The 57,671-nt window shown below is 44.5% G+C and carries 49 protein-coding genes and 2 pseudogenes (2 of these 51 only partly in view); 14 read left to right on the plus strand and 37 right to left on the minus strand.

All coding sequences use genetic code 11. The features are described 5' to 3' along the window. The 13 genes and pseudogenes from G4D54_16035 to G4D54_16095 all read right to left on the minus strand — a co-directional run. Positions 1 to 995, minus strand: the 5' portion of a protein-coding gene (locus G4D54_16035; protein ID QJA03838.1) for a hypothetical protein. It extends 286 nt beyond the left edge of the window; 995 of the gene's 1,281 nt are visible here — the first part of the coding sequence; its start codon is at positions 993 to 995; the stop codon falls past the left edge of the window. Between the two features lies 1 nt (position 996). After that, positions 997 to 1,743 (minus strand): alpha-mannosyltransferase, encoded by a 747-nt coding sequence (locus G4D54_16040; protein ID QJA03839.1) that lies wholly within the window; start codon positions 1,741 to 1,743, stop codon positions 997 to 999. A 9-nt stretch (positions 1,744 to 1,752) separates the two neighbouring features. Then, positions 1,753 to 3,054 carry a hypothetical protein gene (locus G4D54_16045; GenBank protein ID QJA03840.1) on the minus strand — a complete coding sequence of 434 codons (1,302 nt, stop codon included), beginning with the start codon at positions 3,052 to 3,054 and terminating at the stop codon, positions 1,753 to 1,755. Then, positions 3,051 to 4,487 carry a hypothetical protein gene (locus tag G4D54_16050; protein ID QJA03841.1) on the minus strand — a complete coding sequence of 479 codons (1,437 nt, stop codon included), beginning with the start codon at positions 4,485 to 4,487 and terminating at the stop codon, positions 3,051 to 3,053. Before G4D54_16050 ends, G4D54_16045 begins: the two co-directional genes overlap by 4 nt. A gap of 3 nt (positions 4,488 to 4,490) precedes the next feature. Beyond that, complete coding sequence (locus tag G4D54_16055; protein ID QJA03842.1) at positions 4,491 to 5,906, minus strand: hypothetical protein; 1,416 nt, start codon at positions 5,904 to 5,906, stop codon at positions 4,491 to 4,493. A gap of 7 nt (positions 5,907 to 5,913) precedes the next feature. Then, the gene (locus G4D54_16060; GenBank protein ID QJA03843.1) at positions 5,914 to 6,729 is read right to left on the minus strand and encodes a sugar ABC transporter permease; all 816 of its coding nucleotides are present in this window, start codon (positions 6,727 to 6,729) and stop codon (positions 5,914 to 5,916) included. Continuing rightward, positions 6,707 to 7,456 (minus strand): ABC transporter ATP-binding protein, encoded by a 750-nt coding sequence (locus G4D54_16065; GenBank protein ID QJA03844.1) that lies wholly within the window; start codon positions 7,454 to 7,456, stop codon positions 6,707 to 6,709. Before G4D54_16065 ends, G4D54_16060 begins: the two co-directional genes overlap by 23 nt. A 57-nt stretch (positions 7,457 to 7,513) precedes the next feature. Beyond that, positions 7,514 to 7,888, minus strand: coding sequence for a GntR family transcriptional regulator (locus tag G4D54_16070; protein ID QJA03845.1), 375 nt, complete (start codon positions 7,886 to 7,888; stop codon positions 7,514 to 7,516). A gap of 133 nt (positions 7,889 to 8,021) precedes the next feature. After that, positions 8,022 to 8,729, minus strand: coding sequence for a ribose-5-phosphate isomerase RpiA (gene rpiA / locus G4D54_16075; GenBank protein ID QJA03846.1), 708 nt, complete (start codon positions 8,727 to 8,729; stop codon positions 8,022 to 8,024). Then, entirely contained in the window at positions 8,680 to 10,083 is a 1,404-nt protein-coding gene (zwf, locus tag G4D54_16080; GenBank protein ID QJA03847.1) for a glucose-6-phosphate dehydrogenase, read from the minus strand. The genes rpiA and zwf overlap by 50 nt, the downstream gene beginning before the upstream one ends. After that, the gene (gene gndA, locus G4D54_16085; protein QJA03848.1) at positions 10,080 to 11,492 is read right to left on the minus strand and encodes an NADP-dependent phosphogluconate dehydrogenase; all 1,413 of its coding nucleotides are present in this window, start codon (positions 11,490 to 11,492) and stop codon (positions 10,080 to 10,082) included. The genes zwf and gndA overlap by 4 nt, the downstream gene beginning before the upstream one ends. A 12-nt stretch (positions 11,493 to 11,504) precedes the next feature. Beyond that, positions 11,505 to 12,437, minus strand: a pseudogene (locus tag G4D54_16090) (lactonase family protein). 237 nt (positions 12,438 to 12,674) lie between these two features. Next, a complete protein-coding gene (locus G4D54_16095; protein QJA03849.1) occupies positions 12,675 to 13,295 on the minus strand; it encodes an ECF transporter S component in 621 nt (206 codons plus the stop codon). A gap of 248 nt (positions 13,296 to 13,543) precedes the next feature. On the opposite strand from G4D54_16095, the gene G4D54_16100 reads away from it, so the two are divergent. Next, the gene (locus G4D54_16100; protein QJA03850.1) at positions 13,544 to 14,011 is read left to right on the plus strand and encodes a GNAT family N-acetyltransferase; all 468 of its coding nucleotides are present in this window, start codon (positions 13,544 to 13,546) and stop codon (positions 14,009 to 14,011) included. Between the two features lie 312 nt (positions 14,012 to 14,323). On the opposite strand, the gene G4D54_16105 is transcribed toward G4D54_16100, so the two are convergent. From G4D54_16105 to G4D54_16115, 3 genes are all read right to left on the minus strand, one after another. Next, positions 14,324 to 14,539, minus strand: coding sequence for a hypothetical protein (locus G4D54_16105; GenBank protein ID QJA03851.1), 216 nt, complete (start codon positions 14,537 to 14,539; stop codon positions 14,324 to 14,326). 307 nt (positions 14,540 to 14,846) lie between these two features. Beyond that, positions 14,847 to 15,596 (minus strand): hypothetical protein, encoded by a 750-nt coding sequence (locus G4D54_16110; protein ID QJA03852.1) that lies wholly within the window; start codon positions 15,594 to 15,596, stop codon positions 14,847 to 14,849. Next, positions 15,587 to 16,555: a P1 family peptidase gene (locus G4D54_16115; protein ID QJA03853.1), complete on the minus strand. Its 969-nt coding sequence runs from the start codon at positions 16,553 to 16,555 to the stop codon at positions 15,587 to 15,589. The genes G4D54_16110 and G4D54_16115 overlap by 10 nt, the downstream gene beginning before the upstream one ends. A 357-nt stretch (positions 16,556 to 16,912) precedes the next feature. On the opposite strand from G4D54_16115, the gene G4D54_16120 reads away from it, so the two are divergent. Then, positions 16,913 to 17,887, plus strand: coding sequence for an Rpn family recombination-promoting nuclease/putative transposase (locus tag G4D54_16120; GenBank protein QJA03854.1), 975 nt, complete (start codon positions 16,913 to 16,915; stop codon positions 17,885 to 17,887). 418 nt (positions 17,888 to 18,305) lie between these two features. Then, positions 18,306 to 18,755, plus strand: coding sequence for a hypothetical protein (locus G4D54_16125; protein QJA03855.1), 450 nt, complete (start codon positions 18,306 to 18,308; stop codon positions 18,753 to 18,755). Between the two features lie 33 nt (positions 18,756 to 18,788). On the opposite strand, the gene G4D54_16130 is transcribed toward G4D54_16125, so the two are convergent. From G4D54_16130 to G4D54_16160, 7 genes are all read right to left on the minus strand, one after another. Then, complete coding sequence (locus G4D54_16130; GenBank protein ID QJA03856.1) at positions 18,789 to 21,017, minus strand: LPXTG cell wall anchor domain-containing protein; 2,229 nt, start codon at positions 21,015 to 21,017, stop codon at positions 18,789 to 18,791. Positions 21,018 to 21,471: 454 nt separating this feature from the next. Further along, positions 21,472 to 22,542 (minus strand): amidohydrolase family protein, encoded by a 1,071-nt coding sequence (locus tag G4D54_16135; GenBank protein ID QJA03857.1) that lies wholly within the window; start codon positions 22,540 to 22,542, stop codon positions 21,472 to 21,474. Beyond that, a complete protein-coding gene (ugpC, locus tag G4D54_16140; protein ID QJA03858.1) occupies positions 22,539 to 23,633 on the minus strand; it encodes a sn-glycerol-3-phosphate ABC transporter ATP-binding protein UgpC in 1,095 nt (364 codons plus the stop codon). Before ugpC ends, G4D54_16135 begins: the two co-directional genes overlap by 4 nt. A gap of 12 nt (positions 23,634 to 23,645) precedes the next feature. After that, positions 23,646 to 24,482 (minus strand): carbohydrate ABC transporter permease, encoded by an 837-nt coding sequence (locus tag G4D54_16145; GenBank protein QJA03859.1) that lies wholly within the window; start codon positions 24,480 to 24,482, stop codon positions 23,646 to 23,648. Position 24,483: 1 nt separating this feature from the next. Continuing rightward, positions 24,484 to 25,359, minus strand: a complete 876-nt coding sequence (locus G4D54_16150; protein QJA03860.1) for a sugar ABC transporter permease — start codon at positions 25,357 to 25,359, stop codon at positions 24,484 to 24,486. A 56-nt stretch (positions 25,360 to 25,415) separates the two neighbouring features. Further along, positions 25,416 to 26,696, minus strand: coding sequence for an ABC transporter substrate-binding protein (locus tag G4D54_16155; protein QJA03861.1), 1,281 nt, complete (start codon positions 26,694 to 26,696; stop codon positions 25,416 to 25,418). A 45-nt stretch (positions 26,697 to 26,741) separates the two neighbouring features. Next, entirely contained in the window at positions 26,742 to 28,076 is a 1,335-nt protein-coding gene (locus G4D54_16160) for an alpha-glucosidase/alpha-galactosidase (GenBank protein QJA03862.1), read from the minus strand. Positions 28,077 to 28,252: 176 nt separating this feature from the next. On the opposite strand from G4D54_16160, the gene G4D54_16165 reads away from it, so the two are divergent. Together G4D54_16165 and G4D54_16170 are read left to right on the plus strand one after the other, a co-directional pair. Further along, the gene (locus tag G4D54_16165) at positions 28,253 to 29,263 is read left to right on the plus strand and encodes a LacI family transcriptional regulator (GenBank protein QJA03863.1); all 1,011 of its coding nucleotides are present in this window, start codon (positions 28,253 to 28,255) and stop codon (positions 29,261 to 29,263) included. Then, a complete protein-coding gene (locus G4D54_16170; protein QJA03864.1) occupies positions 29,260 to 30,228 on the plus strand; it encodes an ATPase in 969 nt (322 codons plus the stop codon). Before G4D54_16165 ends, G4D54_16170 begins: the two co-directional genes overlap by 4 nt. A 220-nt stretch (positions 30,229 to 30,448) precedes the next feature. Here G4D54_16170 and nagA read toward each other — a convergent pair whose 3' ends face one another. From nagA to G4D54_16185, 3 genes are all read right to left on the minus strand, one after another. Next, the gene (gene nagA / locus G4D54_16175; GenBank protein ID QJA03865.1) at positions 30,449 to 31,573 is read right to left on the minus strand and encodes an N-acetylglucosamine-6-phosphate deacetylase; all 1,125 of its coding nucleotides are present in this window, start codon (positions 31,571 to 31,573) and stop codon (positions 30,449 to 30,451) included. Positions 31,574 to 31,634: 61 nt separating this feature from the next. Beyond that, positions 31,635 to 33,719 carry an elongation factor G gene (locus tag G4D54_16180; GenBank protein ID QJA03866.1) on the minus strand — a complete coding sequence of 695 codons (2,085 nt, stop codon included), beginning with the start codon at positions 33,717 to 33,719 and terminating at the stop codon, positions 31,635 to 31,637. Positions 33,720 to 33,731: 12 nt separating this feature from the next. Beyond that, a complete protein-coding gene (locus G4D54_16185) occupies positions 33,732 to 34,403 on the minus strand; it encodes an ankyrin repeat domain-containing protein (protein QJA03867.1) in 672 nt (223 codons plus the stop codon). Between the two features lie 403 nt (positions 34,404 to 34,806). Between G4D54_16185 and G4D54_16190 the strand changes: the two genes are divergently transcribed. The 4 genes from G4D54_16190 (at position 34,807) to ytvI (ending at position 38,183) form a co-directional block, all read left to right on the plus strand. Further along, positions 34,807 to 35,262, plus strand: a complete 456-nt coding sequence (locus tag G4D54_16190; GenBank protein ID QJA03868.1) for a MarR family transcriptional regulator — start codon at positions 34,807 to 34,809, stop codon at positions 35,260 to 35,262. Continuing rightward, positions 35,259 to 35,894, plus strand: a complete 636-nt coding sequence (locus G4D54_16195) for an HAD-IA family hydrolase (protein ID QJA03869.1) — start codon at positions 35,259 to 35,261, stop codon at positions 35,892 to 35,894. The genes G4D54_16190 and G4D54_16195 overlap by 4 nt, the downstream gene beginning before the upstream one ends. Before the next feature lie 9 nt (positions 35,895 to 35,903). After that, the gene (locus tag G4D54_16200; protein ID QJA03870.1) at positions 35,904 to 36,716 is read left to right on the plus strand and encodes a hypothetical protein; all 813 of its coding nucleotides are present in this window, start codon (positions 35,904 to 35,906) and stop codon (positions 36,714 to 36,716) included. Between the two features lie 390 nt (positions 36,717 to 37,106). After that, positions 37,107 to 38,183: a sporulation integral membrane protein YtvI gene (gene ytvI / locus G4D54_16205; GenBank protein ID QJA03871.1), complete on the plus strand. Its 1,077-nt coding sequence runs from the start codon at positions 37,107 to 37,109 to the stop codon at positions 38,181 to 38,183. 676 nt (positions 38,184 to 38,859) lie between these two features. Here the strand turns inward: ytvI and G4D54_16210 are convergent. Beyond that, positions 38,860 to 39,483 carry a flavin reductase gene (locus G4D54_16210; GenBank protein QJA03872.1) on the minus strand — a complete coding sequence of 208 codons (624 nt, stop codon included), beginning with the start codon at positions 39,481 to 39,483 and terminating at the stop codon, positions 38,860 to 38,862. Between the two features lie 259 nt (positions 39,484 to 39,742). Between G4D54_16210 and G4D54_16215 the strand changes: the two genes are divergently transcribed. From G4D54_16215 to G4D54_16235, 5 genes are all read left to right on the plus strand, one after another. Then, positions 39,743 to 40,234, plus strand: a complete 492-nt coding sequence (locus tag G4D54_16215) for an RNA polymerase sigma factor (protein ID QJA03873.1) — start codon at positions 39,743 to 39,745, stop codon at positions 40,232 to 40,234. Continuing rightward, positions 40,231 to 41,103 (plus strand): DUF3298 and DUF4163 domain-containing protein, encoded by an 873-nt coding sequence (locus tag G4D54_16220; GenBank protein QJA03874.1) that lies wholly within the window; start codon positions 40,231 to 40,233, stop codon positions 41,101 to 41,103. The genes G4D54_16215 and G4D54_16220 overlap by 4 nt, the downstream gene beginning before the upstream one ends. Next, positions 41,103 to 42,473 carry a polysaccharide deacetylase family protein gene (locus G4D54_16225; protein QJA03875.1) on the plus strand — a complete coding sequence of 457 codons (1,371 nt, stop codon included), beginning with the start codon at positions 41,103 to 41,105 and terminating at the stop codon, positions 42,471 to 42,473. Before G4D54_16220 ends, G4D54_16225 begins: the two co-directional genes overlap by 1 nt. A gap of 332 nt (positions 42,474 to 42,805) precedes the next feature. After that, positions 42,806 to 44,173 (plus strand): polysaccharide deacetylase family protein, encoded by a 1,368-nt coding sequence (locus G4D54_16230; GenBank protein QJA03876.1) that lies wholly within the window; start codon positions 42,806 to 42,808, stop codon positions 44,171 to 44,173. Between the two features lie 74 nt (positions 44,174 to 44,247). Then, the gene (locus G4D54_16235) at positions 44,248 to 44,748 is read left to right on the plus strand and encodes a nitroreductase family protein (GenBank protein ID QJA03877.1); all 501 of its coding nucleotides are present in this window, start codon (positions 44,248 to 44,250) and stop codon (positions 44,746 to 44,748) included. A 135-nt stretch (positions 44,749 to 44,883) separates the two neighbouring features. Here the strand turns inward: G4D54_16235 and G4D54_16240 are convergent. From G4D54_16240 to G4D54_16285, 10 genes and pseudogenes are all read right to left on the minus strand, one after another. Then, positions 44,884 to 45,361: pseudogene (locus G4D54_16240) on the minus strand (glyoxalase). A 1-nt stretch (position 45,362) separates the two neighbouring features. Then, positions 45,363 to 46,280: a N(4)-(beta-N-acetylglucosaminyl)-L-asparaginase gene (locus tag G4D54_16245; protein QJA03878.1), complete on the minus strand. Its 918-nt coding sequence runs from the start codon at positions 46,278 to 46,280 to the stop codon at positions 45,363 to 45,365. Between the two features lie 383 nt (positions 46,281 to 46,663). Then, positions 46,664 to 47,614: an L-lactate dehydrogenase gene (locus G4D54_16250; GenBank protein ID QJA03879.1), complete on the minus strand. Its 951-nt coding sequence runs from the start codon at positions 47,612 to 47,614 to the stop codon at positions 46,664 to 46,666. Between the two features lie 104 nt (positions 47,615 to 47,718). After that, the gene (locus G4D54_16255; GenBank protein ID QJA03880.1) at positions 47,719 to 48,669 is read right to left on the minus strand and encodes an L-lactate dehydrogenase; all 951 of its coding nucleotides are present in this window, start codon (positions 48,667 to 48,669) and stop codon (positions 47,719 to 47,721) included. A gap of 417 nt (positions 48,670 to 49,086) precedes the next feature. Then, positions 49,087 to 49,437 carry a nrdI protein gene (locus G4D54_16260; GenBank protein ID QJA03881.1) on the minus strand — a complete coding sequence of 117 codons (351 nt, stop codon included), beginning with the start codon at positions 49,435 to 49,437 and terminating at the stop codon, positions 49,087 to 49,089. A 398-nt stretch (positions 49,438 to 49,835) separates the two neighbouring features. Beyond that, positions 49,836 to 50,879 carry a ribonucleotide-diphosphate reductase subunit beta gene (locus tag G4D54_16265; protein ID QJA03882.1) on the minus strand — a complete coding sequence of 348 codons (1,044 nt, stop codon included), beginning with the start codon at positions 50,877 to 50,879 and terminating at the stop codon, positions 49,836 to 49,838. 12 nt (positions 50,880 to 50,891) lie between these two features. Continuing rightward, positions 50,892 to 53,408, minus strand: a complete 2,517-nt coding sequence (locus tag G4D54_16270) for a ribonucleoside-diphosphate reductase subunit alpha (GenBank protein QJA03883.1) — start codon at positions 53,406 to 53,408, stop codon at positions 50,892 to 50,894. Between the two features lie 354 nt (positions 53,409 to 53,762). Beyond that, entirely contained in the window at positions 53,763 to 54,494 is a 732-nt protein-coding gene (locus G4D54_16275) for a phosphoribosylaminoimidazolesuccinocarboxamide synthase (protein QJA03884.1), read from the minus strand. 697 nt (positions 54,495 to 55,191) lie between these two features. Continuing rightward, complete coding sequence (locus tag G4D54_16280) at positions 55,192 to 55,830, minus strand: hypothetical protein (GenBank protein QJA03885.1); 639 nt, start codon at positions 55,828 to 55,830, stop codon at positions 55,192 to 55,194. A 198-nt stretch (positions 55,831 to 56,028) separates the two neighbouring features. Further along, on the minus strand, positions 56,029 to 57,671 hold the 3' portion of the coding sequence (locus G4D54_16285) for a copper-translocating P-type ATPase (protein ID QJA03886.1). It continues 985 nt past the right edge of the window; the window shows 1,643 of its 2,628 coding nt (coding positions 986-2,628); the start codon falls outside the window, past its right edge — the gene reads right to left on this strand; the stop codon is at positions 56,029 to 56,031.

Raw genomic sequence — 57,671 nt, forward strand, 5'->3', positions numbered from 1 at the left:
TCCATCACCAGTTTATCCTGCTCATACACCTTCAGGTAGCTCTTATCCCGCTGTGAGGTTAGAATTAAAAGCCTTCCATCCTGTATATCAAAACGGTGAAACACTGTATTCTTTGGCAGCTTTTCTTCCTTAACGAGCTTGCCCGAAGCATCATAGACCTCCAGCCAGCCCTGATTATCACGCAACACTGCTGCGTACAGCTGATCATGATAGCTGATTACATCCGAAATGCCATTCACCTTTGCATCAAAGCTTATAAACTGTTTAACCTTACTCGCTTTTTTCGCCTCCTGAACATTTGGCATGGATTCGCTCTGCAATGCTTTTTCCACCTCATAAATGCGATATTGCCCACTGCTGCCGTTTCCGGCAACATACAGCGGAACGAGTGTTTTCCCCTGTACCGTCACATATGGGTGGCGCAGTCCCCCTCCCTTCTGCAATCCCGCTTTTTCCGGATTGCTTTGGAAATACAATTGTTGATCCTTTTGATGATATACGATATTGCTGCGGGGAGTCTGGAAGCGCTGCTTCAGTCCGCTTGGAAAGCAGGCATAGCCCTTATCTGTTTTCACCAGCAGATCGACAGCTACCTGCTTTATATTGTAAAAATCCGCTTTTACCGGTTCTTCATACCGGTCATCCGTTATCGTTCTGCTGATTTCCAGTTCATAATCCGTTAATTGTTTTCCATCTAAAAGAGTAGGGATATACAGATAGAAGCCCTCATTCAGAGAATCATATTCTATGGCGAGCTCTTCCTGTTCCTTCAGAAACGAGGTCGTGTAGCTTATATCTTTTCCTTTTCCACTCAGCTCCCAGCGCATGGAAGCATCCGCAACTGTCATTGTATATTCCAGCCCTTCCACCTGCTGCATATCTCCGCTTGCTTTTTCCAGTGTGAAGGTGAAGGACGGCTTGTGCAAATACAGAGCGGCGCTGACAATCAGAAGAACTGCAAGCAGCACAGGAAGAAGAATCATATGACGTTTCATATCATCGACCTCCGTACTGGTTGCGATTCATGGAATTGCGAAAGCTCAGCACCATCAGACCATCCAGCACCAGCATCAGAGCCAGCTGCATACCGCGCTGTACATCAAACTGTATCCCGCTCGGCATGCCCCATACAAACAAAACACCTGCAATATTGGCAATGCACAGGATATAGCTTTGCAGCCTCTGGTAATATACCCCCAGATACACTGTCATAGCGGATACCGTCACAATACTGCTTACGATGATCAGAAGCTGGGTGATTGTCAATGGGAACAAGTATTTCAGCATGCCGCTTCTGACAATGGATAAATAGAAACCGTTTTTCAGGTTATAGAAGGGGGCAAGCGTCATATAGTACCGGTATCCGATATAATACACCGCATACTGCAATAACAGAAGTATGACGATGGCACTGATATTCATAAGCAGCTCCGACAGCATAAATGGCACACGGGATTGGGGAAGTATCAGATAGCGATGCAGTGCATTGGAGCGCAGCTGCATGTAGAGAAGTGTTGCCACCTGATAAACGATCACCACACTGAGGGCAGCAAGAAACAGAAGCAGACATGGCCGCGAGCCGAAATATACCTCATAGCGGACCCAGCCGAGCTGTTCTCCCTTCATCAACAGAGCAAATAAACAGAATGCCAGATACAGCGCAAATACGATACCGTAAAATTTATAGCTTCGCTTCCACCGGTAAAACAGAAGCAGATTCAGATTTTCAAATTCCTTTGTCATATTCTCCACCTACCTTGTACTCAAAAGCTTGAGATTTACGATTGATCGTCTGTCATCAAACAAATAGCGCTGTATGATTTTCTCATAGCTCAGGCCCTCGTTTAAATCCAGATAGCCCAAACGATCATCCTCCTGATAATCGCCATACACCTCACTGCTGTACAACATCCCTTTATGATTTGCGGCCATGATACGTATTGTCTGGTTTCCCTCCTGCATACAATACAGGACACCCTGATCATATTGCAGCTGTAAAGGTCCACTGCTGCCCGCGTTAACGGAAATGTTCACCCTGTCTATTTGCTTCAGGCTTGCGTTTTTCTGCTCATACACCTGGAATACATATTCAAATCCATTTCCATATCCAAAGAGAATATGGTTGTTTTGATCCAGCAGCAGTACAGGCTCCATGATATCCGCAAGGGCAACAGACAGAGCTGAGCGATCCAGCTGCTTTCCATTGCTGTCATAGGTATACAGAGACAATTCATTCTTTTCCATAACCAGAGCGATTACACTTTTTTCGGTACTCACCATTCCCAGAATATCCTGTTTTCCCAGTGGCAGTGATACAATGCGCCTGCTTTTGCCATTCTCCAGCCGATAGATACCGCCGGGATTTTGATCAAAGGTAACCTGTGAAAAATCATACATAAACTGCAGGGGGGATACGATGAAATATCCATGCGCATCCACAGACATGTCCGACAGGCCTGCCGATGCTCTTGCATTCTGATAGAGGTCATCACCTGTCAGGGAGCAGGAAAGAGAGCCTTTGGGGTCGTTATCAAAATAATCGCATCGAATCAAAGAGCCCAGCTTGTCTTGTTTCCATCGAACTTCAAAAGCTATATCCTCCTGCTTATTCTTTCCATAGGCTTGCGGGTCAAGCAGGGACAGGCGATAGGATACGGCTTCCACGCCGCTGATCATATGGGTGATCTCCATGTCGTCTGGTTGATCAAATCCGGGATTCTCGATGGAGTTCTGCTTGATATGCTCATCGAATACCGGTGAAATCTGAATATCCACTGTATTGGTTCGGTCTGTCAGCACATCGCTTTTGACATAAGCAGCCTGCAGCTTATCCCCCTTTCCCGTAACCTGCCAGACATTCAGATAATCTGTCACCATAAACTGATAGGAGAGATTTTTGATGGCGGATGGATCCCCGGTCACATCAAATTCACCGTCAGCCGTTTTCCGTAGACCAATCTGCATATTGTTCTTTTGCGACCAGACACCGAGCGCTCCCAGTATGGGCAGCAGCAGAAATACCGGCAGTATATAGCATATATATTTTTTCATCATACATCACCATCCTGTACAAGGCGGAGATTTTGCAGGGTTCGTTTCTGTGTATTCAATACGTAGGACATTATATTCTCATACGCATTGCCTGTGGTAATCTGCGTGGCATCCGGAAGAACAAGCTTACTGTCATCCGTATAATCTCCCAGCAAAGTGCTTCTGTACAACAGCTTTTTGTTTGTCTGTGCCGCGACATATAAAGCCTTTCCATCGTCATTTACAACAATGTGGAGAATCCCCGTATCTTTCTTATAATGCAGCAGCGTGTTCGCATAATTTCCGCTGATATCCGTGATATTCAAACCATTTAACGGCATGTGATCGATTTGCTTAAATTGTTCCTGTTCCATACCATATATCAACAGATCCCGATTGTTTCCATCATATACAGGCTCCTGTACGAACAGTACATGCTCCTTTTCCGGCAGCAGCATCATCCGATTGGTATTCTGTAAATCAAATGAAAACTGAAATTCATCAAGCAGAACACCCTTTGAAGAATAGGCTCTGCCATACAGATAGCCGTTCTTTTCCACGACGGCGATCAGCTTTCCCTGAAATGCCTCCATATATAAAACTGTTTCCCTGTTCACATCCATGGGAACAAGCTGTGTCAGCTTTCCGCTTTCCTCAATACGATAGATTCCGGTAGGATCCTTTTCAAATTCCACCTCATTAAAATTCACCCCGAACTGCAGTGCTCCAATCGCAGTAAAGCTTTCTTTTCCCAGCTTCACAATCGGGGCGTTTAAAAAACCGTAGTTTTTTAAATTCCCGTACTTGTCATCTGCATTTCCAACGCTGGCTTGCGGATATACATAGACTCGTTCCTGATTTCCTGCAGATTCTTCGTGATATGTGACGGTCAGATCACGCTTTCCGTTTTTGGTTTTTACCGTAAAAAGCTGTATGTTATCCTCACCGTCACTGATCAGCGCACCACCCTCAACATGATGTCGTCCGACCACAAGCTCATAGGACAGTCTCTCAATCTTATTTTCATAGGAATGAATCGTTGCATCGTTATAGAAATCCGCATCACTCTGCTTATTTTCTTCACTCATCGGCATCGTTTTTTCATCATATTTCGGTGAAACACTCACAGAGAAGAATATCTCTGCATCATCCCCAACCATCATCTGGTGTTGCTTGTATCCCTTCGGGTCATAGCTGATTTTAAAGGATTCTCCCTGCGCATCGATTCGCCAGGCATTGCTTCCTTCACCGCTGTACCCTCCCAGATTGGTATCCGCGATATAAAAGGAATATGCTAAATCTTTAATGGCATCCGGGTCGCCTATACGTTCCCCCTCCTGTGCAATCGTACTCAGCTCAACATGGAAATCGTTGCGCCTTGTGTAAATCAGCTGGGAAAATAGGACAATGAGACAGAGCAAGCCTATCGGCAGATACCCCATATATTTTTTCATCATACATCACCATCCAATGGAGAGATCACTCAGCCTACGCCTCTGTGTATTCAGAAAAGAGAAAACGATATTTTCATATGAATTACTCGATGCCGCATCCGACAGCGCCAGATATGTATCATCATTATAATCACCATACAGAAAGCTGTTATACAGAACCTTTTTGTTCGTCTGTGCACTCACATACAGACCGTTGTCATCATTCATCTGAATACTATACAAAATCTGCTTCCTGCGATCATAATGCATACTGATATACAAGCCATAGGACCCGTACATGGACGTATTCGTTTGTGTTTCCATCACCATGCGATCCAGCTTCTGAAAGGCATTGTCCTTTACATCATACATTACAACCGTATACTTCATGTTATCGTAGATCGATTGAAGCTGAAATAACAGTGTACCCTGATCCTCACTTACCATGACCTTGCCGATTTGATCAAGGTCCATTTCCAATCGGATTTCATCCAGCAGCTTTCCTTCTGTGGAATACAGACGACCGTACAGCTTACTGTCCTCTTCCTCGACGACTGCCAGATGATTATCCATTGCACACATAGAGATCAGGGTGCCCTTTTTTATATCCTTATGAACGATTTGCGTAACCTTCCCCTGTGAATCAACCTTGTAAATTCCGGTTGGATCGTTATCAAATTTCAAATTGCCGAGATTCACATCAAAATCAAGCGCGCTCACACTTACAAAGAAATCATCTTCGATTTTAACATCATAGATCGTCTGCAGGGCGCTTCCCTTCAGATTCCCATATATATCATCTGCATTTCCTCCACCATATGTAGAATAGATGTAGATATCATCCTCTGACTGTCCTTCCTGCAGGGTATAATTGACTTCAATCTCCTTTTTCCCACTTTTCGAACGCAAAACCGCACTTTTCTTAGTCTTGGGAAAATTTACTGTATTACCATATCCGTAATCGCTGTTATCGATGATGATATCATAGGTAAGATGATCAACCTTTCCGGAATATGTGCAGAACGGAATCCCGTTGTCATAGGTGGAGCATTCCTTTGTCATAGCCCCGGGATTCATCGTTTCCGCATCATAGCGTGCCTGAATAGATATATACAGCATTTGCTTTTCTGCATTTTTTTTCATATGTGCCATATAGCCAGCAGGGTCATAGGTGGTTGTAAATGTATCCCCAACCGCATCCACGCGCCATATGTTTTCCAGTGCATGTATGTTCCTGCTTGACGGATAATCGTCCATGATATAAAAGGAGTATTTCAAATCCCTGATAGCATTTGGATCGCCAACGCTTTTATGTTCCTGAGCTGCCACCGTGCTTAGTCCGATAGCAAAATCATTACGCTTGCTGTAGACCAGAAGAGAAAAGACAATGATAATACTCAGCATACAGAGTGGCAGATACCCCATATATTTTTTCACATCCATCACCTGCCTACCATGCACTTTTTCGTGTTTTCCGATACAGACCTGCCATCATGACTGCCCCCAGTATACACAGATACAGGCGGTACCAACCCTTATAAACGAACACTTCATAAAACTTCAATAGCTGCAGTGTGAATCCGGTCGGCTCCTCACCAATCGCCAGTGACATGTTCATACCGAGAAAATAAAACACAATTGGAAACAGCACATACAGCACAATCATGAACAGAGCAATTTTATTTTTACGGAAGCCGAACCTTCCGATACATACGACAAACAGGGACATCAGAACACTGTACAGCAGCTGCGTCAGATACCCGCTGATGCTCAAAGGAAGAAACATACCGGTATAATGCTGCGTACGCGTCATGGATAGGAAAAATCCGTTATGTAACAGCTGCTGCGGCGATTTCATTTCATATAGCTGATAGCCTGCATAATAGACAATGCTCTGCAATACGTACAGTGCATACAGACTCAGCAGGGTGAACAACACATTTGAAATAATCAAATCCAGTCGTGAAACCGGAAGAATCAGCTCTCTGTCCTGTACATTGTATTTCCAGTGCAGCCGCTTTAAATCAAATACAGAATACAGCAGCCACAGGAACACAAGGAGTGGAAAGGTAAGTGCACATGTCGGATTTAAAAGAAATTCATTATAATAGCCTCTCTGAAAATAGCTTATATCCTTCAGCATGATCGTAATCAGCGGCAGTGCAATCAAGGTTACAGCAAACAAGGCGTAGATTTTGCCTGTGCGGTGAAGCTGATAGTACATCAGCTTGGAAATATGCTCTCTATGCGTCCGGAAGCTCAACATGTGACTCACTTCCTTCCTCAAACAACAGATTCACGCGGTTTGGATCATATTTTTCGATATCGTTTAAGCATTCCTTCAAGGAGATTCCCTGCTCATGAAGTTCCTCCATGACCACATCCTGTACAATTCTGCCCCGACGCAATACCACCGCACGGTCGATGACCTGATCGATATCATCGATATCATGGGAGGATATCAGCACGGTTTCCTCGTCATTCAACAGACTCAGCAGCATCTTGACGGAATCCTGCTTTGAGAAAACATCCAGATTGGAAAACGGCTCATCCAGCAACAGCAGATGTGCCCCCTGTGAGAATCCGGCGGCGATTTCCACCTTCAGCTTCTGACCGGCAGACATTTTCTTCAGCTTCTTGCGGCTGTCAATTTCAAAATGCTGGAGAATGCGGTCATAGCGGTTGCCGTTGAAACGCGGATAGAAATCCTTTAGAAAGGCGCCATAGGCCTTCGGACTCATATCCGGTAAAAAGCTTAATGTATCCGTGATATAGGCGATATCCTCAAAGATATCCTTGATTGCCTGTTCCTTCCACTGTATCGTTCCCTCCTGATAGGGCAGAAGCTGCAAAATCGTTTTTATCAGCGTTGTTTTACCGCTTCCGTTGCTTCCCACCAAACCGATGATCTGTCCCTTTTCACAATCCAGACAGATATCGAATACCCCCTGACCGTTTCCGTAATCCTTTGTAAGATGTTCCATATGCAGCATACTTTGTTCCCTCGCTTTCTGTATTACTTAAGTAGTACACTTTTTATAAACGAAAAATCAGATGTCCCAGCGTGTGCTCAGAATGGCTACCACCTTTTGAAACGGCAGCCCGCATTCGCGGCAGTTGGCGATAAAATCATCCACGGTTTCCTGTATCATTTCCTGCTGCAGGCGTTCCATGATTTGCTCATCAACGTATACAACGCTTTTCACATTGCTGATTGTCCGCAGGATTCCTTCCTCCTCCATCAGCTTATACGACTTCTGCACCGTGTTCGGGTTGATGGACAGTAAGGACGCCAGCTCTCTTCGTGACGGCAGCGGCGTATAAGCAATAATACTTTTATTCAGAATTTTACGCTTGACATGCTGGATGATTTGAAGATAAACGCTGGTTTTACTATTGAGCTTCAGATCGCTGAATACGTTCATCGTATCACCTCTTCAAGTGTATTATATAAATAGTACACCGCTTTTGTCAACGCCTCCATTGCGTTTCATAACAAAAAGGACTGTTTCGTCCCGCGTTTCACGAGATAAAACAGTCCTTCACCTGTTAAGCAGCTTACCAGATGGTAACATCTGTTGTTTCTGCTGTTATACACATAGCCTCCATATGAAAATAGCCGGTTTCCACAACGCCTGCGATATGCACAAGCTCATCATGAGCCTCCTGAATCGGGCGGGATGCCGGTATGCGCACATCCAGTATAAGGTTTCCGTTATCTGTGATAAAAGCGCTGTCCTGCTGCATTCGCAGTATTGCATCATATCCCCGATTCGTCAGTGTCCGCCGCACAAAGGGATGGGAAAACGGTACAAGCTCAATCGGAAGCGTATAATCCTCAATTGTTTCCACACGCTTACCTGCATCCATGATCCAGATTACCTGCTCTGCCGCCTCGGCGAGTATCTTTTCACGGACAAGCGCACCGCCGCCGCCCTTGATTGCCTGCTTCCGTGAATCGATCTGATCGACACCGTCAATCACGAGATCAATGTGATCGATGACATCCGGTTCCACCACGCAAAGACCTGCCTGCTGAGCCAGCAGCTTAGAGGCAAGAGAGGAGGAAACGACCTGAAGATGCTGTTTGTCTGTATGTCTGCCCAGCTCCTCAATCAGCCAGCGAACCGTACTTCCTGTCCCCAGACCAAGCACCATATGATCTCGCACATAGGCTGCAGCCCTTTGTGCACTGCGCCGTTTTAACTCCTCCAGCTCAGACATCGGCATGTGACCAGGTGTGGTGATGGCGCTGCAGCAGCTCATCCGCTTCCTTCGGACCGGCACTGCCCGCCATATAGGTGGCAAGCGGCAGGCGCTCCCTGCGATAGCGCTGACGCAGCTGTTCCACATAATTCCAGCTGCTTTCAATCTGATCCCATTGTGAGAACCAGGAAGCATCCCCCTGTACAGCCGCTGCCAGCAGACGCTCATAGGCCTCCGGTGTGTTGATGCGGTTCGCATCAGAGCAGCTCTGACAGAAATCCATACTGGTTACTTCGATTTCATCACTGTCTCCCGGCTTTTTGATATTGAACTGAAAATACACACCCTCTGTAGGCTGAATGCGAATCAAAAGAACATTGGCTGCCACATCCGGATTGGTCTTTTTAAAGGTGATGACAACCTCCATCTCACGCTCCTTCAGTTTCTTACCCGTACGGATGTAAAACGGTACATCCCTCCAGCGCTCATTATCCACAAACAGGCGCAGTGCCGCATAGGTTTCCGTCATGGAATCATCCGCCACACGATCCTCCTTTTGGTAATGAAAATACTGTCCGAGCACAACACTGTCCTTCATATCCAGCTGTTCCACCGGACGAAGGGCATGCAGAACATCAAGCTGCTTCTGATGCATATCCTCACCGAAGAAGGAGGAAGGCTGTTCCATGGCTGTTATGCTCAAAATCTGAAACAGATGATTCTGCACCATATCCTTTAATGCACCGCTTTGATCATAATAGCCGCCGCGGTTTTCCACCCCGACCGTCTCCATGGCGCTGATCTGCACATGCTCGATATACTTAGCATTCCATACATCCTGAAAAATTGGATTCATAAAACGGATTGCCTGCATATTGCGCACCATTTCTTTTCCCAGGTAATGATCGATATGGAACATCCGCTCTTTTGTGAAGAAGCGTTCCAAATCCTCATTCAGAACTCTGGCAGATTCCAGATCTTCTCCAAACGGCTTTTCAATGATGACCTTTCCCGTACAGGCCTTTTCCACCTGTTCCAAACCTTTTGCTATCACCGCAAAGAAGCGCGGGGCAACGGCGAAGTAAAAGACATGATTGTGCAAATGCTGTTCTTTGTAAAACGCATTCAGCCTTTCGTAATTTTCCAGCCCTGTAAAATCCATCTGCACATAATGGATCCGTCTGGCAAAGCGCTCAAATTCATCAATGCGGTAGGGAAGACGGGCATACTGCTTGATCCATCCTGCAGCCTCTTCGCAATAACCGGCATGATCATAGTCTCTGCGTCCGATGATCACAATGGAGAAGTCCTCTTCCAGCTTACTTTGCGCCTGCAGATTATACAGTGCAGGCAGCAGCTTGCGAAAGGTCAGATCGCCGGTTCCCCCGAATATGGTAAAGGTCAGCTGCTTCATGCCCACCGCCTCCATTCATGGTGAAAGCTGCCTTCCTCATCCACACGCTCAAAGGTATGCGCACCGAAATAATCACGCTGTGCCTGAATCAGATTGGCTCCGACATGCGTTGCACAAAACAGGTCCAGATAGCTGATGGCGTTGGCCATCGCCGGAACCGGGATACCGCTCAGGATTGCCTGCGCACCGATCTGCCGCAAATTCTTTTCATAGGATACCACACGTTCCTGAAAGAAGCTATCCAGCAAGAGATGCGAAAGATCCGCCTGTTGTTCATATGCTCTGGTGATATCATTTAAAAATTTTGCCTGTATAATGCAGCCGGCACGGAAGATTGACGCGATTTTTCCCAACGGAAGCTCCCAGCCATAGGAAGCACTTGCCTGCTTCAGCAGATCAAAGCCCTGTGCATAGGCAATGATTTTTGCCGCATATAAGCCCTGACGAACCTCCTCTTTAAAGGCATCCGGATTGGAAATCTCTGCAATTTCAACATGCGGATACTGTTCCTCAGCTGCTTTTCTGTTTTCATTATTCGACATTACACGGGTATTTCCGGCAGCTGCAATCATGGAAACATCCACACCCTGCTTCAGGGCTTCGATGCTTGTCCAGCGCCCGGTACCCTTCTGCTGTGCAGCATCCCGGATACAGTCTACCAGCTCCTTGCCACCTTTATCGTCCTGTTCGCGGAAAATATCGGATGTGATGTGAATCAGAAAGCTGTTCAGCTCTCCCTTTTGATATTCACTGAATATTTCTGCCAGCTGCGCATTATCGAAATGTCCGACATGCTTCAATAGCAGATACGCCTCTGCAATCAGCTGCATATCCGCATACTCAATACCGTTATGCACCATTTTCACATAATGTCCGGCACCATTTTCTCCAATGTAGGTGCAGCAGGGTGTGCCATCCTCTGCCCGTGCTGCGACAGCCTCCAGAATCGGACGGATTTCCTCATAGGCTGCTTTGTTTCCTCCGGGCATGATGCTCGGTCCAAAGCGCGCACCATCCTCACCTCCGGAGATACCCACACCGAAATAATGCAGTCCCTTTCCTTTCAGATACGCCTCTCTTCGAATGGTATCCTCGAAGAAGGAATTACCGCCATCCAGTATGATGTCACCCTGCTCCAGCAATGGAATCAACTGCTCTATGATGGCATCCACCGCTTTACCCGCCTTTACCATCAGCATGACCTTACGCGGCTTTTCCAGCGATGCAACCAGCTCCTCCAGCGTGGAATACCCAGTGAAATTCTCATGCGGCCAAGCTTCCAGCATATGCTCTGTCACCGCATAGCTGCGGTTATAGCCGCCTACCTTATATCCGTGATCTGCCATGTTCAATGCAAGGCTTCTGCCCATGACAGCCAGACCTACCATACCAATATTGTTCGTTCTCATACGTGTTTCCTCCTATTCGTAAAATACGATGCTGACACCCTCCGGTATCGTATCCGTATGTGCCTTTTCCTCCAGCATTCCGCTTATGTGATCAATTTTAAAGGCAACCAGATTGCCACTGCTGCGGTTCGCCGCAAACAGATAATCCCCCTGTGGGGACAGATTGATGTCACGCGGATGATCGCCGCCACTGGAAATGCGCTGCAAAATGCGCCATTGGGCAATATCAATGACATATAGCTGATTGATTCCGCGCACGGAGACATACAGCGTTTCACCACTGCTGCTGATGCGGATTGCGGCACCTCCGCCCTGTTCCCCTTCTTTCAGCAGAGAAAGCTTTCTGGTGATAACACCACCCTATTCCATATTCATTTCAAATACTTCACAGCTGTCCTCGCTGATCATATACAGGAATCTTCCATGATCGTCCAATACACCATGTCGGATGCCGGTTCCCTTCGGAAAGGAAATAGCACGTATCAGCTCCATGCTCGTGCGCTCATATACATATACACGATCCAGAAGACGGCAGGGAACCAGTATGGTTGCACCGGTCAGTATTGCCTGATGAGCACCTGCCTCATGCTGAATATGCACAATGCTTTCCTCATGCAGCCCTTCCTCGCTGAAACGATAGCGTATCAGGGTACCGTCATGATAATTTACCGTGTAAACACAATCCTCATCCTGAACCACATAACAGGCGGTACTGTTTTCCAGTCCTGCAAGCAGCTCTCTGCCATTCGCAAGAACACAGAGTCTGGCATCCGCAAGCTGTGTGGGAAACGCCAGTCTGTTTTTATAATATGACAGATACTTTGCATCCTTGACAGGATAAAACAAATCCGTCTTTACAAATGCATCCTTCTGTACATCATACAGGAAGGAATAAATTCCTTTTGCGGGCGCATAGGTTCCCACAAAGCCTTTTATTTCATTCATAGTGAATACCTCCAGTATTTACTTTATTTTTTAAAGTCACATTGTATACCTATCATACAAAAGTATTTCCATAATTGCAAACATCATGCACAAAAGATAAGAAGCGAATATGAAAACCGGTATCCTTTTCAGCAAGCATAAAACTGTTACAGAGGATCGTATATCGATGAATTTATACGTAAACGCAAAAAAATCAAATCCCCTGTTTACATTAGAGAATTTGATTTATAATCGTATTTAATTAAATTTTCTGGTGATCGGCCTGATTGCCTTACATACCAGCAGGGTCGCAACCGCTCCTAAAATCGCCTCGGCAATTCCATTGGTTGCCACAACGCCAAGCAGAACTGCGATCAAGGTATCGTAAGCAACCTTGATGGCATCCGCATAAGCACTCCCAAAAAACAGGTAAATACCACCAAGCACCAGAACGGTATTGGTAATTGCCCCGGTTAATGCTCCGGCGATGATTCCAACATTTTCGTTAATCCCCTTCCTGTACAGCTTTTCATAAATAAGACCGGCAAGATATCCCAGCAGAATCCTTGGCACAAAGGCGATAAGCAAACTCATCCAGTTTCCGCCGATTCCGCCAATCGTTACAAAGGGGGAAAAGCAGAATGATGTCAGTGTCGGACGGAATGTCGCATTAAGCACACTGGTCAGTCCGAATACAAAGCCCAGCTGTGCACCTGCCTTTTTACCGAGTGCTATCCCGGCAATGATGACGGGTATATGCATGGTCGTCGCGCTGATCGGTCCGATTGGCAGATAACCCAGGGGTGTGACTACCAGTATGATCTGGATAGCCAAAAACATGGCCATGATGGACATGTACTGCGTTTTTTTCGATTTCATATGTGTCCTCCTACTCTCGCTCTCTTACAGATGCGATGTCTATCGAAAGATGTCCTTCCGTATTGCCCCATTCTTTACAGGTCCAAACAGATCCTGTCAGAATATCTTCTATACACGGATGACGCATTTATTATAATACAATTCCCATTCTCTGCCAATAACTTTGTGTATCTTTTCACATGATACCGATTACATGGCTTCTGTATTTTCCGTGTGCTATAATAAGTCCACAAAAAGGAGGCAGGATTATGGAAAGGAAAGCTTTTACGGTGCTCTCCCTGCGTGAACAGCCGCAGCTTCTTAAGGTGGCAGCACAATGGTTTCACAGCAAATGGCAGATTCCCTGTCAGGCTTATGAGGATAGCATGCAGGAGTGTATTACAAGTACTGCCTTCATTCCGCAATGGTATGTAATTCTGGATTCATCAGGAACAATCATCGCCGGTGCAGGACTGATAGCCAATGATTTTCATGAGCGTAAAGAATTAACGCCAAATGTATGTGCCTTGTATGTAGAGAATGCGTGGCGGGGCAACGGATATGCAAGGACGCTGCTAGATCACATTCGCAGGGAGGCAGGCAGCGAAGGGCTTTCACGGCTTTATCTCATCACTGACCACACCGTATTTTATGAAGTCTGCGGATGGGAATATCTATCCTTGATCAGGGAGGACAGCGGCGATTCTATCCGGATGTATACCGCCAAAACTCTATAAGCACGCAAACAGGCAGTATTTGCAGGATTGCGCAAGTTACAGATAAAACCTTGGAAGCAATTCCCCGTCTTTAAGGTGTCACAAAATTTGAGGAGGAAAAGAAGGTCAAAAGAAGTCCAGTCTATAGGAAAAGCCAGTCCTTTTACGGATTGTGGTATGACAGCATTCTTTTTCTTCAGCTTCAACAGCAGCTTAACAATCAATGATGGTAAGCATTTAAAATAGGAAATCCGCAGTCTTACTTCACAGGCGTAAGAAGCTGGATTTCCTTTTTCATAAACACTTAAATGCAAGCCCTTCTGCTTCTCTGCATTATTTACCCCTGTACTTCCTTAATTGCTCAGATACCAGAATTCCACAGGATACCGCTCCCAGCATAAAAAGAGCTCTGCGGCATGCAAGGACAGCTACATCCGGAGTATGCCGCTTTGCAGATAACGTACTTGCATTTGCCGTTACACACGAAAAGCATACACACATTAGAGAAATCCGAATTGCATATTTCACGTTGATACACCTCTTGTTCATCTGTAAAAACCCTGCTCATGCATAGCTGTTTCTATTCCTATACGTTTAGAAATACAGATTTTTCAGACATATTTGTATGAAAAAGATGCTTTTTAATGCAATTTCGGTAAAAAAAAGAAGCTTTTCAACTTCATACAGTTAATTTATAAATGTATACAATGCTGTATATATTAGATATATATAGTATACTTCCCCTTGATATGAATGACAATAATTTTCTATAAAAGTTTAGATTTATATCACAAAACGGTTATCCATAAAAAAGACAGTATCCATTATAAATAGCGTATACTGCCTTCATCCCATATTATTCGCTTCGCTTCTTTTCCAGTAAGTGCAGTCTGGCATAGCCATCCAATACCTGTATCAAGCCAAGATCACAATACCCTTGTCGTTCAAACCAATCTTTCGTCCCGTTGGGAAACGTACTTTCCTCATCACATATCACCAGTATTCTCCGGTAGGTTTTAAACAGCTCTTTCTCCATACACTGCAAGGGCCAGGCCTTATAGTCTGCCTCTTCACTGGAATGATATACACATGTTAAAAAAGCCGTGTGCGCATCCTTGGGAATCGGATATGGAACCTGTAAGGATGGCATCCATTCAACACCACCTACGATTTGTCCCTCCAGCTGATGGATAAAACCAAATGTGGTGAGTCCGCAGGAGCTGAGAAAATCCGATTTTTTCTTCATCTGTGCGCAATCCGCACACAGTGTGCATCCCTTTGCGGTCAATGCCAGGGTTTCACTGGTAAGTGGAAGCAATTCACCTCTTTTTTCCTCGTAGGACTGCTCAATAACATACGGTTTCTCCCTTGTAATGGCTCCATCCCGCACTCCCTTTAATACCGCAGCTGTAACAGGACCATACCAGTGCAGCTGCTGATTGAAAATAGTTAGAAAAGGATAATACAGCTGTTTTTCAAATGCAAGCTTTTCCTGACATGTGATATCAATGCAGGTTACATCATCCATGGCAGCTTCTTGAAACAGCTCCAGCATTTCTGCAATGATAGGACACTGATATCCCCAGTGATAGAAGGTTATTTGCATATTACATCACTATGGGCTGGTAGCCCATAAGCTGATTCTGCGTGTAAAACCGCGCGTTTGATCGCCTTTGCCATCATTTCTGTCGCAAGCATACCGACAGCATCAGCCATAACCTCAACCTCACCACTGCTGAGTACAAATATAGAATCTCCATCACTCATGGTATGTACCGGATGAATCGCTCTCGCATAGCCATTATGTGCAATTCCTGCAATCTTGGTACACTGCGCCTTATCAAGCTTTGCATTTGTCACAATACAGCCGATTGTCGTATTGCCTTCCGGCAGCTTTCGCAGAGCATCCATTTGTTGAAACAGAACATCCTGTGCCTTTAAAACTGATCCGCTATGGGAATCATAAACACCCGCCAGCAGCTCATTTGTTTCATAATCCACTACATTTCCACAGGCATTTACAGCTACGATAGCAGCAACCTGCAGGTCACCAACCTGTATACCGCAGGTTCCGATACCACTTTTCATAGCATGCTCAAAGCCCAGCAGCTTTCCAACGCTCGCTCCTGTCCCCGCCCCGTGATTTCCTTCTAATACCGTATCATTTTCTGCGTCCACGCATGCCGCATAGCCCATTTCCTTATCCGGCCGGACATGTGCATCGCCAACGGACAAATCGAACAAGCTCGCACCACAGACAATAGGAACCTTGGCTACCTGCATGTCAAAGCCTGCACCGTGTTCTTCCAGATACTGCATGGCACCACTGGCAGCATCAAGACCGTAGGCACTGCCTCCGCTCAGCATTACAGCATGAATTTTCTGTACCATATTGATCGGATGCAGAAGATCGGTTTCTCTGGTAGCCGGCCCACCGCCTCTGACATCGACTCCCGCAACTGCGCCATCTCTGCATAGGATAACGGTACAACCTGTCCCCGCCTTCTGATTCTCTGCCTGCCCAACCTGAAAGCCTTTGATATCTGTAATTTTTATTTCCTTCATGTTTGCTCACCTCTGCCCTTATTGTAGCATAAAGCGGTTCCTACGAAAAAGATTTTATGGGAAAGAGCTTATGAAATATACCATTCACACAGGTAAACCATGTGCGAGCGCCACAGCGTGTAATAACGGAAATAAAAATAGCAACATGATTCTGCATGAAAATACTTTAAAATCTTTTGATTGCAGTTATTTACGGGATAAAACAGCCGTCTCCTAAAAGTATGCTGATAATTTATACGGAAAGGTCCTATAGAAGATTGTATAGTAGTTTGCATGCTCATGTATCTTATAATTTAGATTCAATGAAATATCAATAAGAAGGGTGTAAGGAACCCTTACGGAATGGAGGACATATGAATGTCAGATGCAACAAATCAACTCAACTACAGTAACGATCTATTTTTTAAGTACACCCTTTCCCGTGAGGATGAAGGCTCTGTGTACGCCCGCAACACCATCATTGAGCGTGTTACCGGAATCAGGGTAAAGGAAAGCACCGTGCTCAATCCCAATCTGGATCCAGGCATCATTGGAAAGAAGCGCATCATTCTGGATGTTCATGTGAAGGATGAACAAAATCGCCATTTCAATATCGAGATGCAGACGACCTACAAGGGATTAGCAGAAATGATGCGATTTGAATTTTACGGTGCCAGAGCATTGAACAATCAGCTCAACAGTGGTAAGAAGTACAGGGATTTAAAGCCGGTATATCAGATTATTTTTATTGACGAATATGCATGGAACAACAGAAATCTGATCAATCACTATCAGATGCGCAATGAGCAGGGAGAGAATGAAAGCTACTATCCGCTCATCCTTCGTACCTATATTCATATGCCGGCAATCAATGACATCGTAAAGGAGAAGGAAATGCAGAGGCTGAATGACTTTGAACAGCTGATATACCTGTTTGAAAATAATGAAAAAAATGATATACTGAAGTCAAAGGAAAGGCTGGTGAAGGTATTCATGGATAAGTACGAGGAAATGCAGAAGGATGACGAGCTGTGGTCAACCGCAATGGCGATTCAAATGGGAGAGGCACGTTACCGCTATGGCTTGGAAGACAGCTATGAAGAGGGGATGAAAGAAGGAATCATGAAAGGGAAAGAAGAAGGTAAAATTGAAGGAGAGAAAGTTGGTATACACAAAGGTAGAATAGAAGGAAAGATATCACTGCTGCTCCAGCTGCTGGATAGTAAATACCATGAGGATTGCTCAGTCTGGCTATTTTCTTTGAACAATGAACAGATAGAGAATGTATCCAGCTTGATACTGACATGTAATACATTGCAGGAGCTAAAGGATCAGGTTATGATTAGCCAATAATCATACATAAATACGTAGAGAAACTGTTCTATAAGCTTACACTTATAAAACAGTTTTTCATTTGCTTGTTTCCCCAAATTCATAATAATATTGGAAATGATTGCAACAAATGTACCTATGCAGGGCTTTTGCTTGTTTATGAAATAAATACGAAGGCTGTTGCATAATGCAAATCACAGGGCGATAATAACCCTTTTTCTGTTTAATAAAGTTTTTCATATGGACTAAACATTCTATTCTGTTGGGCATTCCCTGTCTTTCTAGGAATTGCTATCACTATCTTTTCTAATTATATATGTGATTACAATCCTTGACTCTGACAGTGTGTCATAGTGTATACTTGTCATATACAGCAGCAGGATGCCTAATTGGAAACATTAACGGCAATCAGCTTTGTGATTTAAAAAGGAGAACTGTCATGAAGGAATGTGAAGAATGCTACAGCATCAATAATCGCTCAACACCTATATTGAATCCCAGAGATTGTCTGGAAAATCATCTGCAATACATATGTGGAACCTGTGGCAGATGCATCTGCGTGAATAGGACGGAGAAAAGTGGTCTACAAAGATGGAATTTCCCTTTCAAAACACTGGAAACCGCCAAGCTGTATCTGCGTAGTGCTGATATTTGTGCAGAAACAAATTGCGGAATCTATGAAATCAAAAATGAAAGAGGACGATATTCCTATAAGATTTTTAATAGCCCCTCCATTGCAGCCGCTTATACTAACAACCATAAGGTATGTCTCAATGAGAAACCTCTATATCAAAGAGAGAGATTTAAACGATATCCAAACGCTGAAATAAGACGTTTAACTTCTCATGAAGTTGACATATATCTAAAGGAACAGAATGAGACAAAATAAAAACCGGCAATCCGGTTTTTATTTATGACGATATTATTTCATCAATTGTTTTCTTTTACGCTGAATAGCAATAATTCCCATCGAAACTAATCCAAGCAGTGCAAATGCTGTAAAGAGACCTGCATTTGTTGTATCTCCGGTATTCGGTGATTTCTTATCATTGGATGGTTTTTCAGGTGTTGACGGTTTTTCTGTAGCTGCTACTTTTTCATAAACAGGTTTTACAAGCAAATCCTTGGTTACCTTCGTAAAATCAGTATCCCATTTCACAAAACGATAGCCTTCAACTTCCGGTGCTTTTGGTGCTGTTGCCGCTTTGTTAGCTTCAACCTTTTCAGTTCTCAGCACTGCGCCATTCATATCGACAAAGACAACATTATAAATCGTCTTTTCTGGTGTTGGTGTCGGTTCTGGTGTTGGCTCTGGTTTTGGTTCCGGGGTAGTTCCGTTATCATCAATTTTTTTATCCTCATATACGACAGCATAAGTAGAGAAACGATCTGTTCCAAAGGTTAAAATATTCTTATTATGCTCTGGTACTATTTTATTAACAGCTCCATTATGAACACGAAGTATATAGAATTCTCTTCCTTCTGCTAATAGATTCTCAGGGACCACAACAGTGAATTTCATAGGGGTACTCAGATTTGTAATATTTCCTAATACAGTATCATCTGCTTTGATTAAGACACTCAGGTCAAGATACATTGCCACTGTTGCTGTATTATTACTTTCAGCGGTCAATGCTTCCAGTTCCTTTTGAATTTTTTTAGCATCAGCCTGTACTTGAGCATTACTGGAATCAGCCTTCTGCACATCTGCAACAACCGTTACTGTCTTGCCTGCTTTTGCAGCTTTAATAACAGCATTAGCTGTATCTGTATCTGTGAACTCACTGGAGCCTGCAATAATCTGATCAGTTACATCTTTCAATAACTGTTCTGCTTTCTCATCATTTACACCCACCTTGATTTCATCAGTAGGTTTGGATGTATCAATAGAAGGAGTTTCTACTGCTACAGGCTTGGTAACCGTAACAGTACAGGAAGCTTTCTTACCGCTTTCTGTTTCCGCTGTGATTACAGCTTTACCAGACTTCAGTGCAGTAACCTTTCCGTCTTTTACAGTTGCTATTTCAGGCTTATCACTTGACCAGGTTACCGTTTCAAGAGTTCCTTCAGGTGCCAGAACGGCTGTTACTGTTTTGCTGGCTCCTTCCTCCAATGTTAATTCGTTTTCAGATAAAGTTATATTGCTTGCAAGCGGTGCAACGGCAAATCCGTCACTAGTCTTGAATGCCTTATATGAATTACTTACATAAGCAGTTGGGTCTGTATTGAAAATACCACCATTAACCCTCACATTTTCTTTTGCATTCGCCCAATCAGATACAACCCATTCTTTATTTTCATTTTTGCTCCATGTATATGCAAGTAAAGCTTCGCTGCTGCTTGATGTAAAGGTTCCTCCTGAGATTGTCACATTTGGAATAGAGCTATAACCAGGGCGATTTACAACAGAAATAGCTGCACCATCCGGGATAGCACCATCTCCTGTTTTGCTGTTTCTTTTGTCTGCTCCGGTACCTGAGACAGTACCTCCGTTGATATTCATTACAGATAGATTACCGGAACATAATTGAATACCAAGATCACCTTTAACAGTACCACCATTGATTGTGATTTCCCCGGTCTGTGGATGATAAATTGCTGCACCTGTACCATCAGGATCTGCATTAGAAATAGAACCACCATTTATCACAATCGTGGTACCATTATTATTGAGACCATTACCAGCGATGCCATACCACTCACCTTTAAAGCTTCCGCTGTTCAATATCAAGCTGGAATTAACAAATACTCCCACTGCACACTGATACCCGAAAATTGAACCAGTACCAACACTATCATTGACTGTCATTGATGAATTATACAGTCGAATCGGTGCATTTGTTTTACCAACACTATCATTCAGCTCCTGTTTAATGTTTAACCCATTGAGGTCTAGTGAAAAGGTTTTATCTTTTACATCAATAGAAGCTGTCAAATTTATATCTTGAAGTAATTTGATTGATTGTCCTTCTTGTACTGACTGAATCGCTTCAGACAACGATGCATAGGATGTACCATTGATCTCAGCAACAGCATTTGATACAGTTTCATTCGTCTTTTCCGTTTGTACATCTGCCGCATACAAAGTGGTTGGCGTTACGCATACGGCAGTTAGAGCTATCGTAGCAAATAACGTTAATAATTTTTTCATACAGTATGTATTCCTCCTTTTTCCATCTTTCAAACATTTAAAAATAAGAAATTCGTATTATCTATCCCTCCCATCTCAAAACGTATACATATATGAATGAAAGGAAAATAGACAAATATGAAGGAAAAAGTGTATTTTTTCAGTAAAAATAGTCTAAAAAAGCAAGTTTTTCAACCTGCTTTCTGCTATCTATTATGTTATACGTTTGAATACAACTATAGTATAGCGCTTAAAATGGCACTTTGCAACCATTCTTTTTAAAGGATATTTGTATGACACACATATGATTTTCTGCAAAGCTCATATGATACAGAAGAGATTATCCGATTTCTGTACAACAGAAAACAACATAAAAAGCTGCTTTGACAATCTCTATTTCAATAAAGCTTTACTTGACAGTAATAATCCTATACAAAAAAGCAATAGTTGCATGAAAACCATTGCTTTTCAAGGCTTATTTATTCTGTAGCAAAAACTGCTGTTCATCCATATTCATAATACGACATGCATTCTGATAATAGACTTTTCGCAAAATTTCATCCGATAGACCGATTCCATAGATTCGCCATCTCCCCTGTCCCGGAAGCTCGCCATTTGGCTGATATGGAAAATATTCATCCATGGATTCCAGAAAACGGTAATAAATGGAATGCTGTCCCAGATCCAGCGGACAGCAATCCGTTCCGAATACAATGCGTTCTGAATACGTTTCAAAGAATGTTTTACTGGAATAGGGCACTCTCCCCAGCTCTGCTACACGCGCCGCCATATCCACATACATATTATCGTATCGATCCAGACGCAGTGCAACATGCTTCAGATTTTCCGCATAGCTGCCGAAATGTGCAATTATAAAGGTTGTTTGCGGGTGGTTCTCCACCATACGATCCTGCATATCCATAAGTTCTTCAAAGCACAACTGCCCCGGTTTGCCAAACTGCCAGTCAGGATGACAGTTCAATTCCTCAAAGCGTTCATTATGACGATCAGCAGGCTTAAAAAACGCTACTGGATCCGCAATATGAATTAAAATTGGCATGTGCAGTTCCGCTGCTGTTTGATACACAACATCCAGACGCGAATCATCTGTTCGAATATACCTGCCGTACGTATCCCTGTATTCCAGTGAAATGACCTTCCACATCTTGATACCGCGTGCTCCCTTCCGATAAGCTTCCATCAAATGATTACGCACCCATTGCTTGAAATCCGGATCATCAATTCTGGATACATCGATCCATACAAATGTAGTTATATAATTCTCAAAACCCTCCGTCTTACGAATCATGGCATCAAGCTCATTTCCCCAGACACCATCAAGATTCACGATATGTGCAACGCCAACATCCTGCAAAGCTTCGACATAATCCGCAGTATGATACAGTGCCGCATAACCGGGGCCGGGAACCAGATTACCCATATGTGTATGCATATCGAATACCGGAAATTTCGGTTTGCATATCGGATGCTGTGGTGTTATACATTCTGCATACGGGTCAAACTGTGATAAATAGAGATCGTTCATGAATGAATTGCCTCTTCTGTTTCCGGATCAAAGAAATTCATACGGTTCGCATCTATCGTCAGTTTCAGCATCTGATGCGGCTGCAGCTCCATACGCGCATTTACCTTGGCAACCATCGGCGTGTTACCGATCGTCCCATGCAGTATATATTCATTTCCCAGCAGTTCCTTTACATCCAACTGATAGTCTATGACAGATTTTGGATAGGTCTGTGCTACGATTTCCTCCATGTAGATGTTTTCCGGACGGATTCCCATGATAATTCTTTTATTCTCATAGGTTTTCAGACTCTCCTTCGCAAGATTATTTACTTCAATTGAATGTGCATCAAAGCAGAACATACCTTCCTTATACGTTCCCTCGATGAAATTCATAGCTGGACTTCCTAAAAAGCCTGCCACAAACATATTAGCCGGATGCTCGTAAATTTCCTTCGGTGCTCCGATTTGCTGGATATACCCATCCTTCATAACAACAATGCGGCTCGCCATCGTCATAGCCTCTGTCTGATCATGAGTAACATAAATTGTCGTCGCTCCGATGCGTTCATGCAGCTTTATGATTTCAGAACGCATCTGCACGCGCAGCTTGGCATCCAGATTAGATAACGGCTCATCCATCAAAAACACCTTGGCATTGCGGACAATTGCCCTCCCCAGAGCAACCCTTTGCCGCTGTCCGCCGGATAGTGCTTTTGGCTTGCGTTTCAGATATGGTTCGATTTCCAAAATTCGCGCTGCTTCGTGAATACGCTTATCTATTTCATCCTTTGGCACCTTTTTGATTTTCATGCCGAACGCCATATTATCATAGACACTCATGTGCGGATATAGCGCATAGGATTGAAATACCATGGCGATATCACGGTCCTTACTTGGCACATCATTTTCCAGTACATCATCAATATACAGACTGCCGCTGGATATTTCCTCGAGACCGGCAATCATGCGAAGCGTCGTGGATTTACCGCAGCCGGACGGACCTACAAAAACAATGAATTCCTTATCCTTGATTTCCAGATTGAAATCAAAAACAGCCTGTACCTTATTATCATATATCTTATTTATATTCTCTAACCTCAAATTTGCCATATCTGCTCTCCTTTATTTCATACCTGTCATCGCGATACCCTTGATGAAATGCTTCTGGAAAATCATGAAAACGACGGTAACCGGCACCATAATCAATGCAGAAGCAGCCATTGTTGCGGAAAGGTCAGCCATATGCTGCGATGCGAAGAAGGACAAAGCCAACGGCAACGTCATTTTCTTAACCTCATTCAGCATAATCAGTGGATTCAGATAATCGTTCCAGTAATTCAGGAATGTGAAGATAGCCAATGCACCAAGTGCTGGTCGTATCTGAGGAATAATGATTTTCCAGAAAATCGTGAAATCTCCTGCCCCGTCCAGCTTAGCACTTTCAATAAGCTCTCTTGGTATCTCATCACAAAACTGCTTGCATAGATATATACCGAAGGCGTTTACGAAGGAGGGTAGAATCAAAGCGCCTGCACTGTTATACAATCCCAGTGAATTGATCAAAAGGAATGAAGGAATCATAGTTGTCTGTGCGGGAACCATCATACTGGCAAGCAGGATGGCAAACAATAGCTTTTTGCGTTTGAATTGAAACTTTGAGAACACATAGCCTACCAGTGCGCTGGTGAACAGAATAATGACGGTATTTGTCACCGTAATAAATGCACTGTTTTTAAACCAGGTGAAGAATGGGGATTGTGTCAATACTTTTTCATATCCACTGAGTGTTGGCTCCAGCGGCAAAAGATGTCTAGGATTAACCAGAATCTCCTGTGTGCTTTTGAAAGAATTGGACAGCATCCAGAAATACGGCATGATGAAGAAAATTGCAAGGATCGCAAGACCGATAAAGATACTATAGCGGACAGCCTTTTGTTTTGTCATTTTATGTTTTTTCATATCAATACTCCCATTCTACCTTATTAGCACGCTGCTGGATGAGGGAAACAACCATAATAATCATGAACAATGCCAGAGAGATAGCCGAAGCATATCCCATGTCCTTAGTTTCAAAGGCTGTCTTATAAATATAGCTGGTCAAAACCAATCCTGAATTCTGCGGGCCATTACGAACTGCCATGACAGCGAACTGCGCAAATGCCTGAAAGTGAGAAATCAGTGTCATGATGGTCACAAATGTAAAGGTTCGCTTCAGCAGAGGCAATGTGATATGACGGAATTTCTGCCAGCCGCTGGCACCATCCAAATCAGCTGCTTCATAGAATTCACCAGGGATTCCATCGATACCTGCCGTAAAGAGGATGATGTTGTAGCCGATATCTGCCCATATAGAGAATACAATGATGGACCACATGAGCACATCAGGGTTTCCAAGCCAATTCACCTCTGCTAAACCAAGGGTACGCAATGCCATATTGGCCAGTCCGTTTGTGGTAGGTAAAATACTCTTTGCCCAAACTACACTGGAAGCGACCAGGGGGGCAACACATGGCAGGAAGAAAATCATACGGAAGAGACTTCGGGTCTTGTTAGATTTAAACATACTGATCAGCTGTGCAATTCCCAAGGATATCACGATATTCAGTGCAACGGTAATCACAACAAAGAACAATGTGTTTTTCGTTGCTTTCCAGAATACTGGATCCTGTACAAGACGGACAAAGTTATCTAAACCTACGAAATGGTTATCGGATCGTAAAGGATTATAATCAAAGAATGATATCGCAAGACCTCCGATAATGGGACCAATCATAAAAATCATAAGATGGAGAAAGATTGGAATCAGGACGATGAGAATGAATTTTTTGTTTTTCAATGGGTTCACCTTCTTTTAGATTAGGGAAGATCGATGTCCTCTTCCCTATACTGGCATTATTTTTTTATAATACCGTTTAATTCCTTCTCCATAGTAATTAGTGCCTGATCAACATTTTTAATATCACCGCGTACCAGCTTTTGGAAGGTTGCATTCACCTTTTCCTTAAACTGATCTGTATTGAAATGACCAATGAATTGCGACTTGTCAAGAATTTTCACAAGTGGTTCGGCATATGGCATCTGTTTGATAAATTCCGGATTGGATGCGACAGATTTTTTCGGAGGAATTTGAGAGCATGCGATATTATGTTTCATCAGCACATCATCCTGGAAGAAATATTCAAGAAATTTGAATGCTGCTTCCTGTTGTTTGCTGTTTCCATTAACCGCCATAGACCATCCAGTTTCTGCAGCAAATGCCGGCTTATCACCAAACCATGGCATAGATACATAATCAAAATCTTTTCCATATTCCAGGCCGAAGGAGGTGGTGCCCTCCGCAATTGTCCACGGACCGCGCGGAACCATAACAACATTTCCTGCATACAGCTGCTGATATCCTTCCATATCACCGCCTCCATCAAGACCTTCCATCGTTGTGACACCATCGACCTTCACCATATCATACAACTCCTGCAGTGCTGCCTTTGCCTGTGGTGTCTGCAGATTGAAGCTACCGTCCTCGTTTTGATAGGTGCCTCCAGTGGACAGAATCATGGACAGGAACATATATGGTACAGAATCCCAATTCACAAAATCAAAGCCCTTGATTGTAATGGTGTCCCCATCCTTTTTCGTAGCTTTTTTCGCTGTTTCTCTTAATTCCTTCCAGGTGGTAGGAGTCTTCAAATTATGTTCACTCATCAATTTCTTATTGACAAGCATAGCACCATTTTCAATATTGAATTCCATTGGCAGACCATACAGCTTGCCTTCATATTCCAAAGCGCCAATCGTAGATGGGTACACATCGTCATGAATGGTCTTTGACAGATTTTCCGGTATCTCAGCAAGCGCTCCGGTACTGGCGAAATCCAGACCCCAGCCGCCCCATAGCTCGTAAATATCTGCTCCGCCTTCCTTGGAAATCAAGGATGTTTGGACCTTGGATTCAAATTGATCATATGGGAAGAATTCGAAATTGATATGAATATCCGGATTCTTTTTCTCAAATTCTCTGGCAATTTCCTGATAAGAAGCTGCCCATGGTTCATTCTGGTGTCCCCAGAAGGTCAATTCCACCTTATCCCCATCAGATCCCCCGGAAGATGAACTACAGCCGAACATCGTTGCACTTAACAGCGCTGATAATCCACAGCAAACTAATTTTTTCATCGATTTTCTCCTCGCTTTGCTTTAATGTTTTGATTTACTCCCGTCTTAATCCTTCAAATCCAGTGTTTTGAAATATGTCAGATAGTCTTTGTTTTTATGCAGCATTTCCTGTACCATATCGTGAATTTCCTGCATACTCAGTACACTTGCCGTCAATGGATCAAAGAGTATCGCCTCAAAGATCAACTGTGGATCGCCGTTTAGCGCTCCTTGTACAGCAAGCTCCTCGATGCGAGCAGAATGATCCACCATCAGAGCCAGATGATCCGGAAGCGTAATCTGCTGAATGGAATGAATCCCCTTGCTGGTCGCAACAACCGGAACCTCCACACAGGCATTCTCCATAACGTTTCGAATATAGCCTTTGTTTCGCAAATTGCCGTTGAAGAAATACGGTGTGTGATCTCCGAAGATGGCATTGAAGATATTGGATGCATATTCCTCTCCCCGTTTCAAATCAATGTCTCCTTGATTCACCCAATCACAGTACTCCTGTTCCCAGGTATCCTCACGTTCCAGATATTCATCCAGAATATAGGCATATGCTCCCGGATTCCAGCCGGTTCCATGCGTACAGTAGGTTTCAATCAGATCCTTGCGTTTGCGGAACCAAGGATTATATTCGGAATTGTGCCCACTGGATTCGGTTGGAAAATACCCCAGATGCCGGTACATCTCGATTCGAACCATTTCCTCATTGGCAACCTCTTCTCGCTGAATAGCATTCTGAATCAGCGGATAGGCATCTTTCCCCTTCCATTCGTAATTTAGATAGAAGGCCTGATGATTGATACCGGCACAGGTATAGGAAATCTCCTTTGGATCGGCTCCAATCCAGTTTGCCAGCATTTCTGCTGTTCCCTGTACACTGTGGCACAAGCCAGTGACATTAACTTCTGTCTGCGTTTGCAGATAGCTGACCAGCATTGCCATAGGGTTTGTATAATTCAATACAATGGCATTCGGACAAAGCACCTCCACATCACGAATGATATCCAGTAGAACCGGTGCCGTACGCAAAAACCGAAAGATGCCAGATGGCCCGCGTGTATCTCCGACACAGATATCAACTCCATATTTCTTTGGAATTTCGATATCATGCCGCCAGACTTCAACACCTCCCTGCAAAATAGTGATCAATACACCGTCAGCATCCTTTAAAGCCTCTTTGCGATCAGTTGTCGCATGAACGACTGCAGGATACCTTCCTGCCTCCACAATGCGCATAACACCATCCTTGGCATATTTCAGACGTGTTTCGTTGATATCCATCAGCATGATTTCACAGTCTCTGAAAGCATCAAATGTCAGGATATCCCTTACCAGTCCTCTGGTAAAGTCAAGAGAACCGGCTCCAATAAATGCAAATTTCCTTTTCATAAACAGTTTCCTTTCTTTGTTTACTAAACATTTGTTTATTGTTTAGTTGATTGCAACCACAGTATACCGCAACACTTTCCGTTTGTAAAGGCTTACAGACAATATTTTTACTAAATTATTTGCTTTTTCCCTAATTTTGTTCTATAATGTTTAGTAAACAGAAAGGAGATGGTTATATGTCAACACTTCGCGATGTCGCTAAGTTGGCTGGTGTATCCCTTGCCACTGCATCCCGTATCCTATCCAACGATGAATCCTTCAAAGCGACAGAGGCTACACGAAAAAAAATTGAAGATGCAGTCCGTGAACTGAACTACACCTTCAAAAGCAAAGCCAAGACCAGTAAATACAATATCGGCTGTATCATGGCAGTTACTTCAGAGAAATACGGTGATCCCTTTTTCAATTCTATTTTAGCATCCGCGGAGGAGGAAAGCACGAAATATGGGATGGCAATTTCTTCCATAAAAAATTACAATGAATTAAAAGATCCCGCTATTTTATCGGAAATGTGCAGACAGAATCTGGATGGACTGCTTTTAATGGAGGATTTGCCAAAGGATACCTTCGCAGCTTTAACAGCATCCATTCCTTACATCGTAGGAATCGATCCATACTGCTGCGACTATAACAACGTCGGATTTGATCATATTGAGGCAACCTTCCAGGTGATGGATCATTTTCTAGCCTGCGGATGTCGCAGAATCGCCTATATCGGTGGCGGAGCGCCAAATACCTGCTTTTTAGATAGCAAGCGGATGATCGCATATCGTGAATCTCTGCGCAAAGCAGGAATTCCCTATGATCCCTCAATCGTAATTGATTGCGATTGGGATATTGAAAAATGTGTGCAGGAAACCGAACAGCTGATGCTGCAGGAGAATCGCCCAGACGCTATTTTCGCGGGAAGCGATACACTCGCATCCGTCATCCTTGGAAAGCTGTATGAAATGGATATTCGCTGTCCAAGAGATATTTCCATCATCGGTTTCAACAATCTTTCCACCACTGCACATATGATTCCACCGTTATCCACGGTGGATGTACCAACACACGAAATCGGAAAACGTTCGGTTCAGCGGCTGTATCAGCTGATTCACGAGCATGATGAGACGATACTCAATATTCTGTTACCAACAAAATTCATCGAACGAAACTCTACAGCACGAAAGGATATGAAAGAATGAACTATTATCTGGGAGTAGACGGGGGAGGAACCAAGACAAAATTCATCATCTGTGATGCATTTGGCAGAGTACAGGCGCAAAGCATACAGCCTACCTGTCATTATCTGCAATGCGGATTGGATGGTGTCACCAAAGTCATGCAGGACGGCCTGTATGACTGCCTGAATAGCAGTGCGATAAAGGTAGAGCAAATCGCCGCTGCGTTTATCGCCTGTGCAGGATATCGGGATATAGAAAAGGACAGTCCCGCCATCGAAAGGGCTGTCAAAAAAGCTTATCCGCAAATACCGCACATGCTAGGCAACGATATGGAAAACGCACTGGCAGGATCCCTGGCTGGAGCTGCAGGAATCAATGTAATCGCAGGCACCGGTTCCATAGGACTCGGAAAAAATGAACAGGGGCAGATGTGCAGAAGCGCAGGATGGCACCATATCTTCGGCGGTGATGAAGGCAGTGCCTACTGGATCGCCTGTCGGCTGATTCAGCATTTCACTAAACAAAGCGATGGCAGAGAACCAAAAACTGCATTATATGAAGCTGTGAAAACACAATATCATCTACAGGAGGACAGTGATATCCTAACCACTTGTGTTGTGAATTGGAACTTTGACAGAACCAGAGTTGCCGCGATGTCGCAGACAGTGTTTACACTTGCAAAGCAAAATGATCCTGTCGCAATGAAATTTTTTCAGGAAGCCGCAAAAGAGCTTGCTGATATTTATCTGGCGATTTACCGGCAGCTGCCCTTCACTTCCAAGAATATCCCTTTTTCCTATAGCGGCGGCGTATTCAAAAGCGGTAGCTATCTTCTGGAGCCGTTAAAGGAATATTTGTCCATCGAACCAACATTAACGCTGACTGCGCCAATCCTTTCTCCCGATGCAGGCAGTATCATACTTGCAATGCAGCACGACAACCGCTTGATAGATGAGAAAATCATTCAAAATTTACGCACCTTATAGCTGATTTTCATCCATTTCTTCGTATAAAGAAACACACTTTGGAAGCCTTATGCTTCAATACATGTGTACAAGCTACGCTATTCACATACAGAAAAGCTGATACCTCCCCTGTTAAAGTACGGTTTATAAAAAACGCATTATCCTAAGAAAATGTGCAGTCTGCATATATGCTCAAATAAGCTGTTTTTGTTGTTGAAGAGACGATTTTTCCTGCCTTCCTCTACATAAAATATTTCCTTTGCCAGACCCTGTGTATATGAAACGCATCATCCATTAACATCAAATCCGCATCATAGCCAGGCTCTATTGATCCTTTTTTCCAGCCATACAGCCTTGCGGGATTATATGCCGCCATACGCACCGCACTTTCCACACTGCAACCGGTATATCTGCACATATTGCGCAGGGCAGTATTCATTGCCAGCGTGCTTCCTGCAATTCGCCCGGTTTCCTTTACCGTAGCTTTTCCATCCTGAATGACAATATTCTTGCCGCTAAACGGATATTCTCCATCCGCTACCGCCTTATATGGATTGGCGTCACTGATGAGTATGATGCGATCATCCCCTAAAGCACGATAGGTGGCATGTACGACATCCGGATGTACATGAAATCCATCCACAATCAGCTCGCACATCAGATCGGAAAGCAGTGCACCTGTCACCACACCGGGATTACGGTGCTCATGCTGACTCATCGCATTATACAGATGGGTAATCCCCTTTGCTCCGTTTCTCTGAGCCTGCATCACCTGCTGTGCATCTGCCATGCTGTGTCCGATATTCATGACAATGCCCTGCCTTGTCCCCTCCTTGATCAGTCTTTGCGCATCAGGCAGCTCCGGTGCTATCGTCATTGAGGAAACATGGGAAGAAACACGCAGAAACTGTCGAAATTCTTCAATATCCGGCAAACGCAGAAATTCTTCCTTCATGACAGCCTTCTGCTTCGGATTCAGAAACGGTCCCTCCAGATGAATACCGAGTAAGGAATCCGATACCTGCGAATCCAGCAGCTGCAGCCGCTCCATCGTCATTGCATGATTCTCCACAACCAGGCTGGCCAGAAAACCGGTGACCCCTTCCGCATGCTCCAAAGCGATGATTTCCTCTATTGCTTGGGCAGTACACGTATTAAAATCGAAGCCGCCGATTCCATGCGTATGTGTATCCAGCAGCCCCGGTGCCAGATACAATCCCTCTGCATCAATAACCTGCTCGGCATGAGGAAGCTCACATTCCGAAGCGATATCCAAAATCGTGCCATCTTCGATCAGAACGGCTTCCTCCTTCACACACCGCTGTGCATGCATAAGCACTCGTGCATTTCTTATCATTGTCTTCATTTATGTTTTTCCTTCTTTCATAAAGAACACGGGAACCTGCCATGCAGATCCCCGTCTCTGTTTATTCTTCCGCTTCTTTCTTATGCTGTGCAATAATACCGTCCGCAATATTGGATGGTACCGGCTCGTAGCGGTCAAAGCTTTGTGTATATACTCCGCGTCCCTGTGTCATCGCACGCAGCTCGATCGGATATTTCTGTACTTCAGCCAGCGGTACCTGTGCTGTGATTTCCTGATAGCCGTCAACCATATCCATGCCCATGATTGCTCCACGGCGCTTATTGAAATCGCCGATGATCGTACCGGTGAATTCATCCGGTACCTTAACGGTAATATTCACGATCGGCTCCAGCAGGATCGGCTTCGCTTCCGGAATACCTGCCTTATAGGAAAGACGGGCAGCCAGCTTAAACGCCATCTCACTGGAATCGACATCATGATATTTTCCATCCAGCAGAGTTGCCTTGATATTGACTACCTTGTAGCCTGCCAGCAGACCATGCTGCATACATTCCCGAAGACCTGTTTCCACCGCCGGGAAATACTGACGCGGAACGGCGCCTCCGAATACCTTTTCCTCAAATACCATTTCCTCTTCATCCGGATTCGGTGCAAATTCCACGAAAACGTGCCCAAACTGTCCATGACCGCCGGATTGCTTCTTATGCCGGCCTTCACCGACTGCCGTTTTCCGAATTGTCTCATGATACGGTACCTTCGGTGTTTCCAGGCGCACCTCCACCTTATATTTGTTCTTCAGCTTATTCAGTACAACATCAATATGCTGATCACCGATTCCATACAGAATCGTCTGCTTGGTTTCCTTGTTGTTTTCCAGACGCAGGGTAGGATCCTCCTCCACCATGCGTGCAAGCGCACTGCTCATTTTATCCTCATCATTCTTGGAATTCGGGAATACCGCCATACCAAGCATCGGCTCCGAGAATTGAATCGGTTCTACCAGATAGTGCTTTCCCTTTTCACACAGGGTATCATTGGTCTGTGTAGCCTGCAGCTTGACAACGGCTCCAATATCACCCGTAAACAGCTTTCCAACTGCCGTCTGGTGTTTCCCCTTGACGATAAAGATGGTTGAAATCTTCTCCACCTGATCCTTGGTTGCATTATATACGACAGAGTCACTGCTCATCACACCGGCCAACACCTTGATATAGGAAATACGTCCGACAAACGGATCGACAACCGTCTTGAATACCTGTGCACACAGCGTTTCCTTCTCATTTGTTTCCAGCATAACCGGTTCCTTGGTTTCGGAATCACTGACCATGATACTTCCTGCTTCTCCATATGTCGGGAAGTATTTCACAATCAGATCCATCAGACGCTCTGTACCGACACTATGCGTAGCACTTCCGCTGAACACCGGTCGAATTTCTCCATTCCGCACACCCAGACGTACTCCTCTTGTCAGCTCCGCCTCGCTGAATTCCTCACCGCTGAAATATTTTTCCATCAGCTCATCATCACTCATGGCAATCGCTTCCGCAATCTGATTCTTATATTCGGCAACGATATCCGTCATATCCTCCGGTACCGGCTGTGCCTTGTTCGGATCAGCCAGCGGTCCTTCAAAATACCATGCCTTGTCACGCAGAATATTCACGGAGCCGATGGTCTTTCCATTTTCCATAATCGGAACTTCAAACGGAATAACGCTCTTACCAAAGGTTTCCCGCAGAACGGAATATGCCTGATCAAAGGATGCATTATCCTCATCCAGCTTATTCACAAAGAAGATTGTCGGAATGGAGCGCTTCTGTGCTGCCTCCCATGCCTTGATCGTCCCGGGCTGTACAGCATCCTTGGCATCCACGACAATCAGGGCACTGTCTCCAACCGCGATTCCCGCTTCCGCACCGCGAATAAAATCCGCATACCCCGGTGTATCGATAAAGTTGATTTTGCAATCCTTCCACTCGATCGGCACCAGCGAAGCATACACGGAGATACCGCGTCGTATTTCCTCCGGATCATAATCAATCAGTGAGCTTCCCTCACTCGTAACACCAAAGCGATCACTCGCCTTTGTAAAATACAGCATACTCTCCATAACTGCGGTTTTACCGACACCGCTGTGACCGAGTACGACTACATTTCGTACCTCATGGCTCAGATAGTCTCTCATACAGGCTACCTCCTACTTCAGTATCGGCTTCAGCTGAGCCAGACAGTCTTCCCGTACATAGTGAATTGCCTTGTGACCTTCCTTATCGATCAGGTCCTTATCCGCACCGTTTGCCAGCAGATCCTCCACAAGTCCCACATATCCGCCATATGCCGCACGCATCAATGCCGTACAGCCATTGTTATCACAGAGATTCACATCCGCATTTCGTTCAATCAGCATACGGATAACATCCTTTTTAAATGCAACGCAGGCTTCCATTAACGCACTTCTGCCCACCTCATCCTGCGCATTGATCTCAGCACCGGCATCCAGCAGCACCTCAACGCAGCGATCATGTCCAAGAAAAGCAGCACGCATCAGCGCAGTTCTGCCGCGATCATCCGACGTATTCACATCCGCACCGGCTTCGATCAGCTTCTTGCAGATGGTTTTATTTCCTTTCTTCGCTGCCCCCATAATGGCGGTCTTTCCTTTATTATCTTCCAGATTTACCTCTGCACCATTATCCAGCAGCACGCGTACGATATCCTTGTAATCACGCTTGGCAGCACGCATCAGACCCGTTCTTCCATCACCGTTCTGATAGTTGATGTCAGCACCCTTCTTGATTTCCGCACATACCGTTGCAAAATCACCGTTTGCACATGCATCCCAGAATGCTTTGTTGAATTTCTGATCCATTTTAATTCCTCCTTTAGTTTATACTGAATCATCTGAATAAAAAAACGGACGCAAAGCAATCGCACTTTACATCCATTCTAAGGCCGCGAAGAAACTACGTACATCTTCATCAGGTACGTCAGGGAATGCACTGTCTGTGTCAGGTTTTTTCATGATTCTGTTTGCTGTCACAAAACACACGCCCCTTTCTTGCATCACTTCTAGTATAGTTATATTGTATCTTATTTTATGATTTTTGCAAGCGATTTCATGTATATTTTGCCGTTTTTTTCGTTTCGTGAAAAATGAAAATGTTTCATGGAATTTTCGCCTCCCGCTTCCTGAAACCAAAGCCCATTGACAGCGAGGGCACACAGTTGTAAAATATGTAAATCACATATAATAAGGAAAGGAAGTCATGCATATGGATATTTCACTGTATGAACAGCAGGTAGAGGAATTGAACCGCAAGCTGACATTTCAGCGTTCCCGTTATCTGAAGGAAGAATACGAGCACTATCGCATTACCGACATGCAGTATTCCGTGCTCTCCTATATACAGCAGCACCCCTGCACCACAATCGGTTCTGTCGCAAAGGCACTGCACACCGATGCAGGCAATATGTCGGCTCTCTGCAAAAAGCTGGAGCACAGCGGCTATCTGATTCGCAAAAAAAGGGAACAGGATGAACGTATAGTGGAGCTTTGCACAAGTCAAAGCGGAGCACTTTGCGTACAGACGATATCGCGTAAGATCCAACAGCACTATGAGGAGCAGTGGAAGCAGTACAATTATAAGGATAAGGAAATCATCGTGAAGGGACTGGAGAAGCTGAACCAGTTTCTGGATGCGATTATGCGAAAGGAGAACATGCGATGACAAAAAAAGGAATTCTGTTTGACATGGATGGAACGCTCATCAACACCTATGAGAATATCAACTTCAGGCAGGCACTGAGCGAATTGAAAACGGTACAGAAAACACTGATTCTGAAAATACTGAAATCCCGCGTTCGCAGCTTTGCGGAAATGGAGACCCGCATTTTGCAGGAGGTGGAGGACCCTGCGGAAGGAAAGGAGCTTGTACGCCGGGTGAGTGATTTTCTGCTGGAGCATTACGACAACGCCCCGTTGAAAAAGGATGCACTCATGTTTCTGCAGTATGTAAAGCAAAAGAATTATAAAATCTGTCTATGCACCAACAATGCGACAGAAATCGTATCCCATATATTGCGGGAAAAGCACATGGAAGCCTATTTTGATTATGTGATAACCTCCCAGCAGGTTACCCGCTCCAAGCCGGACCCCCAGATGTATCTGGAGGCATTGCACAACATTGATCTAACCGCAGAGGAATGCATTGTGTTTGAAGATACCGAAAACGGCGTTATGGCAGCGCGCAATGCCGGAATTGATGTGATCGTAGTGAATGACAAGGAAAAGCGCAAGTACAGTGATGCCCTTATGACGATTCGCGATTTCGGCGATTACCGTCTGTATCAGGAGTTTTAAGAGGATCGTATGGAGCTTATCTTATATTTCTTCCTGTACAGCTTTTTCGGCTGGCTCTGCGAATGTATCTACTGCAGCATCCCCGCGCATACATTTATCAACCGCGGATTTCTCGCCGGTCCCTACTGTCCCATCTATGGCTGCGGAGCACTGGCGGTGCTTCACATTCTTGATCCTTTCGGTTACAGCATTCCCCTCATGTTTGGTATGGGCATCGTCGTAACAAGCGCCCTGGAGTATGTTACGAGCTGGGGCATGGAGGTTCTCTTTCATACCAAATGGTGGGATTACTCAAGCTATCCATTCAACATTCACGGCCGTGTCTGCCTGAAAAACTCCCTGCTGTTCGGCTGTATGGTGCTGGTTGTCTATTATCTCATCCATCCGGCAATCCAGGAATTTGTGCATCTGTTTTCCCCCGGGATGCAGACTATGCTATGTACAGCCGCTCTTTTCGGGTTTGGCTATGACCTGTTTAACACAGCACTTGCACTGCTGCGCAAGAACAAGGATTTTCAGGAAATCGAGGAAAGCATCCGCGAGCTGCGGCAGGAATTTGCGAATGCCAGCATCACTTTGCTTCAGGAGAATCTAAGCGATGCGGTAGCACGGGTTCTGGATTCCACCAATGCGGATGAGATTCTTCTGGAGCGTATCGAAAGGCTGCGACAGCGCATTACATCCCTTCACACCAAACGCAAACGCACCCATATCCGATTACAGAAGGCATTCCCGACAAGAATAGAAGCTATCTCACGGATCAATGCAGAGCGGCTGTTTTCCATCATCAATGAACGCAGAAAAAAAGAGGACGGGAAGTAAATGAGTCCTTACTTGATCGACGGTAAATTTAAAGCATAAGAATTCAACACGATCGTATTGATCGACAGAAGCTGTATTCACTCTGTTAGCACACACACAAAAGTAAAAAAGAACCGTAAGCTGTATCTGTATTCCTGAGTATATGACAGGAATCCGCACACTTCTCGGTTCTTTTTTTCTATACTGTATCTATACTCTCTGTATAGCATCAAAAATAGGTTTTCCAAACCCGGACACGCCCTGCCGGACAAGCACAAGGCAGCTTGTGCAAACATCATCCGCCACCGCTGTTCTTTCATACATCAGTTGTTCAGCATTGCAATCCGTCTATAAAGCATCTGACACAAACATTTCCGCGGATTACGAAGCAACCGCAAAGGAGGAAGTATTATGAATACGGAAAAACAAAGAGCCTTTATCATCCATTTTGTTTACAGCTGCCTCATACTGGCACTGCTGTATCTGTTTCTACGCTATGTGATGTATGCGATCATGCCCTTTCTGATTGGTTTTCTGATTGCCTTCATGCTGCGTCCGCTCATCAAAAGGCTGACAGCGCTGAGCGGCGGTCATGAAAAGCTTTGGTCATCAATTGTGATTCTGGTCTTTTATGCGACCATCGGTGCCTTTGTGACACTGCTATTTATGAAGGGCTTTGCATTCCTGAAGGATTTTGTGGAAGACATACCAAGACTGTATCAGCAAAATCTGGAGCCGTTTCTCAACGATACGCTGGGAAATGTGGAAAGTGTATGGAAGGAGGTGGATATCACAGGTGCGCAGGCCATCCAGTCCTTTCTGGACGGACTGCAGTCTTCTTTATACAGTATCATATCCTCCCTGTCCAAGCATCTGGTATCCCTGTTCACCGGCTTTGCGTCCTCCCTTCCCAATCTGCTTATCGCCTTCTTCTTCGCCATCATATCCTCCTTTTTCTTTAATGCCGATTATCCGCGCATCATAGCCTTTTTTATCCGGCAGCTTCCGGAGAAGGGAGCACAGATCGTCTTTACCTCCCGGCACTATTTCACCGATACGATTGCACGCTTCGCCGTCGCCTATGGCAAAATCATGCTGCTGACCTTTTTCGAGCTGACCGTCGGACTGCATATACTGGGGATTAAAAACGCACTTGTCATTGCCTTTCTGATTGCTATTTTTGATGTACTGCCTGTGCTTGGAACCGGTGGCATCATGCTTCCCTGGATTCTAATCAGTTTTTTAAACAATCAGGTGAAAACAGGTGTGGGTCTGCTCATTCTGTATCTTGTCATCACCGTGATACGCAATATCATTGAACCGAAAATCGTTGGAAAACAGATCGGTCTGCATCCTCTGCTGATGCTTATGTGCATGTACCTGGGGGCAAGGCTGTTCGGCTTTCTTGGTATCTTCATACTTCCGATTCTCATATTGATTGTACAGAATTTAAACGATACCGGCATCATCCATATTTATAATTCGTAACTGTACTACGTATATTCATGTATTCGTAAAAGGCGTCATCCCTGGAACATCCTGCGATGTTCTTTTTTTATTGCTTTTTCGGCTGTCTCTAATGAAATCATAAATACCAGCAGGTGTGTAAATGCGGGAACCGGATGCTACATTCCGCACTGTAGCATGCTTCCACTTTATTGTATTTTTATCGGATACAAGTAGGATACATGCATTTGCTACCTTATATACGGAAGAAAAAAAACAAGGAGGGTCGTGATATTTACATGAAAAAGAGCAAGCACGTATGCAGACGTTTCCTCTGGAAATTATCTGGTAAATAAAATAGGATAGCGCTACACAAAAGGATTGCTGTCAAGCTGCTTGTGATTAACGCTTCTCTGTATGCAGACTTTCGTAGGTAAGCAATTGCGGTATACTGCCATATGCCCCCTGTCTGCTTCTGCAGGCAGAAAAAAGAGCCTGCTCAGCTATTGCCACTGACCAGACTCACCTGCACGTATATGATTTTAAATGTCATCAGAAGAAAGACTACTCTTTCCTCTGCTGCATGTATGGCGAACAGTCTCTACATATGCATAAGGCTTACAAGTATGCAACTGCCTCTTCCAATCAGCTGCATGGCATTCCCCGCCTACAGTGACTGTGCATGCTCCTATTCAACAACTGCCGGATTTGTCTTTGTTTACAGCTTTTCAAACAATGCCGCAGGTGCACCGCATAACGGACATACATAGTCCTGTGGAAGCGGATCTCCTTCATAGATGTAACCGCAGATTGTACATCTCCAGCCGCTTTTTTCACTCTTTTCCTGATAGCTCGGTGCATTCTTCGGGGTAGCTCCGTTTTTCACCTGATGATAGTAAGCATAGGTCATAACCTCTTCCTCACTGAGCACTTCTGCCTCTTCCACTTCCCCAACAAACATGACATGCGTACCCAAATCAAGTGTTTTTACAACCTTGAGACTGTAGCGTGCCGCCATGTGCTCACTGGGATAGGGAACCCCGTGTGTATCTCTTCGGTAAGTGCACTGCGCGAATTTGTCATTGTCCCTGCTGGAACAAAAGCCGAAATTTTTAATGATATCCATACCGCAGTTCTGCGTCAGCACGACTGCACTGAAGCGTCCTGATTTTTCAATCAGCTGCTCCGTATAATTGTCCTTGTTCAGGGTTACCGCAAGCTGTGCAGGAGATGAGGTTACCTGATGCAGGGTATTTGCAACGCAGCCTGCATCCTTTCCCTCTGAAGTAGTTGAAATGATGTATAAGCCGTAGCTCAATTTAAAAAATGCTGTTTGATCCATATTGCTTCCTCCTTTAATATTAAGAATTATTCTTATTTTATACATATAGTATGCGCCTTTTTCAGACATTTGTAAAGAGAATTGCCCAGTCTTCATTTAAGCTTTTTTAAGAAGTTCTCCGTATGCGCAAACAGGGTTTCATGTCATAATACATATGAGCAGGATTCGACTGATTTATACAAATTTCTATAAATTTTTCAAACTTTCTTCCTGTAATATGCGTCTAATAACTGAAACAGCAAGATAGGAGACACGGTACATGAAACAGCGACTGCATCCGGACGATCTGGAATTCTATTTAAAATCGAATGAAAAACGCCTGTATCGTCTGGCATATTCTTATATGCATAGCGATGCAGATGCCAAGGATATGCTGCAGAATGCAATCCTAAAGGCATTTACCGGTCTGACCAGATTGAAAAACATGGAGTATATGGATACCTGGTTCTACAGAATTCTCATCAATACCTGTCTGGATCAAATCCGTAAGCAGCGTCGGGAATCTGTATATCCGCTGGAGGAAGACATCATGCTGCAGGAGCATACCGACATGCTGCTCAGTGAAGAGCTTCATCAGCTGCTGTTTGCATTGGATCCGAAAACCAGAACCATTCTCATCCTCCGCTTTTTCGAAGACCGCAAGCTGGATGAAATTTCGGATATCCTGTCAATGCCTTTAAGTACCGTAAAGACACGGCTTTATAAAGGATTGAAGGACATGCGTATACAGATGGAGGAACAGGATGTATGAAAAAGGTAGATAAGCTACGACAGGAATATGAGGAAATACAGACACCGCAGGATTTGGACAGCTTTATGGATACCTGCATCGATCAGGCACAGAAAAAGCAGAGCCGCTTTACCTTTTACAGGCTATGGAAGCCTGCGCTCAGTGCTGCCCTTATAGGCTATCTGATTGTGCTGAACACCGTACCGGCGTTTGCCCAAAGCGTATTCGCGATTCCTCTGCTGGGCGATGTCTCCCGTATTCTGTGCGTGCGGGAATATCAGAAAACCAGTGATGTGGATTCCTTAAGCGTCAAGGTTCCGGAGGTGAAAAACACGGGAAATCCAGAGATGGAGGAGCGTGTGAATAAACAGATTGAGGAGCGCATCAATAAAACCACCGAGCAGCTGTATAAGGACAGTGCACAGGTTCGGGAAATGATGAAAAAGGAAAAGGTGGAATCGCTGACCGCAAAAACAGAGGTCACAATCGATTATAAAATCACCTGTAATCAAAAGAACCTGTTATCCTTCCAGATTATGACAAACTATCAGCTGAATACCTCCATGCAGGAATATCAGACCTTCAATCTGGATTTATCCAGTGGAAGAGACATCACACTGCAGAATTTGTTTGGCAAGGATTATGAGGATATTATTAACACCAGTGTCCGCAGACAAATCAAAGAGCGTACTGAGCAAAATGAAAATGCAAGCTATTTTGACGGAGCGATGGGATTTCAGGGAATCCGTAAAAATCAGCCATACTATATTGACAGCAAGGGAAACGTTGTCATCATCTTTGAAAAATATTCCATTGCCCCTGGGTATATGGGAACACAGGAATTTAAAATACCTTGCAGTGAGCTTCACAAGTATACAGGAGGAAAGTAATGATGAAACAGGAATACAAACGGAACAGACATGTCAACCCAAAGCGGCTTATGCTGCTGATACTGATACCGGTTCTGCTGCTGGCAGGCGGCTTCGGGATTTATAAAATCATGGCTGAGGATGCGTATGCGGCCTACAACACCTATGACGAAAGCAATAAGAAGGAAGGTACGATGGAGCATTTCACCGAGGAGAAGGAGGATACCTATTATCTTTCCTTCTATTATCCGAAGTTTGAAGATAAACAGCTCAATGAAATCGTACAAACCTATCGCAGTACAAGTATACAGACAAAGCGCAAGCATGAAGGCATGCAGTATATCGCGATTGATTATGCCAGTGAAAAGCTGTTTGATCAGTATGTGAATCTAACCTTTATACAGAAGATTTATGATGCTGATGAAAAACAGGTGGATGAAGTCAGAAATCACTATACCTATGATACCAAACAGAGAAAGCTGATCACCGTGCAGGATGCCCTGCGTCGGGATTATGTGCAGGTGGTAAAAAAGCTGGCAGAGACAGCAGGCATAAAAACCCCCAGCATCCCTTCCCTGCAGGTGCAGGTTGAAAAAGACGGGCTTATGCTCTATACCGGCAAGGAAACAAAAGGGATGGCCCTTCCCTATAAGGAATATAAGAAATACATCCGCCTTGCGAACCGAAACATTCCTTCACTATATCAAAAAGACGCGATCATTCCGACAGAGCAGAAGGTGGATCCCAACAAGAAAATGATTGCCTTCACCTTTGACGACGGTCCGCATTGGCAAAATACACAAATCATCATGAAGGAATTTGAGAAATACAACGGACGTGCCACCTTCTTTATGCTGGGACAGAATGTGAAGGACGACACGACCGGTGTGGATCACACGGATATCGTTCGCGACATGTATAAACGCGGCTTTGAGGTGGGAAATCATTCCTGGGACCACTCCATGCGGATCGCTGCAAGCAAAAGTGATGCGATGAGCAAAGCTGAAGTAAGTGATGAAATTTATAACACACAGGACGCCATATTTGCGGCATGCGGTGCGGATGCGACGATGTTTCGTCCACCCTATGGTGCATTGAATAACAATGTACGCGCCGTATCCACTCTGGATTTCGCACTCTGGGATTTGGATACTCTAGATTGGAGCAATAAAAACGCAGATATCATCACCCAGAATATCATGCAGAATGTGCATGACGGCTCTGTTATCCTACTGCATGATATCCACGATTTTTCCAGAGATGCCATCCTGCAGGTGCTGCCGAAGCTGGAGGCAAAGGGCTATCAGTTCGTTTCCCTTTCCACTCTTCGCAAATATAAAAACGAAGAGCTGGTAAATGAAAATATCGTCATCCCTGCCTCCATGAAGTAACATCATATCAATTCGCTATAACAGCAGTCTATTCGATTCAGTTGTATTGCCATACCGCTGCAGGTATGGCTTTTTTGTACAGCCTGTAATGCAATCACATGTATGCAAGGCCGTTTGTAATGCCTATGCAATTGGAATCCATATGACGACAATACGCAACCTTCCATATGAAATACACAGTGGTATTCATTGCTACAGGATCCATTTCGCCAACAGACCTCATTATTTCCCATATCTTACAGAGCTATGAAATTTATGATTTTTCAACCACCACAAGGTAATTTATGTAAAAGGATGCTATAATATTACCGGATAGCTGTTTTGGAGGGATTATGAATACGAGAAGAAAAAAAATAAGGAAGGATCGACTGGCAATTTTACTGGTACTCTGTGCCGTGGTGATAACCACAATCGGCTTCGGAATATGGAAAATCAGCGGCATGCTGTTTCATGATCCGTACGAAACATACAAAGCCTATGAAACAAAAGGAAAAGATTACGGAGATATACAGCAGGTCAGTAAAGAATATGAGAACGAGGCGTTTGTATCCTTTACCTACCCTGCATATGAAGAAAAGGAATTAAACAGCCTTGTCAAGGCATACGAGAAAAAGACTGTGCCAGCGGCCGGTAAGACAAAGAAGCAGATTACAAGCATTGATTATGACAGCTCACTGCTTTTTGACCGCTATGTGAATCTGGCATTCCACAGACACACATACAATGTTGATGGTGTGCAAACGCATACAGAGACCACGTGGATGCTGTATGATAAAAAGCAGAAGAAGCAGCTGGTGCTGGAGGATGTATTGCGCCGTGAGTATCCTGCTTTGGTGAAAAGGCTGGCCGGGGAACAGGGCTGGAAAAAGGATATAAAGCGTGATACTAGTGCCCTTTCCATGACAAAGACAAGCCTGCGTATCCATCTGGATGAAAAGCATACCGTTTCCATTCCATATAAGGAATATAGGAAATACATAAGACTGAAGGATTCCCATATACCGTCATTGTATCAGAAGGATACAGCGGTTGCCAGGGCACAGCCAAAGGTTGACCCTAAAAAGAAGATGATCGCCTTTACCTTTGATGACGGGCCAAGTGCCTATACCTCGGAGGTCATGGATATATTTGAACAATACGACGGACGCGCCACCTTCTTCATGCTTGGACAAAACGTGGAGGCAAACCGTGATACAGTAAAGGAAATGTATAACCGCGGCTTTGAGCTGGGGAATCATTCCTGGGATCATTCCATGGATCTTGCGGCTTCCAAAAAAGGATACATGTCTGTTTCACAGGTCACGGAAAACATTTATAAGGTTCAGGATGCAATCTATGCCATCTGCGGTGCAGAGCCGCAATATTTCCGTCCGCCATATGGTGCGGTAAACAACAATATGCTGAAGGGCAATCATCTTGGCTATGCGTTCTGGGATATCGATACAAGAGACTGGTCCAGCAAGAATGCCGCCAGCATCACTGCTGCAGCATTAAACGGGGCAAAGAACGGCAACATCGTTATTTTGTTTCATGATATATATGAGCCAAGCGTGGAAAGTCTGAAAACCATCCTGCCGGAATTAAAGAAGCAGGGCTATCAGTTTGTCACCTATTCCACTTTAATGAAATATGAGAAGGACTACCTGTTGAAGCTGGATGCCGGCTACGGCGTACCGGAAGCATACGCAAACGGTCATTAGATCTGCGCATTATTCGCAGGTCTTTTTTCTTCATTTGTGCTATACTGAAGAAAAAGGAAAAGGAGGAAAAGCATATGCTTACTGAAATATGGACAAGGCAGAGTATACGCCGCTATGAAGATCGGACAGTAGAAAAGGAAAAGCTGGAGGAGCTACTTCGCGCCGCCATGCATGCGCCTACGGCAAGGAATACACAAAGCTGGCGATTCATGGTGATTCGCAATCGGAAAGCTCTGGATGAGATGACAACCCTGCAGCCTTATACAGGAATGATGAAAACAGCGCCCTGCGCCATTCTTGTGATGGGTGATCAAAAAGCTACCGATTTGGATGAATATCTGTACTGTGACTGCAGTGCCGCAATCCAAAACATCCTGATAGAAGCACGGCATCAGGGACTGTCAACCTGCTGGTGTGCCGTGGGACCGCGAAAGGAGCGCATAGATAACTTTCGTAATTATTATAAACTGAAGGAGGATTTACTCCCGGTTGCGGTCATTGCTGTGGGTTACGGTTGTGAAGATAAAGAAATTGCGGATCGCTTTGACCCAGATAAGATTTCATACTTCGACTGATGGATGAAGGATACTTCGTTTCTCGTAAATGAAAATACGCAAAGGTGTTATAGGAAACCTTTGCGTTTTCAATTTTAAAAATCACGATGCTGCAACAGGCCTGAAAATGTCTGTTCATTACCAGATCCATTTGCTTCAGCTACCATGCCTGCTGTTTTCAGTATCACCGCTGATGTAAGGGAAGTATTTCTGCCTGTCATAGCATGTAATCTCCAGTTCAATACCTTCACTGTCCTTCAGAAAAAATGCATCATAGTCCTCACAGTATTCCGGATAAAATCTTGGCGCATGAACAATCTGCATCTTCATCTGCATGACCTGCTCGTATAAGCGATCCACTGTTTGCGTATCGTCTACCATAAATGCCACATGATGCAAAGCTCCAGGCTTCCTGCGGCTAAGCTTTTCCTTTTCAAAACAGCTCCGCGGACTGACAATACCGATGGAAAACGCCGCATGATGGTATTCTATTATTTCATATGTATTTGCTTCCTTACGATCATATTCCTTATAACAGATCAAAGCCAAGCAGTGGCAGAAATTGATCATAAAAGCGTTCTGCACGTTTTAAATCACGAACGGTGACATGCAGATGATCAAGTAAAGGAGTCATATCAATCACCGCTATATTGCTTCAACCATGCTTCATCGGCAGGAAAACAGCAATGAACTCCGTTTTCATTTGCCGCGACCATGAGGGTTACCTCACCATCCTGTGCCACAACATAAGGAAATTCCTTTAAATTTGTCACAGCAGCACAGTTCCCCTTTGTATCCATGGCAATCATGGATATGGCATCACAGTCGTTTCCAGCCTGCTTCATACGTGCCATATGGGTATCCAGCACCTGAATCAAAGCATCCTGTACGGCTATCCCTGCACGCATCAGATCAACAACCCGAACAGAAAGACAGCCACGCATAATATCTTCTCCAAGACCGGTTGCCGCTGCACTGCCGGCCATTGCGTCACTGTAAAAGCCGGAGCCGATGACTGGGCTGTCCCCCACTCTGCCGGCATGCTTTAAAAACAACCCGGAGGTAGACACACCCGCAGACATTTCATCATCCTTTGCGGCCAGCACGCAAACCGTGTCATGACCGTCATATGCCTTTAAATCCGCATCCTTCTTAGCCTGTTTCCAACGCTGCTTCGAAGCCTCGGTAAGATTATTTGCAAAAGCGAAGCCTTCCTCCTGTGCATAGCCTTCCGCTCCCTTTCCGGCAAGCAGACAATTGCAATGCTTCCCGCACAGGGATGCTGCGACCTCGATTGCGGATGCCACATTCTCCATCTCAATCACACCGCCAAAATTTAATGTTTTTCCATCCATATAGGCTGCATCCAGCTGCACATGCCCGTCGATATTGGGAAGACCGCCCTTTCCGACCGACACAAATTCCTCGCGCTGTTCCACATCCTGTATCGCTGTTAGTATGGCTTCCTTTACACTCTGCTCCCGCAAAACCGCTGCTCCCCTGCGGATACCGTCAAATGCCATCTTCCAGGTTCCTATCATCGTCTGCTTCATTGTTCATTCCTCCGTTTTCATCTGATGTATGCTCACTCTGTTTTTCCATGTTTATTATACAGGAAAAACGCGCAGGGATGAAGCATAATTCACACGCTCGCATACCGTAAGCTCTTAGATCCTTCCATAAATTATTTTGAACCTCATACTGCTGTCCCTTCCAAATGACCGGTATAAAAAAAGAAAGCCGGCAAATTTCCGGGTTCTTTCTTACGTTAGGGTATTTGCAAAAGGGAGACTTTAGCTTCTATTGATAACTACAATAGTATGGATGTCTCCCTATATTAAGTTTACCCACAATCGAGAAAGAACCAATCCCTGTAAGCAGGGATGCCTGACTTTCCATTTTCTGCACACTGGACTGGCAATGCGCTGTTTGTTTTCTATAGCAGCGGATCAACTGCATCCGTGTTGATATCACGAATTGTTTCACAGCTCTGGTTAAACTTCGCCTGATCCACTTCATTCAGATCCAGCTTTACGATTTCACGGATTCCCTGACGGTTGACAACTGCCGGTACACCGATATACAGCCCCTCTTGACCATATTCGTTATTCTGATACGCAGACACTGTCAGAATAACATTCTCATCATCCAGAATGGCATGCACCAGCCGGTTCAGCGACAGTCCGATTCCATAATAGGTGGAACGCTTGCGCTTCACGATTTCATACCCTGCCTGCTGTACATTTGTGTAGATGTCATGCAAATCGGATAAATCTCTGCCCTTTTCATCCAGCAGGTCCAGCAGATTCTTGCAGCCGACATAGGCATTGGTCCATGGCACAAAGCTGGAATCTCCATGCTCGCCCATGATATACGCGTGAATATTGCTGGTGGAAACATCCAGATATTCGCTCATCATATAGCGTAGGCGGGCTGTGTCCAGAATCGTTCCGGAGCCGATGACACGCTCCGTCGGCAGTCCGCTCACCTTTTGCGCAACATAGGTCATGGCATCCACCGGATTGCTGGCAATGACCAGGATACCGTCAAAGCCGCTCGCCATAATCTGCTCGGTTACGCTTTTCATAATCACCGTGTCTCTCGCTGTAAGATCCAGACGTGTTTCCGTCGGCTTCTGTGTAACACCGGCTGTTATCACAACGACTGCCGCATCCCGACATTCCTCATAGCCACCTGCCTTGATACTCATCTTACCTCTTGCGTAGGGCAACCCATGCTGCAAATCCATCGCCTCTCCGATCGCCTTTTCCTGATCCACATCGATCAGCACCAGCTCGTCGATTCCTCCGGTATTCAAAAAGCTGTACGCCATGCTCATACCGACAAAGCCACAGCCAACCAGTACGATTTTTCTTTTCTCATTCATAAAGAAACTACCTCCAGATATTCCAATCATTCTTTACTTTACCATAAAAAAGAAGATAAGAAAACAGCAATCATTTCCTTATCTCCTGTAGAAAACTGTCTGAATCAAAGCAGCGGATCAATGATGTCCCGGTTGATTTCTTTCAAGGTCCTGCAGCTGCTGTCAAATTTAGCCTGATCAACCTCATTCAGCTTCAGGCGGATCACCTCACGGACACCCTCTCTGTTCACAACTGCAGGTACGCCGATATACAGGCCCTTTTGTTGATATTCCCCTTCCTGATAAGCGGAAACGGTCAGAATGGCATTTTCATCGTCCAGAACAGCATGCACCAGACGGTTTAAGGAAAGCCCGATACCATAGAAAGTCGCTTTCTTGCGATTGATAATTTCATATGCCGCCTGCTGCACATTGGTATAGATATCATGCAGGTCGGACAGCGGCTTTCCTTTTTCATCCAGCAGCTCCAGCAGTGATTTACTTCCGACATAGGCATGTGTCCACGGAACAAAGCTGGAATCGCCATGCTCTCCCATAATATAGGCATGCATGTTGGAGCTGGATACATCCAGATACTCACTCATCATATAACGAAGGCGTGCCGTATCCAGAATCGTTCCGGAGCCGATGACACGCTCTTTTGGCAGACCGCTGACCTTCTGTGCGAGGTATGTCATGCCATCCACCGGATTGCTGGCAATGATCAGTATACCATCAAAGCCGCTTGCCATGATGCTTTCCACAACGCTCTTCATAATTTTTGCGTTCTTCGCTGTCAGGTCCAGACGTGTTTCCTCCGGCTTCTGGGCAGCTCCTGCTGTAATCACCACAATACTCGCATCTCTGCAATCCGCATAATCTCCTGCATAGATTTCCATTTTACCTCTGGCATACGGCAAGCCGTGCTGCAGATCCATCGCCTCTCCGACTGCCTTTTCCTTTGCGACATCAAGCAGCACCAATTCGTCAATTCCTCCGGTGCTCAGAAAACTATATGCCATGCTCATACCGACAAAGCCGGTACCAACCAGTACGATTTTTCTTTTTTCACTCATTGTGAAGCCTCCTTTGCATGGGTTTTCACTATATGTTACCCATATCTAACCAAAATATACCACGCACTTGAAAAAAGTGAAAGAAAGATGACCGAAAAGCTGTACGACAGTAACCATGACGAACAAAAACCGGTATATGAAAAGACCGTATGGAATTTCCAATGGGTTTGCAGAGAATTTCAATTAAAGGAGAAATCCATACGATAGTAGCTTATCATCAGAATCTGAATCCTTCCTTTTGCATACACCCTAAGGTAAGAATAGAACCTTTCCTCAGGCATAATCAGTAGACAATTTATATTTGAACCATACATTTGTTCGTATCGCCTTCCTTTGATTACAAAAAAAGATCAGAAGCTGCATATAGACTGCAGGCATCCGATCCTTCTTGTGACCGCATAGATTATGCGGACATACTTAGCGAATCATCTGTTTTATTTTCTCAACATCCTCTTCACTGCCCTCACCATCGACCTTGTGCAGACAGGGAACATTGTATTTTTTTGAGATGATATCCCCCGCCCAGCCAAAGGTTGCGGCATGGCGCTCTCTGCTTCCTCCGGCTACAACACCCTTTAAGCCGTCAGGGTTGTTTTCCAGGAAGCTCTCCACGATGTTTGGAACGACACCATTCCCATCCGTATAAGTAAATAGAATGTAATTACCCTTCACCGTTTCTGTACCGTTTTCTATTTTCATTGCGTCAATCGCAAGCTTTTCAATCAATTTCTCTGTTTTACCCATTCTGGATGCATATACATACGTCATACTGTGACCTCCTTGTTTATCTGCATAAATATTACCATAGACTAACAATCAAAGCAACTCTCATGCCCCGCATTGTATATGCTTGAATATGAGAGCAGGTGTATGCATCACTTTTCAGGATTACAGCTAGTTGCTTGTGCAGACCTTTTGCATATATCATGCCTGCAATTTCAAACCGGCTTTATAGCTGCTTGCTTTTCTTCTCTGTCTTCCTGCAATTCATACCTGTACTTTGCATTGCCTGTACAATTACGGTATCCGTATGAAACCGCAGTACGATGAAGCATGCTGTTCCATTAGAAAAAAGGATTCCATACGATTACATCCGCATCCTATGAAATCCTTTGCATGATGTATTAAAAAACAAAGGATAGTAGAAACATGGTTTTTATAGCTGCCTACAGATCATCCACCAGCGCACTGCTCTTCGCATAAGCGGAGGAGCGTGCTTCAAAAAAATCGGTTTTGATCAGATTGGCATTCGCATACATGGATACCCATTCCATGGATTTCGGTTCATTTTCAAAGCCGTCATACAAGGAACCGAAGCCAAGAGAATTGCTGCGAAGATTTCCCAGGTAATGAATGTAATCGGATACCATTTCCATTGTCAGTCCTTCGATATGATTTCCTATCACATACCCTCCCCAGCGAATCTCCTCCTCCACACCATGGCGAAGCATGTCCTTATATTCCTCAATCAGCTCTTCCGTAAACAGCTGCGGCTCCTCTTTTTGCAGCTCCAGAATCATAGAGCGAAACAACCATAGATGCGTATTTTCATCCCGGTTGATATAGCGGATTTCCTGTACGGAGCCCGGCATTTTTCCCATGCGTCCCAGATTATAGAAAAACATAAAGCCGGAATAAAAGTAAATACCCTCCAGTATATAATTCGCCATCATCGTTTTCATCAAATGTCTGCCGTCTCTATGTGTCTGGAAATCATTATACAGATCCCCGATGAATTTGTTTCGATTCAATAAACGCTCATCGTCCTTCCACTGGTACAGAATATCCGTGCGTTCCTGCGGTGAACAGATGGAATCCAGCATATAGCTGTAGCTCTGAGAGTGAACAGCCTCCTGAAAGGCCTGTATCGTCAGACACAGATTCACCTCATTGGCGGTTATATATTCCCCTACATTGGGCAGATTCGCTGTCTGAATGGAATCCAGAAAAATCAGAAAGGACAGGGTTTTGTCATATGCCGTTTTCTCTGCCTCACGCAGCCTGCGGTAGTCCTTTACATCCTGATTCAGGTTGATTTCCTCAGGAATCCAGAAATTGTTCATCGCCTGACGGTACCAGTCGGATACCCAGGTATATTTCATGTTGTTAAAATCATTCAGATTGGTCGTATTGCCATTGATCATGCGGCGCTTTCCGACCTCGCAATCCCCGTGTTCATTAAACAGAGGCTTTCTTACTAAATCACTCATACATACTCCCTTCTAGGATGCGCAGGATTCGCATTCCTCTACTTCCAATGACTTGCTGCGAACATAATAAATCGTTTTTACACCATATTCCCATGCGTGAATATACAGCATCAGAACCTGGCGCAGGGTAAATTCATTGGTAATATACAGATTGACAGACTGTGCCTGGTCAATATGACGCTGCCGGATACCGGCCGAGCGCACCACCCATTCCTGATCGATCAGATGGGCATTCTTATACAGCCAGAAGGTTCTCGCATCCAAATCCGGTGCAACACGGGCAATCATACTGCCCTTTTTTTCTTCCAGATAATATTTATTCATAATCGGATCCACACCGGCCGTTGTTCCTGCGATGATGGAGGTGGAGCTTGTCGGTGCGATTGCCATCAGCCATGCATTGCGCATTCCCTGCTCACGCACCTGCCGAAACAGCCGGCTCCATGCATCGGATGTATAGCCTCGCTTTGTGAAATAGGCACCGCTTTGCCAGTCACTTCCTGCAAACATGGAATAGCTGCCCTTTTCCCTAGCCAGTGCAGTGCTTGCCTGAATCGCATAGTAATTGATTTTTTCAAAAAGGGTATCCGCATACTGCAGATGCTCCTCGGACTCAAACCGCAGATTCTGCTTAACCAGCATATGATGATAGCCGCTGACTCCCAGACCGATCGGGCGATATTTGCGGTTTGTGATTTTCGCATAGGGAATCGGATAATAATTCAGATCGATTACATTATCCAATGCGCGTACAATAACATGAATGATATGGGAAAGCTCTTCCTCGTTGTTTACATCAATATTCCCCAGCGACAGACTTGCCAGATTGCAGACGACAAAATCTCCCGGCTTACTTTCATTAACTACCACGCTCTCTCCGTCGATTTCCACAATGCGGCTTTCTTCCAGCTTTAGCGCCTTCATATTCTGTGCGATTTCCGTACAGAGATTGCTGCAGTAAATCATACCGGCATGTGCATTTGGATTCATACGGTTCACATGATCACGGTTAAAGGTAAACGGTGTACCGGTTTCCACTGCCGATTTCAGAATCAGACGTACCAGATCCTTCAGCACCATTGTGCGCTTGGGAACACGCGGGTCCTGCACACAGTCAAAGTAGCGCTCTTCCCATTCCTCACCATAGAAATCCTCCAGGTGATAGCCCTTGATTTTATGAATTTCATGCGGACACATCAGATACCAGGTCGCATTCAAATCCTCTTTTGCCATCTTCCAGAACAGGTCCGGATAACAGACAGCTGGAAACACATCATGTGCCTTCATGCGGTCATCCCCGTTATTGGTTCTCAGATTCAAAAACTCAGGAAGATCCTTGTGCCAGGCATCTAGATAGACAGCGACTGCCCCCTGACGAACCCCCAGCTGATCGACTGCGGTCGCCGTATCATTGACAAGCTTAATCCAGCGTATCACACCCCCGGCAGCTCCCTCAAAGCCGCGGATATCACTGCCGTTTGCACGAACCTTGCCAAAATACAGTCCCATTCCACCGCCGTATTTGGAAACCTGTGCGAAATTATCCACACTCTTATAAATATTGTTTAAGGTGTCCTCTACCGTATCGATGAAGCAGCTGGAAAGCTGATGATACGGCTTGCGGGCATTGGACATGGTTGGTGTTGCCATCGTTACCTGCAATTGAGAGAGAATATCATAGATCTGCTTCGCCCAGTACATGCGATTCTGTTCCGGCAGTGCCAGATGCATAGCGATACCCATGAACATTTCCTGCGGTGTTTCCAAAACCTCATGGGCATGGGAACACATCAGATACCGTTTTTTCACGAGCTCCAGACCGCTGTAGGTAAACAGGTAATCGCGCTCATCCTTCAGATATGCGCCCAGCTCATCAATCTCCGCATCACTGTATGCCTTCCGTATATAATCACCGTAATAGCCCTGTTCTTCCAGATATTTCAGTTTTTTACTGAATACGGGAAGCTCCAGCTTTTGCATGCGGGCACTGATTTCCTCATGCAGCGCATAAGAAAGAAAGCGGGAAGCGATATATTCCCATTTGGGTGCCTCTTTACTGATTAACTCAACACTTGCCTTCATCAGCATATGCAGCCGCTCATCACTTTCCATATCCTCTTTCAGAAAGGAATGAAATTTCATGAGCAGATGACGCAGATCATAGCCCTCATCCGGATAACGCTGCTGAATATCCGCCAGTATGCTGTAAAGGTCTTCCTTTTGCAGTGCATGGACAAGATCCTGTACCACCTTCCTGGATTCCGTTCGCTTCTGACGATACAGAATATAGTTTTTTGCTTCTTTATAAAACTGATGCTGCATCAGTTCTTCTTCTACAAGATCCTGAACGACCTCTACACTCAGCATCGGCTTGTCTGCCGCTGCTGCTTTTGTTATGTCCTCAATAATTTCCTTAAGTACCGCCTCTTCGATGAGCGTCCCGGTACTGCGGAATGCTTTTCTGATTGCCTGTGCAATCTTCTCTCCTTCAAATTCCTGAAGTTGTCCATCTCTTTTCTGTATCTTCATATACATACCACCTATCTTGTATTAGTATAGGCGGATTGTGACAGTTCACGCAACTTAAATGCCTAAGAAAAAACTGCCAGTTCCTGACAGTATTCCTGAATATAGCAGCTCATATTCCGTTTGCTTCATAAAACATCAATTCTTTATTAAAAAATTCATCACCAGTGCTATCATGATTTCCTTTTCTTCCGGCTTAGATTCAGCAACCATCAGTGTGATGGCAACCAGTGCACTATCACTGATAATTTTTTCACCATTATGAAGCAAGGCATTATTCTTATTTAAAAATTCCAGAAACAATGCTGCTGCTATTCGTTTGCATCCATCAGCGAACGGATGGTCCTTAATAAGAAATTATAAAAGGTTTGCCGCCTTTTCTTCCAGTGTTGGATAAACCTCCTGGCTGAATACATCCTGATATACAACCGCCAATATACCAGCAACTTTTCCAGGCTCTTTTTCCACTCCGAACACATCCGAATCAAAGCTCATTTTGTCAATGAATTCTCTGCTTTCTTCATAAGTCAACTGATAAACACATTTGGTTCCATCCGGTTTTTTCAAGCTCTGGTGATCATAACTGTCAAGCAATTCCAAGGCTGCAGTGTATTCTTCAACCACCTGAAGAACCGAGTCTGCATTAATACCGGCGATTCCGGCAATAATGCCGGATTGCAGTCGTATTGTTTTATTTAAATATTGCAGCCTTTTCTCATTAACTGCATAGCCTTGAACCATGTAATCTTTTAGAATTCCATTTGCCCATTTACGGAAGTTCACGCCCCGATGTGATTTTACTCGATACCCAACAGATATTATTACATCCAACGTATAAAAAGGCACAGGCTGCTTAACACCGACAACACGCATTTTTTGCGTGTTGTTATCTTTATCAACTTCCTTTTCTCTAAATACATTGTTGATATGTTTTCTTACCGTTTTTTCATCACGTCCGAAAAGCTCCGCAATTTGATTCGCACTTAACCACACTGTATTTTCTTCAGGGCTTACAGATACATCAATCTGTATCTCTCCATCATGAAATACGATTACACTTAAATCACGATTCTTAAAGTTCTCTACCATTTTTTCACCTGATGCTATCTTGTCAGCATCTACCTTTCTATAATATTGTTTTCATCTGGAACAGCGACAGCAGACAGCAATCTGATTTCGTGTACTGCCTTATAATTTTCTTGAAACAGCATAGTATTATTTTTCTTTTTATATTTTGGACACAAGGCAGCGGGGAGTCGCTTTCATATTCAGAAAGAACCTCCTCGATAAGCAGAGAACAAAATTTATCCCTTTCCTATCATGTATCAACTTGATTATTTTTACAGCGTGATATGAAGTGAAATATACAAAACCTTAATCTGTGAAGCTCACATATTTTCCAATTATACTTATATTACAGATCAGCCTGCGGATAAAATCATGTCGAGGTTATAGTGTGTCAAGGCTCTTTGAATATTTCTTTATCCTACTTTTCGAACTACCGGGTAATTCTCGGTAGTTCCTCTAATGTTATAGATTTCAACATGTTTCTCTTTTTTTACTTCAAAAGGAATCGTATAGCTTATATCCTCTCTTAAGATGTATTTTGTAATTGTAATTCATTTTACTCAACAAATAGCCGTTCGCATGCCCTTCAGCGGTGATATAACGTTCCATACGCAATATGAAAAAGAGATTTCAGAAATGACGGTATTCGGCATTCAAGAAATCTCTCTATCTATCACTTTTACTTAAAGTAAGAAGAGATACACAACTGCTACTTATCCTATTTTTTCATCAACTGGTTGATTTTCATCTCATACGGAGTTCCTTTAAGATCCTTTGACGCCGCCTGCAGATGTTCCTTCTTTTTCTTTTCATCCTTCAGATAGCTGTACTGCAGCGCCAGCATATAGTGGAACATACCCTTCTGCGCTTCCTGCAGCTCTTCATTCTTCAGCTGTTCCTCCATATCATCAATATAGCTGGTCTTTTCTTCCAGCAGAATATCGTAGATGACCTGACACTCCTGAGTAATGCTTTCATCCGCAATCTTTTTCATACGCTCCAGCAATGTTTTACATTTCTTTTTGCTATCCTCGTCCAGATAGTAATAAAATGCTTTTATGACAACATCCAGCTCCTGCTTTTTATTCATCCGCATGCTCAGAATCAAATCAAAGCACTCTTCAATTTTTTTCTTATCCGCTTTCATGATATAGCCGTTTAAACGCATATATTCACGGTTGAACGGAGGATAGAAATACTTGCAGGGAAGAGAATCCAGAAGCTTGAAATACGCATCGAAATCACCCTGCTGCATATGCTTTAACAGCTTCTTCAAAATACTCTGCTTCCATACCTGTGTGCCGACAATCAGTACGATTGTAATAACGACGGCCAATATAATAATTTTATAGTCCATAGTACACCTCAGTTTTCATTAAGATTATTGTACTATATCTTGTCGCCTTTTTCACTTAAAATTTTCATTTTCTGCAAAAACAACAAAATTCCTATACAGCGATGTCTTTTTTGATTGCGGCTGAAAGCCTTAACAGCAAATACTGCATTCATGGCAGAGCATATAGTCATTCATATGATAAAAGCATTTTGTATAAGCTCATGTAAAGTTACGAAGGCGAAGTGCATTGCTGACAACGCTCACTGAGCTGAACGCCATCGCAGCACCTGCGAATACCGGAGACAGCAGCGGTCCGCCAAACAGATGCAGCACACCGGCCGCAATCGGAATACCCAGCGTATTGTAGAAGAATGCCCAGAACAGATTCTGCTTGATATTGCGTATGACAGCCTTAGATAAACGGATTGCCGTCTCCACATCCTGAATATTATCCTTAACCAACACGATGTCCGCACTCTCCACTGCAACATCACTGCCGCTTCCGATGGCGATGCCGACCTCACTTTGTGTCAGAGCAACTGCATCGTTGATACCGTCCCCGACCATGGCAACGACTTTCCCCTGTGCCTGCAGCTTTTTGACCTCCTCCCCCTTTTGATCCGGAAGCACCTGTGCAATCACATGGTCGATTCCTGCGGTTTCCGCAATCGCTGCCGCTGTGATTTCATTATCGCCAGTCAGCATGACCACATCGATTTGCTGTTCACGAAGACGGCGTATGACATCTTTCGTCTGCGGCTTCAGCTGATCTGCAATGGCAATAATTCCATATATATGAGAAGATGTGCCGATCCATACAACTGTTTTTCCCTGCTGCAGCCAGGCCAGCTCCTGTGCGGCATATGCATCACAGGAAGCCCCTGCCAGCTCCAGAAAGGTGCGGCTTCCCGCATACCATGTCGTATCATCTTTAATACCGCTGAGACCGCGCCCGTTATGTGTTTCAATATGCGTTAATACAGAGCCGCTGATATTTTCTTCCTTCGCTTTTTCCAGAATAGCCGTTGCCAATGGATGACGGCTTCCTGCCTCCAGAGATGCGGCAATCGCAAGAAGCTTTTGTCTATCATCGGCCGCGATATCCGTAACCACCGGCTTACCGATTGTCAGTGTTCCGGTTTTATCAAACACAATTGTATCAATACTGCTCGCTGTTTCCAGCGCCTCTCCGCTCTTCATAAAGATACCGAACTGTGCCGCCTTGCCGGTTCCCACCATGATTGCCGTCGGTGTTGCCAAACCAAGCGCACACGGGCAGGCGATAACCAGCACACTGACAAAAATCGTCAGCGCAAAGGCAAAATCCTGTGTGGAAAGATACCAGAGCAGTGCTGCCACAAAGGCAATCGCCATAACCGTTGGCACGAAATACAGGGAAATCTTATCCGCAATACGTGCAATCGGAGCCTTTTTGCCCTGTGCCTCCTCGACCATACGGATAATTTTCGCAAGTGTGGTATCCTCCTCTACCGCATTGCATTCCATCACAATTCTGGCATCGAGTGCAATCGTCCCCTGGATCAATGCATCCCCCTGCGACTTGGAAACTGGCATACTTTCCCCCGTCAGCATGCTTTCATCCACACTCGCATGTCCTTCCTTTAAGATACCGTCTACCGGAATATGCTCTCCCGGCTTTACTACAAGCAGATCACCGATTGTGATTTCCTCTGCCTGAATTTCCACCTCTTTACCGTCTCTCAGCAATGTCGCATTGCTTGGGCGAAGCTGCAGTAATGCAGAAATTGCACCGGTCGATTTCTTCTTCGAAATGCTTTCCAGATGCTTTCCAAACTGTACCAGTGCCACAACGACACCGGCAGATTCAAAATACAGGCTGT

The sequence above is a fragment of the [Clostridium] innocuum genome, from assembly GCA_012317185.1.
Classification (GTDB): Bacteria; Bacillota_I; Bacilli_A; order Erysipelotrichales; family Erysipelotrichaceae; genus Clostridium_AQ; species Clostridium_AQ innocuum.

What these genes read in the sequence shown, in the direction of transcription:
- G4D54_16200 (QJA03870.1), top strand. Translation starts at nt 35,904, where the DNA reads ATGGAGCTTATCTTATATTTCTTCCTGTACAGCTTTTTCGGCTGGCTC.
- G4D54_16280 (QJA03885.1), bottom strand. Translation starts at nt 55,830, where the DNA reads ATGGACTATAAAATTATTATATTGGCCGTCGTTATTACAATCGTACTG.
- G4D54_16100 (QJA03850.1), top strand. Translation starts at nt 13,544, where the DNA reads ATGGAAAGGAAAGCTTTTACGGTGCTCTCCCTGCGTGAACAGCCGCAG.
- G4D54_16210 (QJA03872.1), bottom strand. Translation starts at nt 39,483, where the DNA reads ATGGATCAAACAGCATTTTTTAAATTGAGCTACGGCTTATACATCATT.
- G4D54_16060 (QJA03843.1), bottom strand. Translation starts at nt 6,729, where the DNA reads ATGTTGAGCTTCCGGACGCATAGAGAGCATATTTCCAAGCTGATGTAC.
- G4D54_16270 (QJA03883.1), bottom strand. Translation starts at nt 53,408, where the DNA reads ATGAAGATACAGAAAAGAGATGGACAACTTCAGGAATTTGAAGGAGAG.
- G4D54_16115 (QJA03853.1), bottom strand. Translation starts at nt 16,555, where the DNA reads ATGAAGGAAATAAAAATTACAGATATCAAAGGCTTTCAGGTTGGGCAG.
- G4D54_16260 (QJA03881.1), bottom strand. Translation starts at nt 49,437, where the DNA reads ATGACGTATGTATATGCATCCAGAATGGGTAAAACAGAGAAATTGATT.
- G4D54_16155 (QJA03861.1), bottom strand. Translation starts at nt 26,696, where the DNA reads ATGAAAAAATTAGTTTGCTGTGGATTATCAGCGCTGTTAAGTGCAACG.
- zwf (QJA03847.1), bottom strand. Translation starts at nt 10,083, where the DNA reads ATGAAGCAGCTGACCTTTACCATATTCGGGGGAACCGGCGATCTGACC.
- G4D54_16230 (QJA03876.1), top strand. Translation starts at nt 42,806, where the DNA reads ATGAATACGAGAAGAAAAAAAATAAGGAAGGATCGACTGGCAATTTTA.
- G4D54_16105 (QJA03851.1), bottom strand. Translation starts at nt 14,539, where the DNA reads ATGAACAAGAGGTGTATCAACGTGAAATATGCAATTCGGATTTCTCTA.
- G4D54_16110 (QJA03852.1), bottom strand. Translation starts at nt 15,596, where the DNA reads ATGCAAATAACCTTCTATCACTGGGGATATCAGTGTCCTATCATTGCA.
- G4D54_16165 (QJA03863.1), top strand. Translation starts at nt 28,253, where the DNA reads ATGTCAACACTTCGCGATGTCGCTAAGTTGGCTGGTGTATCCCTTGCC.
- G4D54_16190 (QJA03868.1), top strand. Translation starts at nt 34,807, where the DNA reads ATGGATATTTCACTGTATGAACAGCAGGTAGAGGAATTGAACCGCAAG.
- G4D54_16160 (QJA03862.1), bottom strand. Translation starts at nt 28,076, where the DNA reads ATGAAAAGGAAATTTGCATTTATTGGAGCCGGTTCTCTTGACTTTACC.
- G4D54_16265 (QJA03882.1), bottom strand. Translation starts at nt 50,879, where the DNA reads ATGAGTGATTTAGTAAGAAAGCCTCTGTTTAATGAACACGGGGATTGC.
- G4D54_16070 (QJA03845.1), bottom strand. Translation starts at nt 7,888, where the DNA reads ATGAACGTATTCAGCGATCTGAAGCTCAATAGTAAAACCAGCGTTTAT.
- G4D54_16245 (QJA03878.1), bottom strand. Translation starts at nt 46,280, where the DNA reads ATGAAGCAGACGATGATAGGAACCTGGAAGATGGCATTTGACGGTATC.
- G4D54_16170 (QJA03864.1), top strand. Translation starts at nt 29,260, where the DNA reads ATGAACTATTATCTGGGAGTAGACGGGGGAGGAACCAAGACAAAATTC.
- G4D54_16220 (QJA03874.1), top strand. Translation starts at nt 40,231, where the DNA reads ATGAAAAAGGTAGATAAGCTACGACAGGAATATGAGGAAATACAGACA.
- G4D54_16250 (QJA03879.1), bottom strand. Translation starts at nt 47,614, where the DNA reads ATGAATGAGAAAAGAAAAATCGTACTGGTTGGCTGTGGCTTTGTCGGT.
- G4D54_16050 (QJA03841.1), bottom strand. Translation starts at nt 4,487, where the DNA reads ATGATGAAAAAATATATGGGGTATCTGCCGATAGGCTTGCTCTGTCTC.
- G4D54_16135 (QJA03857.1), bottom strand. Translation starts at nt 22,542, where the DNA reads ATGAACGATCTCTATTTATCACAGTTTGACCCGTATGCAGAATGTATA.
- G4D54_16215 (QJA03873.1), top strand. Translation starts at nt 39,743, where the DNA reads ATGAAACAGCGACTGCATCCGGACGATCTGGAATTCTATTTAAAATCG.
- G4D54_16065 (QJA03844.1), bottom strand. Translation starts at nt 7,456, where the DNA reads ATGCTGCATATGGAACATCTTACAAAGGATTACGGAAACGGTCAGGGG.
- G4D54_16120 (QJA03854.1), top strand. Translation starts at nt 16,913, where the DNA reads ATGTCAGATGCAACAAATCAACTCAACTACAGTAACGATCTATTTTTT.
- G4D54_16130 (QJA03856.1), bottom strand. Translation starts at nt 21,017, where the DNA reads ATGAAAAAATTATTAACGTTATTTGCTACGATAGCTCTAACTGCCGTA.
- G4D54_16055 (QJA03842.1), bottom strand. Translation starts at nt 5,906, where the DNA reads ATGGATGTGAAAAAATATATGGGGTATCTGCCACTCTGTATGCTGAGT.
- nagA (QJA03865.1), bottom strand. Translation starts at nt 31,573, where the DNA reads ATGAAGACAATGATAAGAAATGCACGAGTGCTTATGCATGCACAGCGG.
- G4D54_16195 (QJA03869.1), top strand. Translation starts at nt 35,259, where the DNA reads ATGACAAAAAAAGGAATTCTGTTTGACATGGATGGAACGCTCATCAAC.
- ytvI (QJA03871.1), top strand. Translation starts at nt 37,107, where the DNA reads ATGAATACGGAAAAACAAAGAGCCTTTATCATCCATTTTGTTTACAGC.
- rpiA (QJA03846.1), bottom strand. Translation starts at nt 8,729, where the DNA reads ATGAGCTGCTGCAGCGCCATCACCACACCTGGTCACATGCCGATGTCT.
- G4D54_16145 (QJA03859.1), bottom strand. Translation starts at nt 24,482, where the DNA reads ATGAAAAAACATAAAATGACAAAACAAAAGGCTGTCCGCTATAGTATC.
- G4D54_16040 (QJA03839.1), bottom strand. Translation starts at nt 1,743, where the DNA reads ATGACAAAGGAATTTGAAAATCTGAATCTGCTTCTGTTTTACCGGTGG.
- gndA (QJA03848.1), bottom strand. Translation starts at nt 11,492, where the DNA reads ATGAGAACGAACAATATTGGTATGGTAGGTCTGGCTGTCATGGGCAGA.
- G4D54_16235 (QJA03877.1), top strand. Translation starts at nt 44,248, where the DNA reads ATGCTTACTGAAATATGGACAAGGCAGAGTATACGCCGCTATGAAGAT.
- G4D54_16255 (QJA03880.1), bottom strand. Translation starts at nt 48,669, where the DNA reads ATGAGTGAAAAAAGAAAAATCGTACTGGTTGGTACCGGCTTTGTCGGT.
- G4D54_16125 (QJA03855.1), top strand. Translation starts at nt 18,306, where the DNA reads ATGAAGGAATGTGAAGAATGCTACAGCATCAATAATCGCTCAACACCT.
- G4D54_16045 (QJA03840.1), bottom strand. Translation starts at nt 3,054, where the DNA reads ATGATGAAAAAATATATATGCTATATACTGCCGGTATTTCTGCTGCTG.
- G4D54_16225 (QJA03875.1), top strand. Translation starts at nt 41,103, where the DNA reads ATGATGAAACAGGAATACAAACGGAACAGACATGTCAACCCAAAGCGG.
- G4D54_16275 (QJA03884.1), bottom strand. Translation starts at nt 54,494, where the DNA reads ATGGTAGAGAACTTTAAGAATCGTGATTTAAGTGTAATCGTATTTCAT.
- G4D54_16185 (QJA03867.1), bottom strand. Translation starts at nt 34,403, where the DNA reads ATGGATCAGAAATTCAACAAAGCATTCTGGGATGCATGTGCAAACGGT.
- G4D54_16180 (QJA03866.1), bottom strand. Translation starts at nt 33,719, where the DNA reads ATGAGAGACTATCTGAGCCATGAGGTACGAAATGTAGTCGTACTCGGT.
- ugpC (QJA03858.1), bottom strand. Translation starts at nt 23,633, where the DNA reads ATGGCAAATTTGAGGTTAGAGAATATAAATAAGATATATGATAATAAG.
- G4D54_16095 (QJA03849.1), bottom strand. Translation starts at nt 13,295, where the DNA reads ATGAAATCGAAAAAAACGCAGTACATGTCCATCATGGCCATGTTTTTG.